At 69.1% G+C, this 57,671-nt stretch carries 39 protein-coding genes (2 of these 39 only partly in view); 22 read left to right on the top strand and 17 right to left on the bottom strand.

Annotated elements, in window-relative coordinates; translation table 11 throughout:
• The 3 genes from purU to AZOLI_RS17590 form a co-directional block, all read right to left on the bottom strand.
• A protein-coding gene (purU, locus tag AZOLI_RS17600) for a formyltetrahydrofolate deformylase (RefSeq protein WP_044551596.1) crosses the window boundary here: on the bottom strand, positions 1-825 show its 5' portion. Its footprint begins 39 nt before the window's first position; only the first 825 of its 864 coding nucleotides appear in the window; the start codon lies at positions 823-825; the stop codon falls past the left edge of the window.
• A 38-nt stretch (positions 826-863) separates the two neighbouring features.
• Positions 864-1,394 carry a YbaK/EbsC family protein gene (locus AZOLI_RS17595; protein WP_014188510.1) on the bottom strand — a complete coding sequence of 177 codons (531 nt, stop codon included), beginning with the start codon at positions 1,392-1,394 and terminating at the stop codon, positions 864-866.
• A gap of 221 nt (positions 1,395-1,615) precedes the next feature.
• Positions 1,616-2,644: a GlxA family transcriptional regulator gene (locus AZOLI_RS17590; RefSeq protein ID WP_014188509.1), complete on the bottom strand. Its 1,029-nt coding sequence runs from the start codon at positions 2,642-2,644 to the stop codon at positions 1,616-1,618.
• 114 nt (positions 2,645-2,758) lie between these two features.
• On the opposite strand from AZOLI_RS17590, the gene AZOLI_RS17585 reads away from it, so the two are divergent.
• From AZOLI_RS17585 to AZOLI_RS17560, 6 genes are all read left to right on the top strand, one after another.
• Positions 2,759-4,012 carry a sarcosine oxidase subunit beta family protein gene (locus AZOLI_RS17585; protein WP_014188508.1) on the top strand — a complete coding sequence of 418 codons (1,254 nt, stop codon included), beginning with the start codon at positions 2,759-2,761 and terminating at the stop codon, positions 4,010-4,012.
• A gap of 10 nt (positions 4,013-4,022) precedes the next feature.
• The gene (locus AZOLI_RS17580) at positions 4,023-4,391 is read left to right on the top strand and encodes a sarcosine oxidase subunit delta (RefSeq protein WP_014188507.1); all 369 of its coding nucleotides are present in this window, start codon (positions 4,023-4,025) and stop codon (positions 4,389-4,391) included.
• Positions 4,388-7,387: a sarcosine oxidase subunit alpha gene (locus AZOLI_RS17575; protein ID WP_014188506.1), complete on the top strand. Its 3,000-nt coding sequence runs from the start codon at positions 4,388-4,390 to the stop codon at positions 7,385-7,387. Before AZOLI_RS17580 ends, AZOLI_RS17575 begins: the two co-directional genes overlap by 4 nt.
• An 11-nt stretch (positions 7,388-7,398) precedes the next feature.
• Complete coding sequence (locus AZOLI_RS17570; RefSeq protein ID WP_014188505.1) at positions 7,399-7,953, top strand: sarcosine oxidase subunit gamma family protein; 555 nt, start codon at positions 7,399-7,401, stop codon at positions 7,951-7,953.
• An 18-nt stretch (positions 7,954-7,971) separates the two neighbouring features.
• Entirely contained in the window at positions 7,972-9,246 is a 1,275-nt protein-coding gene (gene glyA / locus AZOLI_RS17565; RefSeq protein ID WP_014188504.1) for a serine hydroxymethyltransferase, read from the top strand.
• Positions 9,247-9,640: 394 nt separating this feature from the next.
• Positions 9,641-11,035 (top strand): L-serine ammonia-lyase, encoded by a 1,395-nt coding sequence (locus tag AZOLI_RS17560; protein ID WP_014188503.1) that lies wholly within the window; start codon positions 9,641-9,643, stop codon positions 11,033-11,035.
• 103 nt (positions 11,036-11,138) lie between these two features.
• Here the strand turns inward: AZOLI_RS17560 and AZOLI_RS17555 are convergent, their stop codons facing one another.
• Positions 11,139-12,638, bottom strand: coding sequence for a CoA-acylating methylmalonate-semialdehyde dehydrogenase (locus AZOLI_RS17555; protein WP_014188502.1), 1,500 nt, complete (start codon positions 12,636-12,638; stop codon positions 11,139-11,141).
• Positions 12,639-12,815: 177 nt separating this feature from the next.
• A complete protein-coding gene (locus tag AZOLI_RS17550) occupies positions 12,816-14,177 on the bottom strand; it encodes an aspartate aminotransferase family protein (RefSeq protein ID WP_014188501.1) in 1,362 nt (453 codons plus the stop codon).
• 138 nt (positions 14,178-14,315) lie between these two features.
• Here AZOLI_RS17550 and AZOLI_RS17545 point away from each other — a divergent pair, with 138 nt between their 5' ends.
• The 3 genes from AZOLI_RS17545 to AZOLI_RS17535 all read left to right on the top strand — a co-directional run bounded on the left by AZOLI_RS17545 (position 14,316) and on the right by AZOLI_RS17535 (position 17,686).
• Entirely contained in the window at positions 14,316-15,239 is a 924-nt protein-coding gene (locus tag AZOLI_RS17545) for a LysR family transcriptional regulator (protein ID WP_014188500.1), read from the top strand.
• Positions 15,240-15,375: 136 nt separating this feature from the next.
• Positions 15,376-15,666 carry a hypothetical protein gene (locus tag AZOLI_RS17540; protein ID WP_014188499.1) on the top strand — a complete coding sequence of 97 codons (291 nt, stop codon included), beginning with the start codon at positions 15,376-15,378 and terminating at the stop codon, positions 15,664-15,666.
• 178 nt (positions 15,667-15,844) lie between these two features.
• Positions 15,845-17,686, top strand: coding sequence for a chloride channel protein (locus tag AZOLI_RS17535; RefSeq protein ID WP_014188498.1), 1,842 nt, complete (start codon positions 15,845-15,847; stop codon positions 17,684-17,686).
• A 22-nt stretch (positions 17,687-17,708) separates the two neighbouring features.
• On the opposite strand, the gene AZOLI_RS17530 is transcribed toward AZOLI_RS17535, so the two are convergent.
• A complete protein-coding gene (locus tag AZOLI_RS17530; RefSeq protein ID WP_014188497.1) occupies positions 17,709-18,128 on the bottom strand; it encodes a hypothetical protein in 420 nt (139 codons plus the stop codon).
• A gap of 185 nt (positions 18,129-18,313) precedes the next feature.
• On the opposite strand from AZOLI_RS17530, the gene AZOLI_RS17525 reads away from it, so the two are divergent.
• Positions 18,314-19,153 (top strand): tellurite resistance TerB family protein, encoded by an 840-nt coding sequence (locus AZOLI_RS17525; RefSeq protein WP_014188496.1) that lies wholly within the window; start codon positions 18,314-18,316, stop codon positions 19,151-19,153.
• 51 nt (positions 19,154-19,204) lie between these two features.
• Here AZOLI_RS17525 and AZOLI_RS17520 read toward each other — a convergent pair whose 3' ends face one another.
• A complete protein-coding gene (locus tag AZOLI_RS17520; RefSeq protein WP_014188495.1) occupies positions 19,205-19,660 on the bottom strand; it encodes a DUF1810 domain-containing protein in 456 nt (151 codons plus the stop codon).
• Positions 19,661-19,697: 37 nt separating this feature from the next.
• Positions 19,698-20,768 carry a serine hydrolase domain-containing protein gene (locus AZOLI_RS17515; protein ID WP_014188494.1) on the bottom strand — a complete coding sequence of 357 codons (1,071 nt, stop codon included), beginning with the start codon at positions 20,766-20,768 and terminating at the stop codon, positions 19,698-19,700.
• A 344-nt stretch (positions 20,769-21,112) separates the two neighbouring features.
• On the opposite strand from AZOLI_RS17515, the gene AZOLI_RS17510 reads away from it, so the two are divergent.
• From AZOLI_RS17510 to AZOLI_RS17500, 3 genes are read left to right on the top strand one after another with little or no spacing between them, the layout of a single operon-like run.
• Positions 21,113-22,714, top strand: coding sequence for a PfaD family polyunsaturated fatty acid/polyketide biosynthesis protein (locus AZOLI_RS17510; RefSeq protein WP_014188493.1), 1,602 nt, complete (start codon positions 21,113-21,115; stop codon positions 22,712-22,714).
• A gap of 54 nt (positions 22,715-22,768) precedes the next feature.
• On the top strand, positions 22,769-28,036 hold the full coding sequence (locus AZOLI_RS17505) for a type I polyketide synthase (RefSeq protein ID WP_014188492.1): 5,268 nt from the start codon (positions 22,769-22,771) through the stop codon (positions 28,034-28,036).
• Positions 28,033-36,321 (top strand): type I polyketide synthase, encoded by an 8,289-nt coding sequence (locus AZOLI_RS17500; protein ID WP_014188491.1) that lies wholly within the window; start codon positions 28,033-28,035, stop codon positions 36,319-36,321. Before AZOLI_RS17505 ends, AZOLI_RS17500 begins: the two co-directional genes overlap by 4 nt.
• Here AZOLI_RS17500 and AZOLI_RS17495 read toward each other — a convergent pair.
• The 4 genes from AZOLI_RS17495 to AZOLI_RS17480 form a co-directional block, all read right to left on the bottom strand.
• Positions 36,315-37,502, bottom strand: a complete 1,188-nt coding sequence (locus AZOLI_RS17495; RefSeq protein WP_014188490.1) for a cyclic nucleotide-binding domain-containing protein — start codon at positions 37,500-37,502, stop codon at positions 36,315-36,317. The genes AZOLI_RS17500 and AZOLI_RS17495 overlap by 7 nt on opposite strands.
• An 89-nt stretch (positions 37,503-37,591) precedes the next feature.
• Positions 37,592-38,626 carry a LysR family transcriptional regulator gene (locus AZOLI_RS17490; RefSeq protein WP_014188489.1) on the bottom strand — a complete coding sequence of 345 codons (1,035 nt, stop codon included), beginning with the start codon at positions 38,624-38,626 and terminating at the stop codon, positions 37,592-37,594.
• A 135-nt stretch (positions 38,627-38,761) separates the two neighbouring features.
• Positions 38,762-39,214 carry a TIGR02588 family protein gene (locus tag AZOLI_RS17485; protein WP_014188488.1) on the bottom strand — a complete coding sequence of 151 codons (453 nt, stop codon included), beginning with the start codon at positions 39,212-39,214 and terminating at the stop codon, positions 38,762-38,764.
• 19 nt (positions 39,215-39,233) lie between these two features.
• Positions 39,234-40,076 carry a TIGR02587 family membrane protein gene (locus tag AZOLI_RS17480; RefSeq protein WP_014188487.1) on the bottom strand — a complete coding sequence of 281 codons (843 nt, stop codon included), beginning with the start codon at positions 40,074-40,076 and terminating at the stop codon, positions 39,234-39,236.
• 415 nt (positions 40,077-40,491) lie between these two features.
• On the opposite strand from AZOLI_RS17480, the gene coxB reads away from it, so the two are divergent.
• Genes coxB through AZOLI_RS17465 form a run of 3 tightly spaced genes read left to right on the top strand, consistent with a single transcriptional unit; the run spans position 40,492 to position 44,422 of the window.
• Positions 40,492-41,496: a cytochrome c oxidase subunit II gene (gene coxB / locus AZOLI_RS32985; protein ID WP_014188486.1), complete on the top strand. Its 1,005-nt coding sequence runs from the start codon at positions 40,492-40,494 to the stop codon at positions 41,494-41,496.
• The gene (gene ctaD / locus AZOLI_RS17470; RefSeq protein WP_014188485.1) at positions 41,493-44,048 is read left to right on the top strand and encodes a cytochrome c oxidase subunit I; all 2,556 of its coding nucleotides are present in this window, start codon (positions 41,493-41,495) and stop codon (positions 44,046-44,048) included. The genes coxB and ctaD overlap by 4 nt, the downstream gene beginning before the upstream one ends.
• Before the next feature lie 11 nt (positions 44,049-44,059).
• Positions 44,060-44,422 (top strand): hypothetical protein, encoded by a 363-nt coding sequence (locus AZOLI_RS17465; RefSeq protein ID WP_014188484.1) that lies wholly within the window; start codon positions 44,060-44,062, stop codon positions 44,420-44,422.
• Positions 44,423-44,528: 106 nt separating this feature from the next.
• Here the strand turns inward: AZOLI_RS17465 and AZOLI_RS17460 are convergent, their stop codons facing one another.
• The 3 genes from AZOLI_RS17460 to AZOLI_RS17450 all read right to left on the bottom strand — a co-directional run bounded on the left by AZOLI_RS17460 (position 44,529) and on the right by AZOLI_RS17450 (position 47,403).
• Complete coding sequence (locus AZOLI_RS17460; RefSeq protein WP_014188483.1) at positions 44,529-45,236, bottom strand: peptidoglycan-binding domain-containing protein; 708 nt, start codon at positions 45,234-45,236, stop codon at positions 44,529-44,531.
• Between the two features lie 141 nt (positions 45,237-45,377).
• Positions 45,378-46,544 (bottom strand): c-type cytochrome, encoded by a 1,167-nt coding sequence (locus AZOLI_RS17455; protein ID WP_014188482.1) that lies wholly within the window; start codon positions 46,542-46,544, stop codon positions 45,378-45,380.
• 4 nt (positions 46,545-46,548) lie between these two features.
• Positions 46,549-47,403 carry a cytochrome c oxidase assembly protein gene (locus AZOLI_RS17450; protein ID WP_014188481.1) on the bottom strand — a complete coding sequence of 285 codons (855 nt, stop codon included), beginning with the start codon at positions 47,401-47,403 and terminating at the stop codon, positions 46,549-46,551.
• A gap of 197 nt (positions 47,404-47,600) precedes the next feature.
• On the opposite strand from AZOLI_RS17450, the gene AZOLI_RS17445 reads away from it, so the two are divergent.
• The 3 genes from AZOLI_RS17445 (at position 47,601) to AZOLI_RS17435 (ending at position 53,213) form a co-directional block, all read left to right on the top strand.
• Entirely contained in the window at positions 47,601-48,866 is a 1,266-nt protein-coding gene (locus AZOLI_RS17445) for an efflux RND transporter periplasmic adaptor subunit (RefSeq protein WP_014188480.1), read from the top strand.
• A gap of 4 nt (positions 48,867-48,870) precedes the next feature.
• On the top strand, positions 48,871-52,023 hold the full coding sequence (locus AZOLI_RS17440; RefSeq protein ID WP_014188479.1) for an efflux RND transporter permease subunit: 3,153 nt from the start codon (positions 48,871-48,873) through the stop codon (positions 52,021-52,023).
• A gap of 224 nt (positions 52,024-52,247) precedes the next feature.
• Entirely contained in the window at positions 52,248-53,213 is a 966-nt protein-coding gene (locus AZOLI_RS17435; protein WP_014188478.1) for an RNA polymerase factor sigma-32, read from the top strand.
• Here the strand turns inward: AZOLI_RS17435 and AZOLI_RS17430 are convergent.
• Positions 53,161-54,036, bottom strand: coding sequence for a DUF2243 domain-containing protein (locus AZOLI_RS17430; protein WP_244442572.1), 876 nt, complete (start codon positions 54,034-54,036; stop codon positions 53,161-53,163). The two genes, AZOLI_RS17435 and AZOLI_RS17430, sit on opposite strands and share 53 nt — an antisense overlap.
• A 368-nt stretch (positions 54,037-54,404) precedes the next feature.
• On the opposite strand from AZOLI_RS17430, the gene AZOLI_RS17425 reads away from it, so the two are divergent.
• The gene (locus AZOLI_RS17425) at positions 54,405-55,595 is read left to right on the top strand and encodes an OpgC family protein (RefSeq protein ID WP_014188476.1); all 1,191 of its coding nucleotides are present in this window, start codon (positions 54,405-54,407) and stop codon (positions 55,593-55,595) included.
• A gap of 62 nt (positions 55,596-55,657) precedes the next feature.
• Positions 55,658-55,951, top strand: coding sequence for a hypothetical protein (locus AZOLI_RS17420; protein ID WP_014188475.1), 294 nt, complete (start codon positions 55,658-55,660; stop codon positions 55,949-55,951).
• 106 nt (positions 55,952-56,057) lie between these two features.
• On the opposite strand, the gene AZOLI_RS17415 is transcribed toward AZOLI_RS17420, so the two are convergent.
• The gene (locus tag AZOLI_RS17415) at positions 56,058-56,684 is read right to left on the bottom strand and encodes an ATP-dependent Clp protease proteolytic subunit (protein WP_014188474.1); all 627 of its coding nucleotides are present in this window, start codon (positions 56,682-56,684) and stop codon (positions 56,058-56,060) included.
• Positions 56,685-57,105: 421 nt separating this feature from the next.
• On the opposite strand from AZOLI_RS17415, the gene AZOLI_RS17410 reads away from it, so the two are divergent.
• On the top strand, positions 57,106-57,671 hold the 5' portion of the coding sequence (locus AZOLI_RS17410; protein WP_162488253.1) for a glycosyltransferase family 2 protein. It continues 310 nt past the right edge of the window; only the first 566 of its 876 coding nucleotides appear in the window; the start codon lies at positions 57,106-57,108; the stop codon falls past the right edge of the window.

Below are 57,671 nucleotides of genomic sequence, written 5' to 3'. Positions count from 1 at the left end.
GCGTGCCTCGATGTGCAGGCGGATGGCGCGGGCCAGGACGACGCTTTCGACATCGCGGCCGATGGCGACCAGATCGTCGGGCGACATGGAATGATCGACGCGGGCCACCTCCTGCTCGATGATCGGCCCTTCGTCCAGATCGTCGGTGACGTAGTGGGCCGTGGCGCCGATCAGCTTCACGCCGCGCTTGTAGGCCTGATGATAGGGCTTGGCGCCCTTGAAACTGGGCAGGAAGCTGTGATGGATGTTGATGATCCGACCGGCCATCCGCGTGCACAGATCCTGCGAGAGCACCTGCATGTAGCGGGCGAGCACGACGAGCTCGACGTCATTCGTCTCCACGATCTCCATCAGCCGGTTTTCCTGCTCCAGCTTGGTGCCGGAAGAGACCGGAAGATGGTGGAAGCGAATGCCGTGCGACTCGACCAGCGACTTGAAGTCGTCATGGTTGGAGACGACGCCGACGATGTCGACGGGCAGCGCCCCGATGCTGTGGCGGTAGAGCAGGTCGTTCAGGCAATGGCCGAACTTCGACACCATGATGAGAATTTTCGGCAGCCGCCGGGCATCCCGCACCGTCAGGGTCATCCCGAAACGCGTCGCGACGGGCTGCAGGTCCTCCAGAAGAACGGCGTCGCTTCGGATCGTTTCCGGAGCATTGAAGGCCATCCGCAGGAAGAAATGCTCGCCGTCGTGATCGACGAACTGCGCGCTTTCGATGATGTCGCAGTTGCGGTCCGACAGGTGGGTCGAAATGGCGGAGATGATCCCCGGCCGGCTCAGGCAGCTGACGTTCATGTAGAAGTGGTTTCGATTGGAACGCATCGCAGGTCTCGCGCCGCAGGAAATGGCCGGGGATGAGGTCAGGCGAGATCGACGATTGTCGGCTCGTACCCGAGCCGGCGCAGGAACGCCGACAGTTCATCGGGATGCATCGACAGCGTCGCGCGGTTCGTCATCGGGTGGAAATTGACGACCTCGCCGGCGAGAACGCGGCGCTCCAGCACCAGACGGACGCGGCGCTCCTTGTCCGCCACCAGGGCCAGCGGGCTCACCCCGCCCGGCTCGATGGACAGCACCTGCTCCAGCGTGACCGGCGAGGCGAAGGACAGCTTGGCCGAACCGATGACCGGGGCCAGTTCCTTCATGTTCACCGACCGGTCGTGCGGCAGCACGACCAGCCACAGAACGCCCTTGGCATCCTTCAGCAGCAGGTTCTTGGTATGCACGCCGGGAACGCTGCGCCAGTGCTCTTCGGCATCGGCGACGGTGCGCACCGGCGGATGGGCGTGCAACCGCATCGGGGTCGACGCGAGGGCGAGTTCCCGGCACAGTTCCTCGGGAATGCCGGCTTCACGCCAGTGCATCTGCATGGTGTCGTTGTCGTCGAGCATGTTCGCCATCCTTGTCTGTCCGGCAAGCCATGGAAGGCGGATTGCCGAAGGGCGGGTCGCTGTCACGGTGGAGGCTCTGCGCTCACGGGCGTTGCGGGCGGCGGCCTTGCGCCGGGCTCCGCAGTCCTTACCGTTTCGTCGACCGCAGCATGGCGGAAGGATCCAGCCGTCGATTGTACGGGTACGTCACCGGCGTTGAATGAAACAGCGCCACCCAGGCCTCAGCCCATGCGGAAGACGGACGGGGTCATGCCGCGGCGTTCCTTGAAGGCGCGGACGAAGTGCGACGAATCGCAGAAGCCGACGGCGGCGGCGATCTCCGTCACCGACTGTTCGGTGTTGCGCAGCAGGAATTCCGCATGTTCCAGGCGCATGATGCGGTAGGCCTCGGTCGGCGTCATGCCCAGCGCGTTCTGGAAATGCCGCTCCATCTGGCGCCGGGCGGCCCCAAGCCGGCGCGCCATCTCCGCCACCGACAAGGGCACGTCGATGTTCTGCTGCATCAGCAGCAGCGCCTTCCGCACCACCTCGTCGTTGGTGGAGAAATCGAGCGGGATGCCGGGCTGCGGCTTCTCCCCGCGCAGCGCATCGTCGATGATCATGATGTGCAGGCTCTTGCGGGCCTGGGCGCGGCCGACATGCTTTTCGACGAGATAGGCCGCGAGATGGGCCGAACTGGTCCCGCCCGAGCAGGTCAGCCGGTCGCGGTCGACGATGAAGATCTGGTCGGACACGGGCGTGATGCCGTCGAACTGCTCCAGGAAATCGGCATGGTGGAACCAGCTGATGCAGCAGCGGTATCCGTCCATCAGCCCCGCACGCTGCAGGATGAACGCGCCGGTACAAACCCCCACCAGCGGGATCTTCGCTGCCGCCGCCTGACGCAGATAGCGGGTGTATTCGGGGCTGAGGTTGGAGATCTCGTCGATCAGCCCGCCGATCACGACGATGTAGTCGAACTTCAAGGGGTCGCCCAGCCGCTCGGTCGGCTGGACCAGCATGCCGCAACTCGACGCCACCGGCCGCATCTGGTCCGACAGAACCGCCCAGTCGCACAGGATCGGCCGGCTGCGGTCGCCCTCGTCGGCGGCAAGCCGCAGCACGTCGACGAAATTCGCGAAGGCGCACAGGGTGAAGCGATGGGCGAGGATGAAGCCGACGGACAGGCGCGGGGCCGCAGGACGATCCGGGAAACGGCCGCCCCTGGCGGCGTTCGCCCTGGCGTTGCCTGCCGCGATGTTGTTCGTCATGTGATCTCCGGCGGATGCATCGTCGCACCCGTGACATTAAACTGACGCATTCATTCTGTCCAACAAAGGGGCGCGTCACGATACTGTCAGCACATTGAACTTCGCGGTGCTGCCATGACCCGCTTCTCACTTACCTCGCTGTTGACCAACGCGCTGACCGGCAACAAGAACTGGCAGCCTCAATGGCCCGATGCCGAACCGAAATCCGAATATGACGTCGTGATCGTCGGCGCGGGCGGGCATGGTCTGGGTGCGGCCTATTATCTCGCCAAGGAACACGGCATCACCAATGTCGCGGTGGTGGAAAAGGGATGGCTCGGCGGCGGCAACACCGGCCGCAACACCACCATCATCCGCTCCAACTATCTCTACGACGAAAGTGCCCGTCTGTACGAGCATGCGGTGAAGCTGTGGGAAGGGCTGAGCCATGAGCTGAATTACAACGTCATGTTCTCGCAGCGCGGCGTGATGATGCTGGCGCACACGGTCCATGACATCCAGAGCTTCAAGCGCCACATCCATTCCAACCGCCTGAACGGCATCGACAACGAGTGGCTGACGCCGGAACAGGCCAAGGAATACTGCCCGCCGCTGAACATCGCCGCCAACGCCCGCTATCCGGTGATGGGGGCCGCGCTGCAGCGGCGCGGCGGCACCGCCCGCCACGATGCGGTGGCCTGGGGCTATGCGCGGGCCGCCTCGGCGCGCGGCGTCGACATCATCCAGAACTGCCCGGTGACCGCGATCCGCCGCGACGCCTCCGGGCGCGTCACGGGTGTGGAGACGGCGCGCGGCTTCATCAAGGCGAAAAAGGTCGCGGTTTCGGCCGCCGGCAACACCTCGGTGGTGATGGACACCGCCGGCGTCCGGCTGCCGCTGGAAAGCTATCCGCTGCAGGCGCTGGTGTCGGAACCGATCAAGCCGGCCTTCCCCTGCGTGGTGATGTCCAACACGGTGCACGCCTATATCAGCCAGTCCGACAAGGGCGAGCTGGTCATCGGGTCGGGCACCGACCAGTACACCTCCTACAGCCAGCGCGGCGGCCTGCCGCTGATCGAGCATACCGTCGCCGCGATCTGCGAGGTGTTCCCGATCTTCAACCGCATGCGCATGCTGCGCAAATGGGGCGGCATCGTCGACGTCACGCCCGACCGCTCGCCGATCATCGGCAAGACGCCGGTGCCGGGGCTGTACGTCAATTGCGGCTGGGGAACCGGCGGCTTCAAGGCGACGCCGGGGTCGGCCAACGTCTTCGCCCACACCATCGCCCGCGACGAGCCGCACCCGATCAACGCGCCCTTCACGCTGGAGCGCTTCAAGACCGGCCGGCTGATCGACGAGGCCGCCGCCGCCGCCGTCGCGCATTGAGGAAACGACCATGCTGCTGATCCGCTGCCCTTATTGCGAAGCAGAGCGCCCCGAGGTGGAGTTCACCTATGCCGGCGAGGCGCACATCGCGCGACCGGTCGATCCCTCCGCCCTGTCCGACGACGAATGGCGCGACTTCCTCTTCATCCGCACCAACCCGCGCGGCCGGCATTTCGAACGCTGGCGCCACATGCACGGTTGCGGCCGCTTCTTCAACGCGGTGCGTGACACCGTGACCGACAAATTCGCGATGACCTACAAGTCCGGGGCCCCGCGTCCGAGCGACGAGGAGATCGCGCTTGCCGCCGCCGGCACCAGCGCCACCGCCACCGGGGCCTCCACCGGGGCCGCTTCCAGCTCCAAGGATGCACGTCCATGAGCAACTTCCGCATTGCCGGCAAGGGCAGGGTCAACCGCAGCCGGTCGGTCCGCTTCACGTTCGACGGCGTGGACTACACCGGCTTCGAGGGCGACACCCTGGCATCCGCACTCCTGGCGAACGGTGTCCACCTCGTCGGGCGGTCCTTCAAGTATCACCGGCCGCGCGGCTTCCTGTCCGCCGGGTCGGAGGAGCCGAACGCGCTGGTCGGCACCGACCGCGGCAACGGGCGGTTCGAGCCGAACACGCGGGCGACGGTGCTGGAGGTCTTCGAAGGTCTGAAAACCGAGAGCCAGAACCGCTGGCCGTCGCTGAGCCGCGACATCGGCGCGGTGAACGACGCGCTCTACATGCTGTTCTCGGCCGGTTTCTACTACAAGACCTTCATGTGGCCGAAGAGCTTCTGGGACAAGGTCTACGAGCCGGTCATCCGCAACGCCGCCGGCCTGGGCAAGGCACCGACCGCCCCCGATCCCGACATCTACGCCAGCCGCTTCGCCCATTGCGATGTGCTGGTCGTCGGTGGCGGTGCGGCCGGTCTCGCTGCCGCGCTGGAAGCCGGGCGCAGCGGCGCGTCGGTCATCCTGTGCGACGAGCAGTCGGAAATCGGCGGTTCGCTGCTGTCCGAGCCGTCCGCCGAGATCAACGGCCAGCTGGCCTGGGATTGGCTGGAGGACACCGCCGCGGCGCTGGCGGGGATGCCGAACGTCACGGTGCTGCCGCGTACGACGGCCATCGGCTACTACCACCAGAATTTTGTCGGCCTCTGCCAGCGTCTGACCGACCATCTCGCCATCGTGCCGGAAGGCGCGCCGCGCGAGCGGATGTGGAAGGTGCGGGCCAAGCAGGTGGTGCTGGCGCAGGGCGCCATCGAGAAGCCGCTGGTGTTCGCCGGCAACGACCGGCCGGGCGTGATGCTGGCCGGTGCCGCCCGCACCTACCTGAACCGCTACGGCGTCAAGGTCGGCAACCGGGTGGTCGTCGTCACCACCCATGACAGCGCTTGGCATGCCGCCTTCGATCTCGCCAAGGCGGGGGTCGAGGTCGCGGCCATCGTCGATGTCCGCGGCACCGTGCCGACCCAGCTGGCGGCGGCGGCCGATGCACTGCGCATCAGGACGCTGATCGGCTGGACCGTCACCGATACCAAGGGCCGCCTGCGGGTCTCGTCGGTGCGGGTCAATCCGGTGACCGGCGGCGGCAAGGTCGGCGGTGCCGAGACCATCGCCTGCGACGCGCTGCTGATGTCGGGCGGCTGGACCCCCAGCGTCCATCTGTTCTCGCACACCCAGGGTTCGCTGACCTGGAACGAGGACGGCCATATGTTCCTGCCCGGCCGCGGCAAGGAGGAATGCCGTCTGGCCGGTGCCGGCAAGGGCCGCTTCGGGCTGAAGACCGCCTTCGAGGACGGTGCCGCTGCCGGTGCCGCCGCTGCGGCGGATGCCGGGTTCGGCGCGGAACCGGCCGCCTACCATGTGGAGGGCGAGCTGTCCTTCACCGGCGTGACCGGCCGCGAGCTGCCGACCGACCGCGATCCGGGCCATGCCAAGGCCTTCGTCGATTTCCAGAACGACGTGATGGCCAAGGACATCCGGCTGGCGGTGCGCGAAGGCTTCAAGTCCATCGAGCACATCAAGCGCTACACCACCAACGGCATGGCGACGGACCAGGGCAAGACGTCCAACATCAACGGTCTGGCCGTCGCGTCGGATGCGCTGAAGCGGCCGGTCCCGGCGGTGGGCCTCACCACCTTCCGCCCGCCCTACACGCCGACCACCTTCGGCACCTTCGCCGGCTACAACAAGGGCGAGCTGTTCGACGTGACGCGCAAGACGCCGATCGACGGCTGGGCCGAGGAAAACGGCGCGGTGTTCGAACCGGTGTCGCTGTGGCGGCGCGCCTGGTACTTCCCGCAGGTCGGCGAGGACATGCACACGGCGGTGGCGCGCGAATGCAAGGCGGTGCGGACCTCGGTGGGCATGTTCGACGCCTCCACCCTCGGCAAGATCGAGGTCGTCGGCCCCGACGCCGCCGAGTTCATGAACCGCATGTACACCAACGCCTGGACCAAGCTGGCGCCCGGACGCTGCCGCTACGGCCTGCTGCTGGGCGAGGACGGCTTCATCCGCGACGACGGCGTGATCGGGCGTCTGGCCAATGACCGCTTCCACGTCACCACCACCACCGGCGGCGCGGCGCGCGTCCTGAACATGATGGAGGATTACCTCCAGACCGAATGGCCGGACCTGAAGGTCTGGCTGACCTCGACCACCGAGCAATGGTCGGTGATCGCGCTGCAAGGTCCGAACGCCCGCAAGCTGATCGAGCCCTTCGTCGAGGGCATCGACCTGTCGGACGGCGCCTTCCCGCACATGGCGGTCGCCATCGGCAAGATCTTCGGCGTGCCGACCCGGCTGTTCCGCGTCTCCTTCACCGGCGAACTCGGCTTCGAGATCAATGTGCCGGCCCGCTACGGCCGCGCGGTGTGGGAGAAGCTGTTCGAGGCCGGGCAGCGCTTCGGCATCACCCCCTACGGCACCGAGACGATGCATGTCCTGCGCGCCGAGAAGGGCTACATCATCGTCGGCCAGGACACGGACGGCACCCTGACGCCGGACGATGCCGGCCTGTCCTGGGCCGTCGGCAAGACCAAGCCGGACTTCGTCGGCAAGCGGTCCCTGTCGCGCCCGGACATGCTGGCGCCGAACCGCAAGCAACTGGTCGGCCTGCTGACCGCTGATCCGAAGACCGTGCTGGAGGAAGGGGCGCAGATCGTCCTCGACCCCAACCAGCCGGTTCCGATGGAGATGGTCGGCCATGTGACCTCGTCCTACTGGAGTGCCGAGCTGGGGCGGTCCATCGCCTTTGCGGTGATCCAGGGCGGGCGCTCCCTGCAGGGCCAGACCGTGCATGTTCCGATGCCGGACAAGGTCCATTCCGCGACGATCGCCGGCATGGTGTTCGTCGACCCCGAGAACAAGCGTCTCAGCGCATAGGAGGCCTAACCGTGCTTCTGGCCAATCACCCGTTGCTGGGCAAGACGATTCCCGGCGATACCGCAAGCCGGCTGAGCATCCGTGCCGCCGAGGACACCGCCCGCTTCAGCCTGCGCATCGACCCCGCCGCCGTCCAGGCGGCCGGGGCCGCCTTCGGCGCGCCGCTTCCCACCCGCATCGGCGGGTTGGTGGAGGCCGGTGGACGGACCGCTCTGCAGCTTGGACCCGACGAATGGGTTCTGCTGGCGCCGGTTGGCGAGAGCGACGGCATCGCCGACGCCTTCGCCGCCCTGCAGGAGCCGCACAGTCTGGTCGATGTCGGCCATCGCGAGGTCGGCATCCTGGTGGAGGGGGAGGCCGCGGCGCTCGCCCTGCGCTCGGCCATCGCCTTCGACGTCGAGGCGATGGCGGTCGGCACCGGTTGCCGCACCATCTTCGACAAGGCGCAGATCGTCCTGATCCGCGAGGACAAGAACCGCTTCCGGATCGAGGTCTGGCGCTCCTTCGCCGACCATGTCTGGGGCCTGCTGCAAGCCGTCAGCCGCGAAATCGCGCTCGGCATCTGATTTGAGAGAGGACTGCACATGAACCGTCATCAGTCTCTGCCGAAGCCCGATCTCACCGATGACGCCATTGCCGCGGCCATCGGGCGCGAACTGAACCGCCAGAAGTACGAGATCGAGCTGATCGCCTCGGAAAACATCGTGTCGGCGGACGTGCTGGCCGCCCAGGGCTCGATCCTCACCAACAAATATGCCGAAGGCTATCCGGGCCGCCGCTATTACGGCGGGTGCGAGTTCGTGGACGAGGTGGAGACCATCGCCATCGAGCGCGCCAAGCAGCTGTTCGGCGCCGGCTTCGTCAACGTCCAGCCGCATTCGGGTGCCCAGGCCAATCAGGCGGTGTTCCTGGCCCTGCTGCAGCCGGGCGACCGGGTGATGGGCATGTCGCTGGCCCATGGCGGCCATCTGACCCATGGTTCGCCGGTGACGATGTCGGGCAAGTGGTTCGACATCGTCAGCTATGAGGTGAGCGAGACCGACCAGCGGATCGATTATGCGGCGCTGCGGGCCAAGGCGCTGGAGACCAGGCCGAAGCTGATCGTCGCCGGGGCGTCGGCCTATCCGCGGGTGATCGACTTCGCCGAGTTCCGCCGCATCGCCGACGAGATCGGCGCCTATCTGATGGTGGACATGGCCCATTACGCCGGTCTGGTCGCCACCGGCCATTATCCGGACCCGCTGCCGCATGCCCATGTGGTCACCACCACCACGCACAAGACCCTGCGCGGTCCGCGCGGCGGCATGATCCTGACCAATGACGAGGCGCTGGCGAAGAAGTTCAACTCCGCGGTGTTCCCGGGCAACCAGGGCGGTCCGCTGATGCATGTCATCGCCGCCAAGGCGGTCGCCTTCGGTGAGGCGCTGACGCCGGAGTTCAAGGCCTATGCCGCCCAGGTTGTGACCAACGCCAAAGTGTTGTCCGACACGCTGGTGAAGGGCGGGCTGGACATCGTCTCCGGCGGCACCGACTGCCACATGGTGCTGGTCGATCTGCGGCCGAAGGGTGTCAAGGGCCGTGATGCGGAACGAGCGCTGGAGCGCGCCGGCCTGACCTGCAACAAGAACGCGATTCCGTTCGACCCGGAAAAGCCGGCAGTGACCTCCGGCGTGCGGCTCGGCACCGCAGCGGGCACCACCCGCGGTTTCGGCGAGGCCGAGTTCGCCCGCATCGGCGAGTTGATCCTGATGGTCGTCGATGCGCTCGCCGTAGCCGGCCCCGACGGCAACGCCGAGGTCGAGAAGCGCGTGCATGGCGAGGTTCGGGAATTGTGCGAGCGCTTCCCGATCTATGGGTGAGAATTTGTGAGTTTTTGCAGGTTCCGCCGAGAGATCATGCACTTCTCTCGGCCGTCATTCCCGCGAAGGCGGGAATCCAACCGTTCCAAGAGCTTTGACGCGGAGCCGCCTGGATCCCCGCCTTCGCGCATAGGCGCTAACTCACTGGTCGAATTGCTGTCGAAGCCAAGCCCATCCCTTATCGACCGTCATCCCCGCGAAAGCGGGGATCCAGGGTTTTCCAAGCAGAACCAATGGGCAAGCCTGGATCCCCGCCTTCGCGGGGATGACGCTGAAAGAAGTGCCTACTCCTTGGGAAACGGGCAAAGTCCTCAAAGTTAGCGCCTATGCGCGAAGGCGGGGATGACGGCCGATAACAGCTTTCAAAAACTCACGAATCCTGACGAGGCGCCCGATGTTTCTCAGCGTTTTCGATGTGTTCAAGATCGGCATCGGCCCGTCTTCGTCGCACACGATGGGGCCGATGACCGCTGCCGTGCGGTTCCTCGACATGCTGCGGGCGCAGGCGGAAACCGCGTCCGCGGCGTTCCCGGCGGCGCTCAAGGTTCGGCTGCACGGCTCGCTCGCCTTCACCGGCAAGGGGCATGCGACGGATCGGGCCGTGGTGCTCGGGCTTCTCGATTACCGGCCGGACAATCTCAACGTCGACGAGGCCGAAGGGCGCATCGCCGAGCTTTGGCGGACGCGGAGGCTGCATCCCGCCGGCCTGCCGGCGCTGGATTTCGATCCGGAAGCCGATCTGGTCTTCGATTTCGGGCCGCCGCTGCCGGGCCACGCCAACGGACTGATCTTCCAGGCATTGGACAGGGCCGGCAAGGTGGTGTTTTCGGAAATCTTCTATTCCATCGGCGGCGGCTTCGTCGTGACGGCGGCGGAACGGGAGTCTCCGCCCGTGGAGACCGGGAACGAGGCCGCCGGCTGGCCCTATCCCTTCCACAACGCGGCGGCAATGCTGCAGATGGCGCGGGAAAGCGGCGCGTCCATCGCCGAGATGAAGCGCGCCAACGAACTCGTCGTCCGCTCCGCCGCCGAGGTGGAGGAGAAGCTCGGCGACATCTGGGCGGTGATGAACGGCTGCATCGAACGCGGGTTGAGCCTGGATGGTCAGCTGCCGGGCAGCCTGAAGGTGAAGCGGCGGGCCAAGGCCATTCACCAGCAGCTTCTTCGCGAACGCGGGGCGAATTCCAGCCAGCCGCATGTCACCTCCGATTGGCTCAGCGTCTATGCGATGGCGGTCAACGAGGAGAATGCGGCCGGCGGCAAGGTGGTGACCGCGCCCACCAACGGAGCGGCTGGCGTCGTGCCGGCGGTGCTCCGCTATTACCTGGACCATTGTGCGGGGGCCGAACCGGCAAAGGTCGGCGATTTCCTGCTGACCGCCGCGGCCATCGGCGGCCTGATCAAGCACAATGCGTCGATTTCCGGCGCGGAGGCCGGTTGCCAGGGCGAGGTGGGATCCGCAGCCGCCATGGCCGCGGCCGGACTGTGCGCCGTGCTCGGCGGAACGCCGGAGCAGGTGGAGAATGCGGCGGAAATCGCGCTGGAGCATCACCTCGGCATGACCTGCGACCCGGTCGCCGGTCTTGTTCAGGTGCCGTGCATCGAACGCAACGCCATCGGCGCGACCAAGGCGGTGGCCGCCGCCTCCCTGGCGCTGCGCGGCGACGGCCAGCACTTCATGCCGCTGGACAACTGCATCCAGGCGATGCGGCAGACCGGCGAGGAAATGAGCACCAAGTTCAAGGAAACCAGCCTGGGCGGGCTTGCGGTCAACCTGCCGGAGTGCTGACGTCCTTCGCAGATACGGAGTTCGTGTCTGCACAGGTTCGGCGGGAAAGGCGGGAGACTCCGGCGCGTTTGTGGGCGCCGGAGCCGCCAAAGCCAGTGCTTCTTTACTTCATCGACGGGAAGGCGAACTGGGCACCTTCGCGGACCCCGCCGGTCGGCCAGCGTTGGGTGATGGTCTTGCGGCGGGTGTAGAAGCGCACGCCGTCGGGACCATAGGCCGACAGATCGCCGAACAGCGACCGTTTCCAGCCGCCGAAGCTGTGATAGGCGACCGGCACCGGCAGCGGCACGTTGATGCCGACCATGCCGACCTTGATCATGTCGCTGAAGTAACGGGCGGCCTCGCCGTCGCGGGTGAACAGGCAGGTGCCGTTGCCGTACTCGTGGGCATCGATCAGATCCATGCCCTCCTGCATCGACTTGACCCGGACGAGGCAGAGGACCGGGCCGAAAATCTCCTCCCGATAGATGGTCATGTCCGGGGTGACGCGGTCGAACAGGCAGCCGCCCAGGAAGTTGCCGTTCTCATGCCCCGGCACGACCAGCCCGCGGCCGTCCACCACCAGCTCCGCCCCTTCGGCGACGCCCTGGTCGACATAGGCCTTCACCTTTTCGTAATGGGCGCGGGTGACCAGCGGTCCCATCTCGCAGCCGGCAGAGGTGCCGGCGCCGACCTTCAGGTCGCGCAGCGCCGCCGACAGCTTGTCTTTCAGCCGCTCGGCCACCTCGTCGCCCACCGCCACCACGACGGAGATCGCCATGCAGCGCTCGCCGCAGGAGCCGTAGGCCGCCCCCATCAGCGCGCTGACGGCGTTGTCCAGGTCGGCGTCGGGCATGACGATGGCGTGGTTCTTGGCCCCGCCCAGCGCCTGCACCCGCTTGCCGTGGGCGCTGGCCGTCGAATAGACGTATTCGGCGATGGGGGTGGATCCCACGAAGCTGACGCCCTGCACCCGCGGATCGGTCAGCAGCGTGTCCACCGCCTCCTTGTCGCCGTTGACGACGTTCAGCACGCCCGGCGGCAGCCCGGCCTCCAGCGCCAGTTGGGCAATGTAGAGGGCGGAGCTGGGATCGCGTTCCGACGGCTTGAGGACGAAGGTGTTCCCGCAGGCGATGGCGATGGGGTACATCCACAGCGGAACCATCGCCGGGAAATTGAACGGGGTGATGCCGGCGACGACGCCCAGCGGCTGGAATTCCGACCAGCTGTCGATGGCCGGCCCGACATTCTTGGAAAACTCGCCTTTCAGCAGCTCCGGCACGCCGCAGGCATACTCGACATTTTCGATGCCGCGGGTCAGCTCGCCGAAGGCATCGTCCAGGACCTTTCCGTGCTCCGCCGTGATCAGCGCGCAGATGCGGTCGGCATTCTCCTCCAGCAGCTGCTTGAAGCGGTACATGACGCGGGCGCGCTTGGCCGGCGGCGTGGCGCGCCAAGCCGGAAACGCGGCCTCGGCAGCGGCGATGGCCTCTTCCACCGTGGCACGCGACGCCAGGGCGACCTGACCCGCCACGTCGCCGGTGGCGGGATTGACGATGTCGGCGGTGCGGGTGCCGGCGGGCGCATCAGTCTTGCCGCCGATCAGGTGGGCAACGATGGTCATGGTCGGGCTTTCCTGGGGGAGATTGTGGAGTGCGAGTGCCCCCTCCCTAACCCTCCCCCACCTGCGGTGGGAGAGGGAACTGCCGCCGTTATGCGAATCCCCCCTCTCCCGCGAAGCGGGGGAGGGAGGGACCCGCGGCGAAGCCGTGGGAGGGAGGGGGCTTCGTCCGTGGCGCCCTTACGCCGTCGCCTGGATGGCGTCGGCGACGACGTCGAACAGGCGGTCGAGATCGGCGGGCTCGCTGTAGAAATGCGGGCCGAATTGCAGCGTGTCGCCGCCGAAGCGCACATAGTAGCCGGCCTTCCAGCACTTCTCGCCGATCTCGTAGGGCCGGCGGGCCGGCTCGCCCGGAAGCGGGGCGATGGTGACGGCGCCGGTCAGGCCATAGTTGCGGATGTCGGCGACGTTCTTCAGCCCCTTCAGCCCGTGGATCAGGTTTTCGAAATGCGGAGCCAGCGCCGCGGCCTTTTCCCACAGCTTCTCCCGCTCGAAGATGTCGAGCGCGGCAAGACCGGCGGCGCAGGCGACCGGATGGGCCGAATAGGTGTAGCCGTGCGGGAACTCCACCATGTAGTCCGGCCCGCCATTGTCCATGAAGGCCCGGTAGATGTCGCGCTTCGCCACCACGGCCCCCATCGGGACCGCACCGTTGGTCAGGCCCTTGGCGACGTTCATGATGTCAGGGACCACGCCGAAGGCATCGGCGCCGAAGGGGGCGCCCATGCGGCCGAAGCCGGTGATGACCTCGTCGAAGATCAGCAGGATGGAATGCTTGTCGCAGATCTCGCGCAGCCGCTGCAGGTAGCCCTTCGGCGGCGGCAGCACGCCGGCCGAGCCGGCCAGCGGTTCGACGATCACGGCGGCGATGTTGGAGGCGTCGTGCAGCACCACCAGCTCCTCCAGCGCGTCGGCCAGGAAGGCGCCTTCGTCCGGCATGCCCTTCACGAACAGGTTCTGCGGCAGCAGGGTGTGGGGCAGGTGGTCGGCATCGACGCCGGTGCCGAACAGCTTGCGGTTGCCGCCGATGCCGCCCAGGCTGGTGCCGCCGAAATTGACGCCGTGATAGCCCTTGGACCGGCCGATCAGCTTGGTCTTGGCCGGCTGGCCCTTCATCCGCCAATAGGCCCGCGCCATCTTCAGCGAGGTGTCGGCGGCTTCCGAGCCCGAACCGACGAAGAAGACATGGTCGAGGCCGGCCGGGGTCATCGATGCCAGCTTGTGCGCCAGCTTGAAGGCGGCCGGGTGGCCGTGCTGGAAGGCCGGGCTGTAATCAAGCTCCGCGATCTGGCGGGCCACCGCTTCGGAAATCTCGCGGCGGCAATGGCCGGCGCCGCTGCACCACAGGCCGGACAGGCTGTCGTAGATCTTGCGGCCTTCGGCGTCCCAGTACCAGGTCCCCTCCGCCTTTACGATCATGCGCGGGTTGTTCTTGAACTGACGGTTGCCGCTGAAGGGCATCCAATAGGCGTCGAGTTCCTCGCGCGTCAGTCCGGCAGCCTTGCCGAGGGCGCTGGCATGATCGTTGTCCAGGGGGGCCATCCGCTGTTCTCCCGCATCTTGTTGGATGTGCTGTCGGAGGCGAGTGTGCGCGCTTCCCGGTTGCGATTAAATCCAAACTATAAGAACTTCACATAACCATACGCTTAACTTTCTTGCCCCACTCTCCATGGTGCCAGCATGAGCAAGCCCGCCCGGCCCCTGGCCCCCATCGGCGATGCCGACATCCGGCTGCTGCGTGTCTTCCGGACGGTGGTGGAGTGCGGCGGCTTTTCCGCTGCCGAGGTGGAGTTGAACATCAGCCGGGCGGCGATCAGCCAGCACATGGCGGATCTTGAACGGCGGCTCGGGCTTACCCTCTGCCGGCGCGGGCGGGCGGGCTTCCGGCTGACCGACGAAGGGCATCTGGCCTATGAGGCGAGCTTGCGCCTGCTGGCCAGCACCGAGAGCTTCCGCAGCGAGATCGCCACCGTCCATGGCCGTCTGCGCGGTGAATTGAACATCGGCATCACCGACAACCTCGTCACCATGCCGCAGATGCGGGTGACCCACGCCCTGCGCAGCCTGAAACAGCTGGCGCCGGAGGTTCGCGTCAACATCCGCATGATCCCGCCCAACGAGATCGAGCGGGGGGTTCTGGACGGGCAGCTGCATGTCGGCGTCGTGCCGGTCCGCCGTGGTTTGCCGGGGCTGGCCGGTCTTCCGCTTTACCAGGAAGAGTCCCTGCTCTACTGCGGTGACGGCCATCCGCTGTTCGACCGCGCCGACGCCGAGGTGACGCGGGAGGCGGTCGAGGCCGCCGACGCCGTGGCGCCGACCCAGGCGCAGCTTCCCCACGAGCTGAACAACACCGCGACGGCGACCGACCGCGAGGGGGTGGCCTTCCTGATCCTCACCGGATGCTATGTCGGTTTTCTGCCCATCCACTACGCGCGGCAATGGGTCGAGCGTGGGATGATGCGGGCGCTGATGCCCGACACCTATCATCATGCCCTGAAATTCCAGGTGGTGACGAAGAAGGGCGCACAGCCGAATCTGGTGCTGGAGCGGTTCCTCGACGTCCTGCGCGGAACCGGAAACGGCGAAGGCGCGGGCGCGGAGTGACAGCCTGCGGGCGGCCGTCCCACCGCCGGATTGTCCACCATGCGGGAAAGCGGCTTGGCGGAAGCGACGGGTGCGGCGGCCGTCGTCCAGACTGGGTCCGGCAAGCCACGGGTTCCGGCAAGCCAAGGAGACGAACATGGCACAGCCGTCATCGGCCACGATCTTCCAGAACCCCGCGACCGGTCAGACGGAAGCGGTGTCCAACAGGTCCGGTGTCCAGGCGTTCCTGGGCGGTCCATTCTATTTCGCCGCCAAGGGCGAGTGGATGCACAGCGCGATCCACGCGGTTCTGACCGTCGTCGCCCTGCTGCTTTGGCCCAGCGGAGCCCTGATGCTGCTGGGGCTCTGGTTCGGCTACGCCTGCGCGACGCCGACCATTCTGGAAGCCCGCTACAAGCGCCTGGGCTGGCAGCGGGTCTCGGCCTGATCCTGGGGTGAGGCAAGTCCGTTTTCACGAGGCGACGGGCCGCATTCGGACCTCAAGGCGACGATGCGGTATGTGACATGCGAATTCCACCGTCCCGAATCATATATCCGGCGCGACGGGAACCCGATGATATAGCTGAACGTATCCAAGCTGCATCGTTTCCATCGCTCGTGTGATCATGCCGGACAATTCCGCCTCCATCGACGGCGTGGGCGAAAACGCCCGCGCCGGCAACGACCCTTATGCGGCGCTCGACGCGTCGGCCGCGACCACGCTGTCCGACCGCTGGAGCGTGCGCGACAGCGCTCTGGCCGTGGTGGTGCTTGCCGGCCTGGTCGGCGGCGCCGTCGGGCTGGCGGTCGGATCGCTGCACGAGGCGGTCCTGCTTCTCCAGGCGCTGGCCTTCGACCTGCCGCACGGGGAGAAGCTGGGGCAGGGCGTGCCCGACCTGCTGCGGACGCTGGGCGTGCCGGTGGCGGGCGGGCTGCTGCTGGGCATCCTGTCGATGCTGTTCCGGCGCTGGCGGCCCAACGACATCGTCGACGCGGTGGAGGCGAACGCGCTCTATGGCGGGAAGATGTCGCTGATCGACAGCCTGCGCCTGACGGTGACCACCGCGCTGTCCAACGCGTCGGGCGCGTCGGTGGGCATGGAGGCGGCCTATACCCAGGCGGGCGCCGGTCTCGCCTCCTCCCTCGGGCAGCGGCTGCGGCTGCGCCGGGCCGATCTGCGCATGATGGTCGGCTGTGGAGCGGCGGCGGCCATCGCCGCGGCCTACCATGCGCCGCTGGCCGGCGCCTTCTATGCCTTCGAGCTGGTGCTGGGCGGCTATACGCTGGCGGCGCTGGCCCCGGTGGGTGCGGCGGCGGCGCTGGGGGTGGCGGCATCGGCCCTGCTGACCGGCGGCGAGGCACCGCTGGCGCTCGGCCGGCCGGTGGAGATCGCCGGCTGGGACTATGCCGCCTGCGGCGTCGTCGGCTTCCTGGCCGGCTGGCTCAGCATCCTCGCCATGCAGGCGGTGACGGTGGCGGAGCGCGGGTTCAAGCGCCTGCCGGTCCCGCGATGGATGCGCCCGGCGGTGGGCGGGCTGATGGTCGGCGGGCTGGCGCTGGCGGTGCCGGCGGTGATGGGCAGCGGCCCCGGCGCCGTGCCGCCGGAACTGGCGGGCGGCGCGCTGGCGCTGGCCCTGACGCTGGTGGCGAAGATCCTGGCCTCGGCCGTGTCGCTGGGATCGGGTTTCCGCGGTGGCCTGTTCAGCGCCTCCCTGTTCATCGGCGGGCTGTTCGGCGGTCTGCTGAGCGTCGCGACGGCCAGCTTGCTGCCGGAATTGGGAATCGACGGCGGGCTTCTGCTGCTGGTCGGGATGGGGTCGGTCGCCGCCGGCGTCGTCGGTGCGCCGGTCACCATGGTGCTGCTGGTTCTGGAGACGACGCAGGATCTCTGGGCGGCGTCGGGCGTGCTGATCGGCGTGGTGCTGTCCACCACCGTCGTGCGGCAGGCCTTCGGCTATTCCTTCGCCACCTGGCGTTTCCATCTGCGCGGTGTGCCGATCCGCGGCGCCTACGACATCGGCTGGCTGTCGGAACTGACGGCCTTCCGGCTGATGCGGCGCGATGCCAAGACGGTGCCCGCCACCCTGACGGTGGAGGCGCTGCGCCGGCTCTATCCGCTGGGCTCCACCAAGACGGTGTTCGCGGTCGATGAATCGGGCAGATATGCCGGACTGATCGACATGTCGCAGGTCCACGACCCCGATCAGGATACGGAGGCCACCGAAACCCGCGTCGGCACGCTCGCCAGCAAGGCGGACGCCGTTCTGATGCCCGGCGACGATGCCCGCACCGTGCTGAACCGCTTCGGCACGGCGGAGGTGGAGGCGCTGCCGGTCCTGTCCTCCCCCACCGACCGGCGCATCATCGGCTATGTGACGGAGTCCTTCGCGCTACGCCGCTATTCCCAGGCGTTGGAGCGCCAGCGCGGCGAGGATCTGGGCGAGCGCGGGATTTGGGGGCGCGATTAGCCCCCGCCGCCCGGATGGCCGGTCACCCGCCGTGGAAGCCCTTCAGCCGCTCCTCGCCGAGGCCGATGTCCGGCTTGAAGTGTCCCTGCTTCGCGGCGTCCAGGACATCGTCGATGAAGCTCCGGTATTCGTCGGCGGCCCCGCCCGGTGCCTCCGCCACGGGCTCGACGGAACCGGCATAGGTGTCGCCGTCGGCTGCGGTGGAATCGTGAAGCCGGAAGGCGGGAACGAAGATGGTGTCTCCCTCCGGATTACCTTCCGCCACATGATGGGAGGCGCGGGAGATCTCGACCCGCCCGTCGGCGTCGGGGGCGGAGAGGATCTTCAGGCCATGAACGACCGTCGCCTTGCTGCGCGCGTTCGACGCCGCGTCCTGCTCGAAGGTGGTTCGGTCGTAGAGGCGTTCGATGCTCGCCCGATCGTTGATGTTGGCTTCGGCCATGTCTGTCTCCCTGTGGTCGGACTGGGTAACAGCCATGGTCGCATCCGGTCCCCCGATATGCCGCATTCGGTAGGGAAAAGTTCGGAGTGTGGAATTTTCAAAACTCCGACTGCGCCCCGCCGCCCGAACGGAATGCCGCCTGCGCTGTTGACGGACCATCGACGGAATTCCAGTGGGAGAGCGACATGGCCGATCTTCAACGTATCCTCGGCACCATGCTGGCGAGCGGGATGGGAGGGCGCAGCCATGGCGGCATGAACGCCATGGGATCCGTTCTCGGCAACAGCGGCTTCGGGACCGGTGCGCCGGGTGGCGCCCTCGGCGCCGCGTCCGGCAACCGCGGCATGGGCGCCGGCTCGGTCGCCGGGCTGGGGGCGCTGGGCTACCTCGCCTTCAAGGCCTACCAGGAACGCCAGCGCAACCAGGGGGCCGCGGGCCAGGGCACTCAACCCGCCGGCCGGCCGGGAGGCAGCCCGTGGGGCGATGCCGGCGGCATCCTGGGCAGCCTGTTCGGCGGCGGTGCAGCCGGTTCCACGGGTTCTTCCGGAAGCAGTCAGGCGGGCAGTCAGGGGAGTGGCCAAGGGGGTGGAACTCTGTCCGACCGTCTGTCCCAGGTCTTCCAGTCCCGCAGCACGCCGCAGGCGGAAGACCGTGACGACGGCGCCTATCCGGCCGTCGCCATGGAGGACCAGCAGGCGCTGCTGCTGATCCGCGCGATGATCGCCGCGGCCAATGCCGATGGGGAGATCACGCCGGACGAGCGCCGGCACATCCTGGATACCCTGGACGAGGCCGGTGCCGGGGCGGAGGAACGGCGCATCGTCGAACAGGAGCTCGACCGGCCGCAGCCGCTGGACTCGCTGCTCCAGTCGGTGAAGGATCAGCAGACGGCGGAGCAGGTCTATCTGGCCTCGCGGATGGCCGTGAACGAGCAGTCGGAGGCGGAACGCTCCTACCTGCAATATCTGGCGTCCCGGCTGAAGCTCGACCCGCAGCGCGTCCAGCGGATGAATCAGGCGGCCTGACGGAAGGCGCCTGACGGCAGGCGGCTTGACGCTTGGGCGCCGTCCCTTCGCTCATTCGCGTGGGGGAGGGGGCGGCGCCCCCGCCAGCCTCACGGTCGCATCGTCCATCCGGCCGTCGCACCAGCGGGCCAGCGCCTCGTGGTACGGCGACTCCGCCTGCCCGGTGGCGAGCGCGAAGAGCGTCATGGAGGAGCGGAACTTCATGTCGTCGGGCGAGCCGAAGATCTCGTGCAGCGTCCGCCCCTGTACCCCCTGCACCGCGCGCGTCGCCTGTTCCAGCCGGGGCCCGAGCGTGGGATGGGCCAGATAGGCCTTCGCCTCGTCGAGGGAGGCAATGCCGTAGAACACGGCGGTGGGGGAGCGGCCGAGCCCGCGCTGCTGCGGGAAGACGAACCACATCCAGTGGCTGCGCTTTCGTCCGCTCCGCAACTCGTCGAGCGCAGTCGCGAAGACAGGCTCCTGCGCGCTCAAAAAGCGCCGGAGGTCGTTCGGATCGTCGGTCCCCAAGTCGCCATTCCTTCTTCCAGTGGGCAGGCGGCGCCGGTCAGGCCTGCTCCGCCGCCGGCATGATGTGGCCGGTCAGCAGGGCGTCCAACTCGCCGACATAGCCGTCGGAGCGGGCCGGTCGGCCGGGATCGGAGGTGACGACGACGGTCAGCCCGAGCGACGGCACCAGATACAGCATTTGCCCGCCATAGCCGCGGGCATAGGCGATGCGGTGGCCGTTCGATTCCGCCAGGAACCAGCCATAGCCGTAGTCGTCGCCGGAATAGGGCGACCGGGTGCGCGGTACCCAGGATTCCTGCGCCCAGGCCGCGCTGACCACCGGGCGCCCGTCCCAGACCCCGCCGCGGCTCCACATTTCGCCGAAGCGGAGCAGGTCCAGCGGCGACAGGGCCATGTTGTTGCCGCCCAGATAGAGGCCCTGCGGATCGCGCGTCCAGCCCGCCAGCTCGATGCCGAGCGGCCGGCCCAACCATTCCCGCGCCAGGGCCAGCAGGCTGCGTCCGGAGACGCGCGCCAGCACCGCGCCCAGAACATGATAGCTGCCGGTGGAATAGATCATCCGCTCGCCCGGCTCGGCGACGAAGGGGCGGCCGAGCGCGTCGGCGACCCAGTTGCGGCTTTCGATCCAGCGGCCGTAACCCGGCCCGGAGGTCGGCTCGAGTCCGGCCTGCATGGTGAGAAGCTGCGCGATGGTGATCCCGCCCACCCGCGGATCCGCACCCTTGGGGATCAGCCCCGGCGCCACCTCGCGCAGCGTCGCATCGACACCGCCCAGCAGCCCACGGTCGAGCGCGATGCCGGCCAGCGAGGCCACGATGGTCTTGGACACCGATTTGACATTCACCGCGCGCCCGACCGGCGGTCCCCGGAAAGCCTCCGCGGCAACCACGGTGCCGTGCCGTCCGATCACCAGCGCGTGGAGCTGTTCCAGGCCCGAGGCACGGTCGAGCGCGCGGGTCAGCAGTGCCTGATTCAGCGACTTGCCGGCGGCCGGCATCGCGGAAGCCGCGGCGTGGACGGGGCGTGGCAGCAGAAAGCCGACGGAGGCGGCAGCCGCGGCGGCGAGGATGGTGCGCCGGTCCGGCGCGGGTCGGGGTGTCGGCTCCATGCCCAGCCATATGGTTGTGGTGTTCCGCAATCCAAGCCTGTGCGGAGCGGCTTTCCAAATACGCGCCAAGCTTTGTCCGCCTGCTGGCCGCAGCAACGCTTCGCCGGAATCGTTTAAGGCGGGTAAAGATATTTCGAGAGTGAAATAAACTTTATCCTTCATGAAACCCAATTCATGCTTGCCACACCTCAAGAGTGGTAAGTAATAAAACTTCTGATGGGGAGTTCTTTGATTAGGGCTCCCTGATGCCGTGCCGGGTGTGGGGACGACGGCTCGGAAGGCTGATGTTCGGATCTCCCGCCCTGGGGGATGGGTGAAGGCAATAGTCGGGTGTCGATGTGGACATGAATTACCGGGAGACGGCGGTGCCGCCGCTTGCATCGGCGACGGCAGGGTGCGATCCGTCCCTGATTCTGGAAATGGCCCAGAAATGCCGGGAGCCGCTTTACATCGTCAGGAACCGGGAAGGCCGTCTTGGGGCTTCGACACGGCCGCCGGATTTCATCGCGGAGGGGCTTGAGCCTGTCGCCACCTTGCCGCCGCTTTATCCGGAATGGCTGGGCGATCGCGGTTTCCAGGAAGCCCACGGCTGCCGCTTCGCCTATGTGGCGGGGGAGATGGCGCGGGGCATCGCCACGCCGGCCATGGCGGTCGCCGCCGCCCGCGCCGGTCTGCTCGGCTTCTATGGCAGCGCCGGCCTGCCGCCGCAGCGGGTGCAGGAGGGCATTGCCGAAATCCGTGCGGCGCTTGGGCCGCAGGCGTCGGGCTGGGGCGCCAACCTGATCCACAGCCCCAACGATCCGGCCCTGGAAACCGCGATCTGCCGCCTGTTCCAGCAGCAGGGGGTGCGGCGCGTCTCGGCCTCCGCCTTCATGGCGCTGACCCCGTCGGTGGTGGAACTGGCCGCCAAGGGGTTGAGCCGCGATCCGGCCACCGGCGCGGTTCGCCGGCTGACCCACATCTTCGCCAAGGTCTCGCGCGCCGAGGTCGCCCGCCAGTTCATGGCGCCGGCCCCGCGGCGCATGCTGGCCGATCTGGTGGCGCAGGGCATCCTCACCGCCGAGGAAGCCGAACTTGCCGCCGCCATTCCGGTGGCCGAGGACATCACGGTGGAGGCGGATTCCGGCGGCCACACCGACAATCGCCCGCTTACCGTCCTGTTCCCGATCATCCAGCGCCTGCGCGACGAGATGGTCGCTGCCCATGGCTATGGCCGCAACATCCGCGTCGGCGCCGCCGGTGGACTGGGCACCCCCGCAGCGCTGGCCGGTGCCTTCGCCATGGGAGCGGCCTATGTCGTCATCGGTTCGGTGAACCAGTCGGCGGCGGAGGCGGGGCAGCCGCGGTCGGTCCGCCGCATGCTGGCCGACCTGTCCAGCACCGACGTGACGATGGCGCCCGCCGCCGACATGTTCGAGATGGGCGTGAAGGTCCAGGTGATGAAGCGGGGCACCATGTTCCCCTTCCGCGCCCAGCGCCTGTACGATCTGTACTGCCGCCATTCCGGCCTGGACGACCTTTCCGCGGCAGAGCGCGCGACCTTGGAGAAGGACATTTTCCAGGCACCGCTGGAGGAGATCTGGCGCCAGACCCGAGAGCATTTCGCCGTCCGCGACCCGGCGGAGCTGGCGCGCGCCGAGGCCGATCCCCGCCACCGCATGGCGCTGGTCTTCCGCTGGTACCTGTTCAACGCCGCCCGCTGGCCGATGCTGGACGATGCCACCCGGCGCCATGACTTTCAGGTCTGGTGCGGCCCGGCGATGGGCGCCTTCAACGACTGGGTGAAGGGCAGCTTCCTGGAGGCGGCGGACAAACGCACGGTCGAGCAGATCGCCCGCAACCTGCTGGAGGGGGCCGCCGTGGTGACCCGCGCGCAGCAGATGCGCAGCGCGGGCCTGCCGGTTCCGGCCGCGGCCTTCACCTGGGTGCCGCGCCGGCTCGCCTGATCCGGCCTTAAGCGCACTTCCGCTCCAATCCCCCTCCGAACCTCCGAGACCGCCTTGAAGAACCGCCACCCAATCGCGATCGTCGGCATCGGCGCCATGTTTCCGGGTTCCGGCACCACGCACGGCTTCTGGCGCGACATCCTCGCCGGCCGGGATTGCGTCGGCGACGTGCCCGCCACCCATTGGCTGGTGGAGGATTTCTACGACCCGGACCCGACGGCGCGGGACAAGACCTATTGCCGCCGCGGCGCCTTCCTGCCGCCGGCCACGCTGGATCCGCTGGAGTTCGGCATCCCGCCGCAGGCGCTGACTGCCACCGACACCGCGCAACTGCTGGCGCTGATCGTCGCCAAGGAGACGCTGGACGAGGCCTGCCGCACCCAGTTCCGCGACATCGACCGCAGCCGGACCAGCATCGTCCTGGGCGTGGCGTCCGCCACCGAACTGGTGGGCACCATGGGGGCGCGGCTGCAGCGCCCGGTCTGGGTCAAGGCCCTGCGCGAGGCCGGCCTGCCGGAGGATGAGGTGACGGCCATCTGCGACCGCATCTCCTCGCAGTATGTGGAATGGCAGGAAAGCAGCTTCCCCGGCGTGCTCGGCAATGTGGTGGCGGGGCGCATCGCCAACCGGCTCGACCTGGGTGGCACCAACTGCGTGGTGGATGCCGCCTGCGCCAGTTCGCTGTCGGCGCTGCTGATGGCGATGAACGAGCTGGAGCTGGGCCATTCCGACATGGTCATCAGCGGCGGCGTCGACGCCCTGAACGACATCTTCATGTACATGTGCTTCAGCAAGACGCCGGCCCTGTCCAAGAGCGGCGACTGCCGGCCCTTCTCCGACGCGTCGGACGGCACCATCGTCGGCGAGGGGCTGGGCCTGTTCGCCCTGCGTCGGCTGGAGGATGCCGAGCGTGACGGAAACCGCATCTATGCTGTCATCCGCGGGATCGGGTCGTCGTCGGACGGCCGCGCCACCAGCGTCTATGCCCCGCGGCCGGAGGGGCAGGCGGTGGCCTTGCGCCGTGCCTATGCCGATGCCGGATACGGGCCGCGCAGCGTCGAGCTGGTCGAGGCCCACGGCACCGGCACCCGCGCCGGCGACCTCGCCGAATTCACCGCGCTGACCCAGGTGTTCCGGGAAGCCGACGCGGAAGCTGGCGCGTGGTGCGCCGTCGGCTCGATCAAGTCGCAGATCGGCCACACCAAGGCCGCCGCCGGTTCCGCCGGGTTGCTGAAGGCGGCGCTGTCCCTGCATCAGAAAGTGCTGCCACCCACCATCAAGGTCGAGCGGCCGGACAGCCGCCTGAATCTGGGCAGCAGCCCCTTCTACCTGAACACCCGCGCGCGGCCCTGGGTGAAGGCGGATGGGCCGCGCCGCGCCTCCGTCAGCTCCTTCGGCTTCGGCGGCAGCAACTATCACGTGGCGCTGGAGGAATATACCGGACCGCGAGCCGCGTCCCGCCTGTGGGCGGGCGGCGCGCTGCTGCTGGTGGGGGGCGCCGATGCGCGGTCCCTGGCCGACGCGGCGCGCGACCTCGGTGCCCGCGTGGAGACGGAGGGGCTGGAGGCGGTCGCCCGCGACAGCCAGATCGCCTTCGATCCACGGTCGCGCCACCGCCTCGCCATCGTCGCCGCCGATGCCCGGCAGTTCGAGGCGCGTCTGGCGACCGCGCTGAAGCAGACGGGCGCCTTCAGCACTCCCGGCATCCATCTGGCAGTGGGGGATGAGCGCGGCGGCAAGGTCGCCTTCCTGTTCCCCGGCCAGGGCAGCCAGTATGTGAGCATGGGCGCCGATCTGGCCGTCGCCTTCGACGAGGCCCGCGCGGTTTGGGACGGCCAAGCGGCCCTTCCGGCGGCCTCTGGGCAACCGCCGCTGCATCGAGTGGTCTTCCCGCCGCCCGCCTTCACCCGCGAGGAGGCGGAGGCGCAGGAGGCATCCCTCACCCGCATGATCCATGCCCAGCCCGCCATCGGGACGGCGAGCCTCGCCCTGCTGGCGGTGCTGGAACGCGCGGGCATCCGCGCCGATGCCGTCGCCGGCCATTCCTTCGGCGAGATCACGGCGCTGTGCGCAGCCGGTGTTCTCGACCGCGACACCGCACTGTCTTTGGCCGCCGAGCGTGCCCGCTGCATGGAAGAGGCCGCAGCCGGCAGCGACGGCGCCATGATCGCGGTCGCTGCCGGACGCGAGCGGGTGGAGCCGCTTCTGCAGGGACTGGAGGTGGTGCTGGCCAATGACAACGGGCCGGAGCAGGTGGTCCTGTCCGGTGCGCGGGCAGCAATAGACGGTGCCGCAACCCGGCTGGAGGCCGAGGGGCTGCGGGTGGTCCGGCTGAAGGTTGCCAGCGCCTTCCATTCGCCGGTGGTGGCGCACGCCGCAGAAACCTTCCGCACCGTCCTCGACGGCATGGAGTTCGGGTCCTTCGCGGTTCCGGTCTATGCCAATCTCACCGCTGCACCCTATGACGCCGCCGAGGTCCGTGGCCTGCTGGCCGGACAGATCGCCGGCACCGTCCGCTTCCGCGAAACGGTCGAGGCGCTCTATGCCGATGGCGTCCGCAACTTCGTGGAGGTGGGACCGGGTGCGGTGCTGAGCGGTCTGGTGGCGCAATGCCTGGGTGACCGTCCGCATCTGGCGGTGGCACTGGACCGGCGCGGCTCCAACGGCGTCGCCTGCCTGCTGGAGGGCTTGGGCGCGCTGGCGGTGCATGGCGTGCGCGTGGATTTCGCGGCGCTGTGGGCGGGCTTCGCCGAAGAACGCAAGCCCAAGCCAGCCTCGCCCGCCGCTGTCCGGATCAGCGGCGCCAATTTCGGCAAGATCTACCCGCCGCCGGGCGGGGCCGCAGCATTGCCGAAGCCCAACCCGCCGCGCCCCGCCGTTGCGTCGCCCGCGCCGATTCCCCTGGCACCGGCTAAATCCGCCCCGGTCTACTCCACGTCCATCGAAGAAGCTCCGATCATGGTCACGAACTCTCCCGCTCCGCAGCCGGCGCCCATTCCCGTCGCGACCGCGTCGGTTGAGACGATCTATCACCATGTCGCCGACGCCCACGCCGCCTTCCAGCGCGCCATCGCCGAAAGCCACCAAGCCTTTCTGGCGGTTGCCGGTCAGGCGATCCAGAGCCTCAGCGGTGTGCCGGCGCAACAGATTGCGGTGACCGCACCGGCCGCACCGATCATGCCGGCCGCGCCGGTCATGCCGGCGCAGAGGCAGGCGCCCGCTCCGGTGGCTCCGCAGCCCGTCGCTACAGCCAGACCCCAGCCGGTGGCGGCACCCGCCGCGCCCACACCGGTTCCCGCCCCCGTTGCCGCTCCGCCAGCGGTCAACGCCCGGGACATCGTGCTGGCGGTGATCGCCGACAAGACCGGATACCCGGTGGAGATGCTGACGGCGGAGATGGAACTGGAAGCCGGCCTAGGCATCGATTCCATCAAGCAGGTGGAGATCTTCTCGACCCTGCAGGAGCGCATCCCGGCGCTGGGCGGTGCCGACATGCGCGAACTGAACGCGCTGAAGACCATCGGCCAGATCCTCGCCATGGCCGACAGCCGCAGTGGCGGCGCCCCCGCACCGGTACCCGCACCGGCCCAGATGGCGGCAGCGGTTCCGGCGGTGAAGCCCGCGGCTCCGTCCGTCGATGTCGGCGCGCTGTTCATGGGGCTGGTGGCCGAAAAGACCGGTTATCCCATCGACATGCTGAGCCCGGAGATGGAGCTTGAGGCCGGTCTGGGCATCGATTCCATCAAGCAGGTGGAGATCTTCTCCGCCCTGGTCGAACGCCTGCCGGAACTGGCGTCGGTCGAGATGCGCGAGTTCACCGCGCTGAAGACCGTCGGCGCGGTGATCGCCCGCATCAAGGGCGACGCCACGGCCGCCCAGCAGACACTGGCGCCGCAGACCCAGGCACTGCCCGCGTTATCGGCAGGCACCCTCCGCACCTGCTCCGTCCTGGAAGAGCGGAAGGCGGGCGGTGCCGATATGCTGCGCGGCCTGACCAGCGTCGCCGTCGTGCCGGATTCGTCGGGTGTCGCCGCCGAACTGGTGGCGCTGCTGTCGGCCAAGGGCATTGCCGCCCGGATTGCCGAGCTGCCGGGCGAGCAGGACGACGCGGTTCTGTTCCTGGCCGGGCTCGACGGTGCCGATGCCGCTTCGACCGCCGACCTGCACTGGCGCGCGCTTGCCGCGGCCAAGGCCGCCGACGCCCGCTTGGGCAAGAGCGGCGGGGCCTTCGTCACCGTCGAGAAGGGCGGCGAGTCGTGGCTGGGGCTTGGCGGCCTCGTCCTGACGGCGGCGCATGAATGGCCGGCGGCGCGGGTGAAGGCCATCGAGTTGGAGCCGGGAAGCCGCTCCGCCGCCGACCTCGCCCGCGCTCTCGCCGCCGAGATCGCCACTGGGGACGGCGATGCGGAGGTCCGGCTGGCGGCCGACGGCAAGCGCCTCGTGCGGACACTGCGCCAGGGGGAGGTGGCCGACGGTCCGCTGCCGCTGGACCAGGGCGCGGTGATCGTCGTTTCCGGCGGGGCCCGCGGCGTGACCGCCGTGGCGCTGGAGCAGCTGTCCCGCCGCATCCGTCCGACCCTGGTCATCCTGGGGCGCAGCGACCCCAACGCGGCACCAGCCCTGCCGGGCATGCCCGAGGATGCCGACGAGGCCACCGTCCGCCGGGCGGTGATCGCTGGCCCCGGTGCCGGCAAGCAGCCGCGCGAGATCGAGGCGATGGTCAAGGCCATCCTGTCCGCCAACGAGGCCCGCGCCACCATCCGCCGGTTGGAAGCGGCGGGTGCGCGCGTCCGCTACTGCCGCGCCGACGTGCGTGACGCGGCGTCGGTCGCACAGGCGCTGGCGGCGGTCCGTGCCGAGGCCGGGCCGATTTCCGGCATCGTCCATGGCGCCGGCGTGCTGGCCGACAAGCGCATCGGCGACAAGACGCGCGACCAGTTCGATGCCGTCTTCGGCACCAAGGTGGAGGGCATCGCCAATCTGCTGGCCGCCACCCGCGCGGATCCGCTGCGCGTCATCTGCCTGTTCTCCTCCATCGCGTCGCTGCACGGCAATGCCGGGCAGTGCGACTACGCCATGGCCAACGGCGTTCTGAACGCCGTGGCGCGGGCGGAGGCGGCGCGCCGGCCGAACTGCACGGTCAAGGCCATCGCCTGGGGTCCGTGGGACGGCGGCATGGTCGGACCGGCGCTGAAGCAGCATTTCCGCCGCATGTCGGTCGAGCTGATCGCGCCTGCGGACGGCGCCGACTTCATGCTGCGCGAACTGGCCCAGCCGCCGGCCGGCGATGCGGTCGTCTCCTGCATCGGGCGTCAGGCATGAGCCGGTTCCCGCCCATCGCCATCGTCGGCCATGGCTGCGTGCTGCCGGGCGCCCTCGGGCCGGCGGAGCTTTGGCAAGCCGTCGTCGAGGGGCGGGATTTGCTGCGACCGGTGCCACCGGGCGTCTGGCGCGTCGATACCGCAAAGGCGCTGTCGCCCCAGGCGCCCGAACGCTCGGTGACCGACCGGGGCGGCTATGTGCAGGGCTTCGACGCCGTCTTCGATCCCGGTGGCTTCGCCTGTCCGGCGGATGAGTTGGCCGGGCTCGATCCGCTGGTGCTCTGGCTGGTCCACTGCGGGCGCGAGGCGCTGCGCGAGGCCGGGCTGGACATCGCCCCGCGCGGGCGCTGCGGCCTGATTGCCGGCAACCTGTCCTACCCGACCGCCAGCCTCAGCGCCTATGCCGAGGCGATCTGGCTCGACCGGGAGAGACCGAAGCCGGCAAACCGATTTTCCTCGGGCCTGCCGGCGCAGCTGGCCGCCCGTGCCCTTGGCCTGCGGGGGCCGGCCTTCTGCCTGGATGCCGCCTGCGCGTCCTCGCTCTACGCCGTCAAGCTGGCCTGCGACCAGCTCCATGACGGTCACGCCGACCTGATGATCGCGGCGGGCGTCAACCGTGGCGACGACCTGTTCCTCCATATGGGCTTCACCGCGCTGAACGCGCTCAGCCCCACGGGCCGCAGCCGGCCGTTCCACCGCGAGGCCGACGGGCTGATCCCCGCCGAAGGGGCGGCCTGCGCGGTGCTGAAGCGGCTGGACGACGCGGTGCGCGACGGCAACCGCATCCTCGGCGTCATCCTCGGCGTCGGCCTGTCCAACGACGGGCGCAGCCGCGGCTTTCTCGTTCCCGACGCCGGGGGGCAGGAACGCGCCATGGCCGCCGCCTATGCCCAGGCGGGTTTCGGGCCGGACTCGGTGTCGCTGGTGGAATGTCACGCCACCGGGACGGCGCTGGGTGACGCCACCGAGATCGCCAGCATGGGCCGCGTCTTCGCCGGGCTGCGGGATGTGCCCATCGGGTCGTTGAAGTCCAACCTGGGCCACCTTATCGCCGCCGCCGGTCTGGCCGGCATGGTCAAGGTGATCCAGGCGATGGCCGCCGGCATCCGTCCGCCCACGCTCCATGCCGATGCGGCACCGCTGGACGTCATCGGCCCCTCGCCCTTCCGCCTGCTCCACCGGGCGGAGCCGTGGGAGGCGGAGGGGCCGCGCCGCGCCGGCATCAGCGCCTTCGGCTTCGGCGGCAACAACGCGCATCTGCTGCTGGAGGAGTGGCGGCCCGCCGCCGTCTCCGTCCCGGTCGCCGTTGCCCCGCCGCCCTTGCGCGTGGCCGTCGTCGGCCTTTCCGTCGTCACCGCCGCCGATGACTTCGCCGCGGCGCTAGCCGCCGCACCTGCTTCGGGAGACGCCCCGCGCGCCCTGGACAGCATCGCGCTGGACCTTGCCGCCACCCGCTTTCCGCCCGCCGACCTGCAGCATGCCCTGCCGCAGCAGCTTCTGGCGATGAAGGCGGTGGCCCGCGCCGTCGCCGATGCCCCGGCCCTGCCGGCGACGACCACCGGCGTTCTGATGGGTATGGGCTGCGACGCCGAGGTTGCGCGGCGCGGCCTGGGGGTGCGGCTCGCCGACCTCTGCGGTCCCGACGCCAGTGTCGATCTCGGCCCCCCGCTGAACGCGGCGGGCGTCATCGGCACCATGCCCAACATCGTCGCCAACCGCTTCAATGCCCAGTTCGACTGGCGCGGCCCCAGCTATTCGGTGTCGGCGGAGGAGCTGTCCGGGCTTGCCGGCCTGCGCATCGCTGCCCGCGCCCTGGTGACGGGCGAGCTGGACGCGGCGGTCGTCGGCGCGGTCGACCTGTCCTGCGAGCCGGTTCACCGCAGCGCGCTGGCCGCCCTGCGCCCCGACCTCGACACGCCCGGCGACGCTGCCGTCGTCCTGGTGCTGCGCCGGGTGGAGTGCGCCGAGGCCGCTGGCGAGCCGATCTACGCCATTCTCGACCTGTCGTCCGCCGCGCAGGGTGAGTTCACCATCGCCGGGCCGCAAGGTGCGAGCCCCGTCACCCGCCGCTTCGGCCATGCGCATGCGGCATCCGGCCTGCTGCATGTGGCCGCCGCCATTGTCGCCTGCCGCGGGCGGATGAAGCCGGGAGACGGCGCCGCCCAACCCTGGCTGGATTCCGGACGCCTGCGCGCCCGCGTGCGCGTCGAGGCGCTGGGCGAGGCGGCCGATGGCCTTCTGGTCGATAGCGGAAGCATCGCCGAGCCGGCCCTGCCGCCGCCGGCCACGCGCCTGCGCTGGTTCGCCGCCGGCAGCCGGGCGGAGCTGTGCGCGCGCATCCGGTGCGGCGAGGATGGTGGGCAGGGGCCGGTGCGGCTGGCCTTCGCCTGTCCGGCCGGCAAGGAGGCCGAAACCCTGTCGCGTGCGCTTGCCCTCGCCGAGGGACGCGAGGCCGCCGCCGACGGCATCCATTTCGGCGAGCGGCCGCTCGGTGGCGGGCTGGCCCTGATCTTCACCGGGGCTGCGGCGGCCTATGAGGGGATGGGGCGCGAGCTTTTCCTGTCGATGCCCGATGTCGGGCGGAGCGTGACGGCGCGCTTCCCCATCCTCGCCCATGCGGCGGATCGGCTCTACGGATCGGCCGAGCCGCTCGACGCCATGGCGCAGCTGCAGACATGCGCCCTGATCTGCCAGACCCATGCGGAGGTCAGCCGCGGCGTGCTCGGCCTGCGGCCCGATGCGGTGATGGGGCTGTCCTCCGGCGAGACAAATGCGCTGTTCGCCGCGGGGGTATGGTCGGACATGGGCGCCATGTTCGCGGAGATCGACGCGTCGGGCATCTATGGCCGCCACCTGACCGGCGACTGCCTTGCGGCCGCGCAATCCTGGGGGCAGGCGCATGCCGCCGACTGGCGCAACTGGCGCCTGCTGGCCCCCGTCGGGGAGGTGGAGGCGGCGCTGGAGGGCCTGCCCCGCGTCTCCATCACCATCATCAATGCGCCGCAGGACTGCGTGATCGGCGGCGATGCCGAGTCCTGCCGTCAGGCGATCGCCCGCATCGGTGGAAGCCGTGCCCTGCCGCTGGGCCAGGACATGGTGGTGCATTGCGCGGAGATGGAGCCCTGCGGGCCGGTCTGGCGCCGGATCCACAGCCGGATAACCACGCCGCCCGAGGGCATCGCCGTCTATGCCAACGCCTTCGGCGAAGCCTACCGGCCGTCGATGGAGCTGTGCGCCGAGGCGCTGACCCGTCAGGCGCTGGAACGGGTGGACTTCCCCCGTACGATCCGCCGCGCCCATGATGACGGGCTGCGCATCTTCGTCGAGCATGGTCCGCGCAACGCCCTGACCCGCTCCATCGCCGCCACGCTGGCCGGCCGCGAGCATCTGGCGGTCAGCCTGGACCATCCCGGCCGTGCGCCGCTGGAACAGCTGGCCCATGTTGCGGCCGAGCTGTTCGCCGCCGGGCAGGAACCCGCTATGGCCGAAGTCGCCCGCCGCCTGGAGCGCCGGACCGCAGCACCGCCGGCCCAGCCCTTGACCTTCGCCGCCCATGCGGCACCCGTCGCGGTCGTTCTCGGACAGCCGATGCCCCCCGCACCGCCCCTGCCGCCGGTCGCCGACCTGCCGCCGCCGGATCTGGCGGCCCGCCGCCCCCTTGACGAAGCGCCGGAGCCGGTGGTGGTGCCGGAACCGGAAGTGGTCCTTGCTACCCCGGTGGCCGACAGCCCAATTGCCCGTATCCTCGCCCGCACGGCGGAGCTTCACACCGGCTACCTGACGACCGCTTCGGAGCTGCACCGGACCTATCTGCAAGGCTTCGGCGTGCCGACGCCGGGCGCTCTCCCTCTCCTGCCTGCCCTCCCTCTCCCCGGGGGGGAGAAGGGATTGTCCCATCCGGACCGTCCGCTCTGGAACCGCGCCCAGCTGGAAATCCTGGCGTCGGGCAAGGTATCCGACATCTTCGGCCCGCTGTTCGCGCGGCAGGACGGTTACGCGCGTCAGGTCCGCATGCCGGAGCCGCCGCTGCTGCTGGTGGACCGCGTCGTCTCCATCACCGGCGAGCCGGGCAGCATGGGGCTGGGCTCCATCGTAACCGAGACGGACGTCACGCCCGACAGCTGGTATCTGCACAACGACCGCATGCCGGTGGGGCTCGCCATCGAATCCGGGCAGGCCGACCTGCTGCTGGTCTCCTGGCTGGGCGCCGACTTCCGCAACAGGGGGGAGCGCGTCTACCGCCTGCTCGGTTGCGAGATGACCTACCACGAGGGTGGCCTGCCCAAAGTTGGCGATACCCTGCGCTACGACATCCACATCGACGGCCATGCCCGCATGGGCGAGGTCGGGCTGTTCTTCTTCCATTACGACTGCCGCATCGGCGACCGGCTGGTGCTGTCGGTCCGCAACGGGCAGGCCGGCTTCTTCACCGACCATGAGCTTGCCAACTCCGGCGGCGTGCTGTGGAGCGCCGAGGAGGACCGGCCCAAGGACGGCGCGCGCCTTGACCCGCTGCCCTGTCCGTCGCGCCATCGCGCCTTCACCGCAGAGCAGCTCGACCTCTGGACCGCCGGCCGGGCCTTCGCCTGTTTCGGCGCGGGGTTCGAACTGGCCGGCAGCCACCAGCGCACGCCGGCGATCCCGCAGGGGCGCATGCGCCTGATCGACAGCGTGAGCGTCTTCGAACCGCAGGGCGGCCCCTGGGGCCGGGGATATCTGCGCGCGGAAAGCCATGTCCCGGCCGACGCCTGGTTCTATGCCGGCCATTTCAAGAACGACCCCTGCATGCCCGGCACGCTCATGGCCGAAGGGGCGGTGCAGGCGGTGGCGACCTTCATGGCGGCCGGCGGCTTCACCATCGGGCGCGATTCCTGGAGGTTCGAGCCGGTGCCGGACGAGCCCGCCCGCTTCGTCTGCCGCGGGCAGGTGATCCCGGACGCCAGCCATCATCTGGTCTATGAGGTGTTCGTCGAGGAGATCGAGGACGGCCCGACGCCCATCGTCCGCGCCGCCCTGCTGTGCAGTGCCGACGGCTTCAAGGTCTTCCACTGCCGCGCCTTCGCCGTGCGGATGGTGCCCGACTGGCCGCTGGGCCACGGGCGCCATGCCCTTCCGGCGCTGGCGGAGGCGCTGCGCATCGTCGGCACCCGCGGCGATGTGCGCGGCGATTACGAGGCGCTGCTGGCCTGCGCCTGGGGGGCGCCGTCGCTGGCCTTCGGCAGCATGTATGCCCGCTTCGACGCCGGGCGGGTGCCGCGCCTGCCGGGGCTGCCCTATCACTTCATGACCAGCGTGGTCTCGGTGAACTGTCCGGCCGGGGAGCCGACCGTCGGCGGCACGCTCCTCGTCGATTACGAGGTGGAGCCGGAGGCGTGGTATTTCGCCCGGAACGCCGCGCCGGTCATGCCGTTCTGCGTGCTGATGGAGGTGCTGCTGCAGCCCTGCGGCTGGCTGGCCTCCTATATGGGTTTCGCGCTCGCCTCCACCGAGGATTTGGCGATCCGCAACCTGGACGGCGACGCCGCCCGCGTGATGTCCGAGGTGACGCCCGCCGACGCCCGCATCCGCACCGAGGCGACGCTGACCCGCTTCTCCCGCGCCGGCGGCATCACCCTGATCGCCTTCAAGGTCCGGGCCTGGGTCGATGACCGGCCGCTGATGGAGTTGGAGACGTCTTTCGGCTTCTTCGCGTCCGCCGCGCTGGCGAAGCAGAACGGCCTGCCGCCCCTGCCGGCCGATGATGCGCGGGGGATTCCTCCCGCCACGCCCGTCGTGGAGCCGCGCGGCGCGAAGCTGGCGGACGGCATGCTGAGCATGGTGGACGAGGTCACCGGCTGGTGGCCGCAGGGCGGGGCCGGCGGGCTGGGGCTGATCCGCGGCCGGCAGCTGGTCGATCCGGAATCCTGGTATTTCAAGGCCCATTTCTTCCAGGACCCGGTTCAGCCGGGCTCGCTGGGGGTCGAGGCGCTGCTGCAGTTGCTGGAGCGCGCCATGGTCCTGGCCGGGCTGGACACCGAGCTGCCGGCGCCGCGCTTCGAAGGGGCCGCCCTGGACGTAGCGCTTCGCTGGAAGTATCGCGGTCAGGTGGTTCCCACCAACCGGACCGTCACCACCGAAATCGAGATTCTGCGGATCGAGCGCGACGAGCGCGGCATCCTGGCCGTCGCCCGCGGCAGCCTGTGGGCCGACGATTTGCGCATCTACGAGGTGGACGGGCTGGCGGCGCGTCTGGTGTCCGGTGAGGGTGGTAATGGCGGCGGCGTCCGGCTGGACTTGGACAGCGCCCCCTGGCTGGGCGACCATCGTCCCACCCATACCGCAGCCGCGGTTCCGCTGACCTGTCTTGCCGACATCATGGCGGCGGCAGCTCATGGGGCATGCGTCGTCGCCCTGGAGGATGTCAGGGTTCAGCGCTGGGCGACGGTGCCGGTGACGCTGGTTCCGGAGGTGGAGCCCGATGGGCGCGTCACCCTGCGGGACGAGGGTGGCATCCTGGCGACCGGCCGGGTGATCCGGGCGGACGCATGGCCGGTCCCGCCGCAGCCCTTCGCCCCCCTGGAGGACGCCCGGCCCTCGCCATGCCCCTATGCCGCGGCGGAGCTGTTCCACGGCCCGGCCTTCCAGATCCTGAGCGGCTTGCAGGTCGGCTCCCGCGGCGCGTCCGCCGATCTGGACGCGGTCAAGGCGGCGCGGGTGCCGGGGCCGATCGGGCCGGCGCTGCTCGATGCCGGTCTCCATGCCACGCCGCGCCATGCCCCCGAACTCTGGTGGGGGAACAGGGCGGCGGGGATGCTTGCCTATCCCAGCACCATCGAGCGGCTGAGCTTCTTCGGCCCGACTCCGCGCGACGGCATGGTCCGCATCGAGGTGCGTGCCCTTCCCCTGGACCCGCAGGGGCGCGCCCGGTCGCGGTTGCAGTGGATTGCCGATGGCCGGGTCTGGGCCGAGATGGAGCTTGCCGACGTGCTGTTCCCCAAGGGGGCTCTCGGGAAGGCTCCCGCCCTGGCGCGGCAGGCCTTCCTGCGCGACCGCAAGGCGGCACCCGGCGTGCGCCTGTCGCGGGCGGACAACGGCGCCAGCCGGCTGAGCGCCCGCGAGGTGGCGGCAAGCAACTGGCTGCCGGGAACGCTGGAGAGCCTTTATGGCGTGGCGGGGAACCCATCCGACATGGCCCGCGCCATTGCGGCGAAGGAGCATGCCGCGGCGCAGTTCGGCGTCCATCCGGGGGCGGTGACGGTCGAGGGCGATGTCGCCCGCTGTCCCGGTGCGCCGCTCAACCCGGTGCCGTTGTCGGTCACGCGCGACGGTTCCGACTGGGTGGTAAGTGGGGAGCTGTCAGCCGGTCCCGACATCGCGCCGCTCAAGACCTTCTGGCGCTCCCGACTGGGGGCCGCCGACTGGCCGGTCGAGGATTTGTTTGCCGCACTGGCCGGCGAATTCGTCGGTCAGGTGCGCGTGGCGGAGCCGGAGCAACTCGCCCCCATCCGCGAGCGCGGCGCGCTGTTCCTCGGCAACCATCAGGTTGCGGTGGAATCGCTGACCTTCACGCTGGTGGCTGCTGCCCTGACCGGCCGGCCGATCCTGACCGTCGCCAAGGCGGAGCATCGCAATACGTGGCTGGGCAGCCTGCTGGCTCTGTCCGGCAGTGCTCCGGGGGCGCGCCTGCCGCAGATGATGCTGCTGTTCGACCGCGAGGACCCGGCGGCCATGCTGGGGCTGATGGAGCAGGCGCGCGAGGCGGTGAAGCACCAAAGCATGTCGATCATGGTGCATGCGGAGGGCACGCGGTCGCTGTCCTGCCGGACGCCGGTGTCCCGGCTGTCCGGGGTGTTCCTGGATCTGGCGGCGAAGCTGGAGGTTCCCATCGTGCCGGTCCACTTCGCCGGTGCCCTGCCGGTGGATCCCGCGCCGGAGCGGCTGGATTTCCCGCTGGGCTTCGCCCGTCAGGACATCCATATCGGCGCCCCGCTGTGGCCGGAAGACCTGGCGAGCCTGCCCCTGGCGGAGCGCAAGAGGGCCGTCCTGGACGCGATCAACGGGACCGGCCCCGCGCTGGCCACCGAACGTCCCAACGAACCGCGCCCGGAGTCCGAAGAGGCGGCAAGGCGGATCGCCGCCACGCAAGGGCTCGGCCTGCCCCGCGCGGCGATCCTGCAGGCGGTGTCGAACGCGGTCCCAAGCGACCGCCCGCTCTCCCGTCTCGCCCGCAGCATTGCGGCGGGGGAGGGGGCGGAGGAGGCCGACCCGTGGCTGTCCGCCCTGGCCGGCTGGTTTCGGACTCAGTAGATGGGGATGCCGACGATCAGCAGTCCGAAGACGCCGAGGATGGCATGGGAGACGCTGCTGCCGACCAGCGAACCTTGGCGGGCGAAGATCCAGCCCCAATAGAGGCCGATGGGGAACACCGCGAGCGCGAGCGCGATGGACACATGCAGGTGGGTGGCGCTGAACAGCATGTTCGACAGGACGATGGCCTCCACCGTCTTGTATTTGCTGGTCAGGAAAAGCTGGAAGGATGCCTGGGTGCCGCGGGCGATGGTCTCCTGGATCGGCGTGAAGGCGCAATAGGCGCTGCCGTACATCAGGATTTCGCCGAGCGACAGGCCGGTGGAGCGGGCGAGATCGAACACCGGCTGCCCCTGCAGGGATGGGATCATCGTCACGCCGATCCATTTCAGCGCGACGATCAGCAGGGCGATGGGGATGGACAGCACCACGCCTTCCAGCGCGTTGCGCCGCCAGTTCTTCAGGGTGAAACCATAGGCGCTGGGCGGCCAGGGGCTGGTCTTGACGGTGCGGTACACGCCGAAGGCGAAGGCGGTCAGGATTGGCAGGCTGATGAGGGAGGTGTCGGGAACCACCTTGCTGAGCGCCGTGGTGACGCCCAAGGCGAACATGTAGAAGCAGAGGCCGACCAGCAGGCGGAAGATGAATTTGCTCATCTCCACGCGGTTCTCGGCCTCGTGCAACTGGCGGCGCAGGGTCTGGACCGTCACCTCGTTGGTGCGGCGCAGGCGCGCGGCCAGCTCATAGGCCAGATTGATCTTGAGACGGCCGTCGACGCCGAGCTGGCGGTCGGGATGCTCCTGCAGGCGCGCGAGCGGGAGGGCGATGACCTCGCTGTCCTCGGCGGCGCGGACGGCGCCGGAACGCGGGCCGCTGTCGAGCAGGGACACCTCGCCGATGGACTGGCCCGCCGTCAGCAGGGCGAGGCGATGGCGGACGTCGCTGCCCTCCTCGCGCTTCAGCACCTCGAAGCTGCCGGAGAGGATGAAGAAGAGCGCGTCGCCGGGATCGCCCTCCTCGAACAGAAGCTGGCCCTCGGGAATCTTGCGGGGGCCGTCCATGATCGCGGCCAGCTGCCGGATATTTTCGTCCGAGAAGCCATTCAGAAGAGGCGCGCTCCTCAGACGCTCGTCGATGTCCAGATGCCGCGCATCCGACGGCGCGCCACCAACAACGTCCATCTCATCCCCCTTGCCACACCATGCGCAAACATCTTAACGCATGGGGAAAGGGGTTTGAAGTGACATGAAAAAAACGGGTTGGGGCCGGCTTACACGACGCAGAGGCAGGCGCCCTCCTGGTCCATGGCGACGGAATCGACGGCGACCGGCAGCTTCTGTGCCTTCTCCGGCATTTTGGGCCGGTGGGCCTCGCCGCGGCAGGCGTCGGCCGGCAGATCCTCTCCCTGCATCAGCGGGCAGCGCTCGAAGATCTCCGCCACCCAGTCGACGAAGACCCGCACCTTGGGCGACAGATGGCGGTTCTGCGGGTAGAGCGCGGAGATCGGCATCAGGGCCGGGCGCCAATCCGGCAGGATTTCCACCAGCGCGCCGCTGCTTAGGTGGGGCAGGGCCATGAAGCGGGCGGGCTGGATGATGCCCAGCCCTTCCACCCCGCAGGTGACGTAGGCATCGGCATCGTTCACCGAGACAGTGCCGGCCATCTTCACCTCGCGTTCCACCCCGTCGCGCTCGAAACTCGGCTCATGGACCTTGCCGGTGCGGGTGAAGTATTTGACGGCGACGTGGCTTTGCAGTTCCTCCAGCGTCTTCGGCGTGCCGTGGGCGGCGAGGTAGGACGGGCTGGCGCAGGTCACCGAGCGGAAGGCGCCGACCCGCCGGGCGATCAGGCTGGAATCCTGAAGCTCGCCGACGCGCAGGACGCAGTCCACCCCCTCCTGGATCAGGTCGATGGGCCGGTCGCTGAGCCCCAGCATCAGTTCGATGTCGGGATAGGCGCTGTGGAATTCGTGGATCGCCGGGATGATGACCAGCCGGCCGATGGAGCCCGGCATGTCCACGCGCAGCCGGCCGCGCGGCGTCTTGCGCGCGCTGGTGAAGGAGGATTCGACCTCCTCCAACTCCTGCAGGATGCGGGTGGCGCCCTCCAGATAGGCGGCGCCGTCGAGCGTCAGGTTCAGCTTGCGCGTGGTCCGCTGCAGAAGCCGGACGCCCAGCGACGCCTCCAGATTCTGGATGGTGGTGGTGACGGAGGCCCGCGGCAGCCCCAGCGTGTCGGCCGCCTTGGTGAAGCTGTTGACCTCCACAACCCGAACGAAGACGCGCATCGCGTGAAGCTTGTCCATGGCCGTCCTGTCCCGCCCTGCGTCGGCACCACGCCCGAACTCGGGCGGTGCGGCTGGTTGAAGAGGCGCTATTTAACCATGACGCGCGCCGCTGTCGATCATCCGGAGGGACATGGCTGGGTGGAGCGGCGCTTGCTACGGTTCGCTGTAGCCGGTGGGGGCGATGCGCAGCTCGAAGCGAGCGGGGTCCTGCTGGAAGATCAGGCCGCCGAAGCGTTCGGAGTAGGGCGGGAGATAGTCGAACTCCGCCTCCGCCGCCTCGACGACGCGGTCGCCGGACCGCAGCTCTCCGCGCACGCGCAGGGTGGCGGCGGTGGCGGTGGTGCGGTTGCGGATCTGGAAGCGAACGGTATGGCCATGGCCGCCGGCCTGGGTCTCCACCACGGCGATGTCGATCCGGCCGGGCACCTCGCCGCGCTCGCGCAGGCCGTACTGCACCATGTAGGCGATCATCGCGGCGATCAGCAGGGCGCCGATCCCCGCCGCCACCCATTCCAGGGGGGAGGTTGGCGATGCCCGCTCGCTGCCGTCCCGGAGCTTCGCAGCGCCGTCCATGTGCGGGGATGGCTGTGCGTCTTGCGTGGTCATGGGGTTGCCTCCCTTCCGGTCACAGGATCAGGCGGGCGGCGGCCGCGCCGATGGCGCAGGGGAAGCCCAGGACGACGGTGGCGCTGATGATCTCGGCCAGCCCCGTGCCGTCGGTCCGGCCGAAGGTCCACAGCAGATAGAGGCAGATCGCCAGCACGATGACGTAGCCGACGACGGTGAAGCGCAGGAACAGGCTCCAGAATCCCACGCCGCCGGGCGGCTTCGACCCGCCGGGCAGTTCCACCGCATAGACGAAGGCGTGCATCAGCACGAGCGACAGCAGCAGAAGCGCGATCTCCCGCCACGGATCCATCATGTAGGACAGCAGGACCATCTCCTCCGTCGGAGCGACGTTGAGGCCGAGGAAAAGCGCGCCGACCGCCATCAGGAACAGCTCCTGCCCGTAGGTCATGGAGTCCTGGCGCTGCATGCTCTCGGCCGACTTCTCGCCCAGCTGGTCGCGGGCCAGCATGGCGCCGATGGCGGCGGGGAAGCTCTGCAGCGCGATCTTGCCGATCACCTCGCGCGCGGGCATGTCGAAGGACAGCACCTTGAAGATGCCGAGGATGACCGCCGACATCACCACCGCCACCGCGATGGCGACGAAGGCGTCGGCGATGTCGTCGCGCAGGCTGGCGTTGGTCTTGAAGCCGCTGACCACCGACAGGCCGACCAGCAGCGGGATCAGCAGGACCAGCAGCAGCACCAGCCGCCAGGGCGTCATGGTGAAGCCGATCCACCACATTTCCATCGTCATCAGCATCGGCAGCGAGAAGATCAGCGCCCCGGCGAAGGCGCGCGCCAACCCCACCAGAAAGGACCGGTTGTCCTCGTAGGCGGGCCGGCCGGTATCGGCGGTCATGCATCGTCTCCCCAACCCGGCCGCGCGGTCGTCGCAGCCCGCTTCCCAGGGTCAACACTCAAGGCCACGCATAGGTTTCCGCGCTCTCCGAAGGAAGATGAGGGTGCCGAGGAAACCGCTGAGCCTCTGCTGTGTTGACCCTGGTGGGACCATGGGGCGCGGGGCTAATCGCATTTCGGTTCGGAGCGGCGATGTTCCGTGTCGAATGCCCTTCTCCCCTTGCGGGGCGGGATCGGCCAAACGCCAACGGCGTTTTGCCGACCCGCGGGTTGGGATGAGGGGTGCGGCCGGCCGGCAGGTCGGCGGAAATCGGGTTCGCGCCCCCTCACCCCAACCCCTCTCCCGCGGGGGGAGAGGGGCTTTTGCCGACCACGAAAGCAAGGCGCTGTTTTCGAAGAATGGGGGAGGAGGTGGCATGGACGGGCCGAGCCGGCGAACAGCGCGAAATCCTCTGCGGCCGGTCCTGCCGGCGGCGGTTCTGGCGCTTGCCGGGTGCGAGGGGCGGCAGTCGGCGCTGGATGCGGCCGGGGTCAGCGCGCAGGAGATCCTGGTCACCAGCTGGATCCTGTTCATCGGCGGGGCCGTGATCTTCCTGGTGGTGATGGCGCTGGCGCTCTATGCCGCCTTCGTCCGGCCGGAGCGCTTTCCCGGCCGCCGCGCCTGGGTGATCGGCGGCGGCATCCTGTTCCCGGTGGTCACGCTGACCGCGCTCCAGCTGCATGAATTCGCCTTGGCCCGCCGACTGGCGACGCTGGCGCCGGAGCCTGCCTTCGTGGTGGAGGTCACCGGGCTGATGTGGTGGTGGGACGTCCGCTATCTCGTGCCGGGGCAGGAGCCGTTGCGCGGCGCCAACGAGATCGTGCTGCCGGCCGGCCGGCCGGTGGAGCTGCGGGTCGCCAGCGCCGACGTCATCCACAGCTTCTGGGTGCCCAGCCTCGCCGGCAAGATCGACATGATCCCCGGCCATGTGAACCGCCTGCCGCTGGTGGCGCAGCGGCCGGGGCTCTACCGCGGCCAATGCGCCGAATATTGCGGGGCGCAGCATGCCCTGATGGCCTTCGACGTCCGGGTGCTGCCGGCGGACGAGTTCGACGCCTGGATGGCGGCGCAGCGCCGCCCGGTGCCGGAACCGCCGACGCCGGAACTGGCGCGCGGCCGCGATGCCTTCTTCGCGCTCGGCTGCCAATCCTGCCACGCGGTGCGCGGCACGGTGGCGGACGGGCTGGTCGGTCCGGACCTCAGCCGCATCGGCGCACGTACCTCGCTTGCCGCCGGCACGCTGCCGACGCGGGTGGAGACCATCGCCGCCTGGATCGCCGGCGCCCAGCACATCAAGCCCGAGAACCGCATGCCGTCCTTCGACGTGACCGACGGCGAGACCCTGCATGCCATGGCCGCCTGGCTGGAGAGCCTGAAATGACGCTGCGCACCGACGAGCCCCGCGACGAGTTCCCCGGCGGCCGGACGACTCCCAGCCCGGTTCCCCGTCCGCCGGGGGAGGAGGACGCGCTTCGCCGCGTCTGGCGGCTGCCGCCGGGCATCGCGCGCCTGACGGCGGTGAACAACAGCCAGGTCGGCGTCTGGTATATCGGCACGGCGCTGCTGTTCTTCCTGATCGCCGGGATGCTGGCGCTGGCGATGCGGTTGCAGCTGGCCGTGCCGGGGAACGACCTGCTCGACCATGGCACCTACAACCAGTTCTTCACGGTGCACGGCACCGGGATGATGTTCCTGTTCGCCGTGCCGATCGTCGAGGCCATCGGCGTCTTTCTGCTTCCCTCCATGCTGTCGGCGCGCGACCTGCCGTTTCCCCGGTTGTCGGCCTTCGCCTTCTGGGCCTATTTCTTCGGCGGCATCTTCTTCTTCTGCTCGCTGATCTTCGACGCGGCGCCCGACGGCGGCTGGTTCATGTATCCGCCGCTGACCAGCTACGAGCATTCGCCCGGCATCAACACCGATTTCTGGCTGCTCGGCATCGGCTTCATCGAGATTTCGGCCATCGCCGGGGCCATCGAGATCGTGATCGGCATCCTGCGCACCCGTCCGCCGGGCATGACGCTGGACAAGCTGCCGATCTATGCCTGGTCGATGCTGGTCATGGCGGGGATGATCATCTTCGCCTTTCCCGCCGTCATCGTCGCCACCGCCCTGCTGGAGATCGAGCGCGCCTTCCACTGGCCCTTCTTCATCGCCGAGCGCGGCGGCGACCCGCTGCTGTGGCAGCATCTGTTCTGGTTCTTCGGCCATCCGGAGGTCTACATCATCTTCCTGCCGGCGGCCGGGCTGGTGTCGATGATGGTGCCGACGCTGGCCCGCCGGCCGCTGGTGGGGCACGACTGGGTGGTGTTGGCGCTGATCGGCACCGGGTTCTTCAGCTTCGGACTGTGGGTCCACCACATGTTCGCCACCGGCATCCCGTCGCTGTCGCTCAGCTTCTTCTCCGCCGCCAGCATGGCGGTGGCGGTGCCCAGCGGCATCCAGGTGTTCGCCTGGATCGCCACGCTGGGGGCGGGGCGGGTGCAATGGACGGTCGCCACCCATTTCCTGTTCGGCTTCCTGTTCATCTTCGTGCTGGGCGGGCTGACCGGGGTGATGGTGGCGGTTGTGCCCTTCGACTGGCAGGCCCATGACAGCTATTTCATCGTCGCCCACCTGCATTACGTGCTGATCGGCGGCATGGTGTTCCCGGTCTTCGCCGGGCTGTACCACTGGTGGCCGACGCTGAACGGCCGGCTGCTGTCGGAGAAGCTGGGGCGCTGGGCCTTCTGGCTGATGTTCATCGGCTTCAACGTCGCCTTCTTCCCCATGCACATCAGCGGCCTCTTGGGCATGCCCCGCCGGGTCTACACCTATCCCGGCGACCTCGGCTGGAACCTGCTGAACATGATCTCCACGGTCGGTTCCTTCGTGCTGGCCTTGGGCGTGCTGCTGGTGCTGGTCGACATGGCGCGCAGCGCCTTCGGCGGCGGGAAGAAGGCGCCCGACAACCCGTGGAACGCCGGGACGCTGGAATGGCTGCCGAACGAGCTCTACTCCACCCGCAGCATCCCTCACGTCACCGGCCTCTATCCCCTGTGGGAGCAGCCGGACCTGCCGCGCGAGGTGCGCGAGGGCGCCCATTTCCTGCCCGGCGCCCCGACCGGCCGGCGCGAGACCATCGTCACCAGCCCGATCGAGGCCAAGCCGCAATACCTCATGCCGCTGCCGGGGCCGCATTGGGGGCCGTTCCTGGCCGGGCTGTTCACCGCGCTGCATTTCATGTGCCTGACCGTGCAGTGGTATTATCCCTCGCTGGTACCGGCGGTGCTGGCCATCGCCATGGTGATCTGGTGGCTTTGGGGCCTCGACACCGGCGCCGACCACCCGCCGCAGGATGTCGGCGGCGGCTGGCACGTGCCGGTCTACATCCAGGGGCCGAAGAACCATTCCTGGTGGGGCGTGATGGTCCTCCTGCTGGTGGACGGCACCGCTTTCGCCTGCCTGATCTTCACCTATCTGTTCCTGTGGACGGTCAGCCCCGACGTCTGGCCCGCGGGTGGCGACGGGCTGCCGGGACTGCCCTGGCTGGCGGGCGGGCTGGCGCTGTGGGGGCTGTCGGCGCTGGCCATCGGCTGGGCGCGGAGGGCGGTCGACCACAACCGGCACGGCCGCGTCCGCATCGGCCTGATCGTCGCCTGGGCGGCGATGGTCGGCGGCATTCTGCTGGACGCCAACGCCCAGATCGGAACCGGCCTCGTCGGTGCGGCCAGCGCCTATGGTGCCATCGCCTACATGCTGGTGGCATGGCAGGCCTTCCATGTGGCGGTGATGACGCTGATGCTGGCCTACACGCTGGCGCGCTCGGCCGCCGGGCTTCTGCATGCGGAGCGGCGGGTGACCTTCGACAACACCATGCTGATGGGGTGGTACAGCGCGGCGCAGGGATCGATCGCTCTGCTGCTCCTGCACCTGTTCCCCCGTCTGGCGATCTGAGAGGGGGCGTCATGTCGGGCCGCAGCTTTCCCGTTACCTTCGGCGCGATGCTGGCGCCCTTCCTGATCTGGGCTGGGCATTTCGGCCTGGTCTATGCCATCAACGGCGCGGTCTGCGCGCGGGCGCCGGAGGGGGCGATGCTGTTCGGCTATCCGCTTTCGGTGGCCCTGGTCGCCGCAGCGACGGTCCTCGCCTTGGCCTGGGTGGCGGTGCTGCTGGTGATGGCGCTGCGCGGGGGCGGTCCGGCCGGCCATGTCGCCTCCGCCGACCCGCGCCGCTTCGCCCGCTGGTTCGTGGTCGCCGGGGCGGGCGCGGCGCTGGTCGCCATCCTGTGGGTCGGCCTGCCGGCGCTGCTGGTGCCGGCCTGCGGGTGACGGCGAACCCCCGAAAACGACTTCGCCGGTTCCGAAGCACATGCAGCGGCCGGAGTGGCCGCCGCGGATGCCTCGAAACCGGCGATGCGGTACTCGGAGAGTCGGGTTACTGCTGGGTGCCGGTCTGGCCCATGGAGTCCTGCGGGGTGTTCTGGTTCTGCGGAGTATCGCTCGGCATGGTGCCGGTGTTACCAGTGCCGGTGTTGCCCGTGCCCGTGTTGGCGTTCCCGGTCGAGCCGGAGCCGGTGTTGCCGGTGGTGTTCGTGCTGCCGGCGGTGCCGGTGTTGTTGGTGCCGGTGTTGCCGCTCAGGTTCAGCGCGGCCATGGTCTGCTCGTCGGCGCGGCCGGTGGCGCGCAGGCCGTTCTCGCGCTGGAACTGTATCAGGGCGCGGCGGGTATTGGTGCCCCACATGCCGTCCACGGCGATGTCGCGGCCATCGGTGCGGTCGTTCAGCGCCTGCTGGAGTTCGCGCACCTGCTCGCTGCTGAGGCCGCTGGAGGACATGCCGCCGGTGCGGCGGGCCGACGACCGGTCGGAACCGCTGCCCGACGTCTCTTCCCGGACCTCGGCGGTCGCGCGGTCGGTCACGCGGTCGGTCTTCTTGCTCAGGCTCTCGTCCATGGTGTTGCCGGCGACGGCGCCGCCGACGCCACCGACCACCGCACCGACCGGTCCGCCGACCACGGCGCCGGCCACGGCACCGCTGCCCGCGCCGGTTGCCGTCCGCGAAGTGTCGGTGCTGCCGCAGGCGCTGAGCGCGAACAGGGCGCCGGCTGCCGTCGCGGTCATGACGATCTTCGAAATCCCACGCATGGTTGCCATCCTTCTCGATTACGCTTCGATGTTGGCGACCCGCCGCCCGGTGCGGCCTGTACTGTCCTGCCGCACGGCAAGCGACAGCTGGGTCATGTGATGAACAATCAGCAGCGGGCCTTCTTGTTCCCTGACGTCGTCTCAGGATTTTCCGTCATCGCCCTTCACCATGGCGTCACCGTGAGCGCGGCGGGAGTAATACTCGGCTGCTGCATCGATCTGTTCGTCGGTCATTCGGCGGACCGCGGCCTCCATGATTCGGGACAGCGCCGTGTTGCCGCGCGCCCCGTCGCGCCACAGCCGCAGCTGCCCGGCGATGTAGGAAGCATGCAGGCCGTCCAGCGTGGGATAGCGCGGGTCGCGGGCATGGCGACCGTCGCCCGGCTTTTCGTGACAGCCGGAGCAGGCGGCGACGCCTCGTCCCGGATCGCCTGACTCGGCGATCCGCTGGCCGAGCTCCAGCAGCCTCGGATCCGGTTCCGCGGCTGCAAAGCTTGGCGTTGCAGGCTTTTGCGCGGCGAAATGATCGGCCAGCCCACGGATCGCCTCCTCGTCCAGACCGGCGGCGACCGGCTGCATGATGCCGCTGAACCGGTTGCCCTGGGCATAGGCGCGCAAGGTCTCGTACAGATAATCCGCCGACTGCCCGGCGAGCCGCGGGAAGGCGCCGTCGGCCCCGCCGTTGCCGTCCCGGCCGTGGCAGCGGGCGCAGTCCTGCAGGGTCTCGCCCAGCCGGCCGGTTTCCGGGCCGCTGACGGGGCCGGTCAGATCGGCGATGCGGGCACGTCCATCCGGCTGGGTCCCGCCGAAAGCGAGGCTGCGGTATTCTTCCGCGCTCATCCCTTTTAGCCGCAGGAGAAAGGCGGCAACCGCCCAGGGTTCGTCCTCGCGCTGCTGTGCCGGCCAGGCCGGCATGCCGGCATATTTGATGCCGTTCAGGGTGATCCAGTACAGCTCCTGCGGCTTCCAGTCCGCCAGCTGGCTTGGCAGATAGGGCGGCTCCGGCATCATGTGGCGGGAGATCGGGTTGCGCGTCGCGTCGGGCGCACCGTGGCAGGGTGCACAGCCGTTTTCGTAATGGCCGGCGCCGCGGCGGATCAGCGCCGGGTCGTCCAGGTCGGGCGGATCCTCGACGAAGGCGGCATGCGTCTCGACCGAACTGCGCAACGCCATCTCGAAGAACATCTCGACGGGGGGCCAGTGCTCCTTGGTCGCCGCGACGCTGTAGAGGCCGGACCACGCGAACAGCAGTCCGCCGATGCCGGCCGCCACCGCCGCCAGGGCGAGGGTCGTCAGGGTGCGCCGCATGCCCTCACCCGGCCTTTCCGCCGGAGATCCGGCCGTCCTCGATGCGATCGTCCCAAACCCGATCTTCGGCGTTCTGCCGCAGCCAGCGCGCCGCACCGGCCAGCACCAGCGCCACATAGGCCAGCGACCCGACGACCCCCATGATCAGCCCGCCGAGCTGCTGGTCGGCCAGCGGCGACAGGCCCCAGGCCGCGGTGGTGGTCAGGTGGTAGGGGAACAGCGGCGTCCCGGCGAAGATCAGCAGGCCCGCCAGCATCGCCAGATGGACCGAGGTGCCGAAGGCCGCCAGCAGCCCGCGCAGGCGTATGGCGTTCCCGGCCGGTGCCAGCACGCTCCGCCACGCCGCCACCGCTCCGGCGAACAGCGTGCCGTGCATCGACCACAGCACGGCGTTGTTCGCCAGCGCCGCCATGTAGGGCCCCGGCAGGTGCCAGACCCACAGCGTGATGCCGAACAGGCCCCAGGCCAGCTCCGGCCGCTCCAGCGGCCTCACGGCCGTCCGAAGCCAGCCCGGCCAGCGCACCGCTCCCGCCGGCCAGCCGAGCACGAACAGCGGGGCCGCGACCTGCACGGTCAGCAGATGCTGGGCGACGCGGGCGGAGAACAGGGCGGAGGTGAGGTTGCACAGCGGAGAGACGAAGGCGATGCCCAGGACCAGCCAGCCGGCGGCGAGGCACCAGGGCCTGTACCCTGAAGCGCCTTCCGCCGTCCGCGTCCGGCGCGTCACCGTCGCCAGCCCGGCCGCTGCCAGGACGAAGGCGGCCAACAGCCATGGATCGGTGTTCCAGGCCGTCGACAAGTCACCCGGCACCGGTGGCGCGCCGCAGTAGGGGACGAAGGGAAGGGCGTCTGTCGGCATGGCGTGGCCTCGCGAAATCCGGGATCTCTCCGTCCTGTCCAATGACCGGGGCGGCGGGATGTTCCCGATAAAGCGACGTTTCAGTCCGTTTGACCGTAAAGGCAGGGAGCAGAACGCCCGCTGGGATGTTGTTCGCGCATGGCCGATCGGACATCCACTCGGATAGGGGCCAGTCGGAAAACTTGCCGGAGACTGTGATGCCCGCCGCCCATCCCTGCCGCGCCCGCGTCCTTCCCGCCCTCTGCGCGGCCGTGCTCGCAGGGTTGTTCGCCGCCGGAACCGCGAGGGGGCAGGGTCAGCCGGGGGCCGGCCAGACTGCGCCGCCGCCTGCGGTGACCACCGTGCCGGTGCAGAACCGCGACGTGGCCCCGGCGACGGAGTTCATCGGCCGGATCGAGGCCATCCGCTCCTTCGACGCGAGGCCGCGGATCGAAGGCACCGTGGAGCAGGTCGCCTTCCAGGAGGGGCAGGAGGTCCATGAGGGCGACCTGCTCTATGTGATCGAGCCGGCGCCCTATCAGGCGGCGTTGGACAGCGCCGAGGCCTCGCTCGCCAGTGCCGAGGCCAGGCTGCGCGAGGCGGAGCGCGCCTACAACCGTGCCGAGGAGTTGCGGCAGCGCGGCAACGTCTCGCAGGCGCAGCTGGATCAGGCGCTGGCCGACCGCGACGCCGCCCAGGCCGACGTGATGATGAACCGGGCGCAGGTCCGCACGGCGGAGATCAATCTCGGCTACACCCGCATCGCCAGCCCGGTGGACGGCCGCATCGGCGCCACGGCGGTGACCCAGGGCAACCTCGTCAACCCGGCCACCGGCGTGCTGGCGACGGTGGTGCAGCTCGACCCCATCCGCGTCGTCTTCTCAGTCGCCGACCGCGACATGCTGGCCTTCCAGCGGCGGTTCGACGTGAGCCGGCCGGCCCAGGCGGCGGAGAAATACGTGCCGACGCTGATCCTGCCCGACGGCAGCGAGTATGCCGAACAGGGCCAGATCGAGTTCGCCAACAACCGCGTCGATCCGCAGACCGGCACCGTCAGCATCCGCGCGACCTTCGCCAACCCGCAGCGCCTTCTCCTGCCGGGCCAGTATGTGACCGTGCAGCTCCGCCGCGACCAGACGGTACAGCGCCCGGTGGTGCCCGTCGCCTCCATCCAGCAGGACCAGCAGGGCAGCTACGTCCTGGTGCTCGACGACCAGAACAGGGTGCAGCGCCGCCCGGTGGAGACCGGGGCGCAGGTCGACCAGTCGCTGGTGGTGGAAAAGGGCCTGACCGCCGGCGAGACCGTGGTGGTCGGCGGCGCGCAGAAGGTGCGTCCGGGCATGGTCGTGCAGCCCACCCCGGCGGAGCAGATGGCAGACCGCACTCAGGCGGGCGCTTCCCCGTCTCCCGCGGGTGCGGCCGGCAGCAGCGGTGCCGCTCCGGCGAACGGTGCCGGCTCCGGCTCCGGTGCGGCGAAGGAGTGAGGCGATGTTCTCCGCGCTCTTCATCCGCCGCCCGAATCTGGCGATCGTCATCGCGGTCGTCACCCTGATCGCCGGCTTCCTGGCGCTGACCGCAATCCCGGTCGCGCAGTATCCGTCGATCACCCCGCCCACCGTCCAGGTGTCGGCGACATATCCCGGCGCCAATGCCCAGGTGGTGGCCGACAGCGTCGCCGCCCCCATCGAATCGCAGGTGAACGGCGTGGAGGGCATGCTCTACATGTCCTCCACCAGCACCGACACCGGCAGCTATTCGCTGACCATCACCTTCGCCCCCGGCACCGATCCCGACATCGCCGCGGTCAACGTGCAGAACCGCATGTCGCTGGCGACAGCCAGCCTGCCGTCGGACGTGACGCGCCAGGGCGTCACCGTGCGCCGGCAGTCGTCCAACATGCTGATGGCGGTGAACGTCTATTCGCCCGGCGGAAAATTCGACCCGATCTTCATCTCCAACTATGCCAGCCTGAACCTGCGCGATTCCATTGCCCGCGTCCCCGGTGTCGGTGACGCGCAGGTGCTGGGCGCGCTGGACTACAGCATGCGCATCTGGATGAATCCGGACCGCATGACGGCGCTTGGCATCACCGCGTCGGACGTGATCGGCGCCATCCGGAATCAGAATGTCCAGGCGCCCGCCGGCCAGATCGGCGCCCCGCCCATCGGCGGCGACCAGCAGCAACAGCTGACCATCATCGCCCGCGGCCGTCTGAACGACCCGCAGGAATTTGCCGATATCATCATCCGAAGCAACGAGAATGGCGGCGTCGTCCGCCTCGGCGACGTGGCGCGGGTCGAACTGGGGGCGCAGTCCTACACCTCCTCGTCCAAGCTGAACGGCGCACCCGCGGCGACGCTGGTCGTCTACCAGTCGCCGGGCGCCAACGCGCTGGACGTCGCCAACTCGGTACAGGCGGAACTGCAGCGCCTGTCGCAGCGCTTCCCCGAGGGGCTGGACTACGCGGTCGTCTTCAACACCACCAACTTCGTCAACGCCACCATCGAGGAGATCGTGCTGACGCTGGGCATCACCTTCCTGCTGGTGGTGGTGGTCATCTACGTCTTCCTGCAGGACTGGCGGGCGACGCTGATCCCGACGCTGGCGATCCCGGTGTCGATCATCGGCGTCTTCGCCGTGCTGCTGGTCATGGGCTACAGCGCCAACACCATCACGCTGTTCGCGCTGATCCTCGCCATCGGCCTCGTCGTCGACGACGCCATCGTCGTGGTGGAGAATGTGCGCCGCGTGATGGAGGAGCATCCCGAGCTTTCCGCAAGGGAGGCGGCGGGCAGGGCGATGGGGCAGGTCAGCGGCGCCATCGTCTCCTCAACCCTGGTTCTGGCGGCGGTGTTTGTGCCGGTGGCCTTCCTGCCGGGCATCACAGGGCAGCTCTACCGCCAGTTCGCCGTCACCATCGCGGCTTCCTTCATCATCTCCGGCATCAATTCGCTCACGCTCAGCCCGGCGCTGTGCGGTCTGCTGCTGCGTCCGCCGACGGCACCCTGGCGGCCGCTGGCGGCCTTCAACCGCGGGCTGGACCGGGTGCGCGACGGCTATGGCCGGCTGGTCCATGGGCTGGGGCGGCGGCTGATCGTCGGGCTGCTGCTGTTCGTGGCGATCACCGCCGGCGCCTTCGCCCTGCTGCGGGCCTTGCCCACCGCCTTCCTGCCGGCGGAGGACCAGGGCTATTTCTTCGTCAACGTCCAGCTTCCCAGCGCCGCATCGGTCACCCGCACCCAGACCGTGATGGACAGCATCAGCGAAACCATCAGGCAGGAGCCGGGCGTCGCCGACGTCATCGCCATTTCCGGCTTCAGCATCCTCAGCGGCCAGGGCTCCAACGTCGGTCTCGTCATCGTCGCGCTGAAGCCCTGGGAGGAGCGGGGGAGCGACCAGACCGTCGACGCCCTCCTCGGCAGTTTGCGCCCGCGCTTCGGCGCGATGCCGCAGGCGACGGTGACCGCCTTCAACCCGCCCTCCATCCCCGGGCTGGGCGCCACCGGCGGCTTCGACCTGCGCGTGCTCGCCACCGGCGGCCAGACCCCGCAGGAACTGGGTGCGGTGCTGCGCGGCCTGCTGGTGGCCGCCAACCAGGACCCGAACCTGCAGGCGGTTTTCAGCACCTACAGTGCGGAGGTGCCGCACCTGTATCTGGACGTGGACCGCACCCGCGCCTCGCTGCTGGGGGTCTCGCCGGCCGACATCTTCACGACGTTGCAGGCGCATCTCGGCGCCAGCTACGTCAATGATTTCAACCTGTACGGCCGTGTCTTTCAGGTGAAGGTGCAGGACGCCGCCGGCTATCGCGATCAGGTGAGGGAGATCGACCAGCTCTATGTCCGCAGCCAGACCGGCGACATGGTCCCGCTGCGCAGCCTCGTGTCGGTGCGCACCACCCTCGCTCCCGACAGCATCACCCGCTACAACCAGGACATGTCCGCCTCGGTCAACGGCCAGCCGGCGGCCGGGATCAGCACCGGGCAGGCGCTGACCGGGATGCAGGCGGTGGCGCAGAACACCCTGCCGCAGGGCTACGCCACAGAATGGACCGGCCTGTCCTATCAGGAGAGCCAGGTCGGCAACCAGGGCCTGATGGTGTTCGGGCTGGCCCTGCTGTTCGGCTACCTGTTCCTGGTGGCGCAGTACGAGGACTGGCTGGTGCCGCTGGCGGTGCTGCTGTCGGTGGCGGTCGCCGTGCTGGGGGCCGGCGCCGGGCTGTGGGTTGCCGGGCTCCCGAACGACATCTATGCGCAGATCGGGCTGGTTCTGCTGGTCGGTCTGGCGGCGAAGAACGCCATCCTGATCGTCGAGTTCGCGCGCGAGCAGCGGGCCGACGGCCGGTCCATCGTCGATGCCGCGGTGGCCGGCGCCCGCCAGCGCTTCCGCGCCGTGCTGATGACCGCGCTGGCCTTCATCCTGGGCACGGTCCCGCTGCTGGTCGCCACCGGCGCCGGAGCGGCCAGCCGGCGGTCGATCGGCACCACCGTGTTCGGCGGCATGGTGGCGGCGACGGTGATCGGCATCATCTTCGTGCCGGTGCTGTTCGTCGCCTTCCAGCGCCTGACCGAACGGCTGCGCCGCCGCCCGGCCGAGGCGCGCGTGCGCCCGGCGACGGAGGGGGGCATGGGCGACGATTGACCCGCGGGGACCTTGATTGGCATGCATAAGATCCCACATCAGCATGGTCCCCGACATCCTTGAATTTGGCGTCCTTGGTGCGACGCTCCCCCCGCGCATCGGCGCGACGGCGGCCGGCTCCGGGCCAGACGCCGACCGACCCGTACCCTGCCCGGTCTGCGGCTGACCGGGAGGGCGGGCGGCGGCCTTGCAGAGCGATGGGCGGTCGGGGCAGGGAGTTTTCCATGCCGAACAGGAATCAACCGCTTCCCGAAACCCGGTCGGCCGAACCGCTGACCCTCTTCCTCAAAGACATGCGCCGCTACGAGATCCTCACCGCCGAGGAGGAGCGGGAGCTTGCCCGCCGCTGGCGCGACCATGACGATGCCGAGGCGCTGGACCGGCTGATCGGCGGACACCTGCGTCTGGTCGTCGGCGTCGCCAAGCGATTCCGGCGCTATGGGCTGCCGCTGGCCGATCTGGTGGCGGAGGGCAACATCGGGCTGATGCGCGCCGCGCGGAAGTTCGATCCCGACAAGGGCTTCCGCTTCTCCACCTATGCGCACTGGTGGATCCGCGCGGCGATCCAGGACCATGTCCTGCAGAACTGGTCGCTGGTGAAGATCGGCACCACCACCGCGCACCGCACCCTGTTCTTCGGCCTGCGCCACCTGAAGGCCAAGCTGAAGGAGCTGGACAGCGGCGACCTGTCGCCCGAGGCGGCGACCGCCATCGCCACCGAGCTCGACCTGCCGGAACGCGACGTGGTGGAGATGAACCGCCGCCTCACCGCCGACCGCTCGCTGAACGCCACGGTGGGCGAGGAAAGCGGGATGGAGTGGCAGGACCTGCTGGCCGACGACCGCGCCGACCAGGAGACGGCGCTTGCGGAGACGGAGGAGCGCATCCAGCACAAGCGCCTGATCGCGCTGGGGCTGGAGAAGCTGACCGAACGCGACCGTCTGATCCTGATCGCGCGCCGCCTGCTGGATGAACCGGTGACCGCCGACGAACTCAGCCGGCGCTTCAACCTGTCGCGCCAGCGCATCGGCCAGATCGAGGCGGCGGCGATGCAGACCGTCCGCAAGGCGGTGCTGGCCGGACGGGCTGCCCAGGCGACTCAGCGGCCCGCCAACCGGCCCACCCCCAGGAAGCCGGTCAGAGCGCGGCCGAAGCGGTCGGGCGGGCGGTCGGGCGGGGTGCCGGCCTGAACCAGTCCAGGCACCCGGCGGGGATCCCCCCGTTGCTGACCAGCAGCGCGCCCTTGCGGTAAAGGCCGAGCGCACTGCCGCCCTCCGGCAGGTCGATGGCCCAGAGCTGCCCGCTGGGGTCGCTCCACACCGTGCGGCCATCCACGGCGGCCAGGGCGGTGAGCGCCTCGACCGGTGTTGTGCCGGAGCGGAACAGCACCAGCGTGGCGGTGCCCCCCGGCGGCGGCAGGGCGGCGACCGCCCCGGCGACTCCGGCCGTCAGCGCCAGCAGGAGCGGTGCGGCGGTGCGGCGCAAGCCTCCGCCGCCGGAATGTCCGCTGCCGGACTGCGCCAGCCACCAGCCGGCGGCAGCCACGGCGACGCCGAAGGCGAAGAACCACAGCAGGTCCCAGAACAGCTTGTTCTCCACGTCCATGCGGATGCGGTGAAGGCCCAGCAGCCAGTGCGACATCAGCCCGTCCAGCATGTGCCAGACCCCGAAGCCGACCAGCGCCCAGCCCATCAGCCGGCGCCCGCCGACCTCGGCAAGCCCCCGGCGCCCGCGCCACAGCTGCCACAGCCCCACCGCGGCGATCACGTACATCAGCGCATGGAAAAGCCCATCCGCCAGGATCTGGACCCCGATGTCGGCAAAGGCCGGGTCGGCGAGGCCTGAGAGCAGGTGGTGCCATTGCAGGATCTGGTGCAGCAGGATGCCGTCGAAGAAGCCGCCCAGCGCGAAACCCAGGCAGACCCCGCCCAGCAGCAGGGTCCGGCCGGGGCCGCGCCTGACATCCGACATCGGCATCGGGTGCGGCAGCGGATCGTTCGGATCGGCGGTCATGGGCTGTTGTCCCCGGTTTCTGTGTGGTGGTTTCTGCCTGGATTTGGCCCCGCATCTCCAACAAAGCCGCCATGGGCAGGTTCCTGCCAGTTCGGGTTCGCCCGATTCCGGGTTGGTTTCCACAGCCGCCGCAAGATGGGCGTAGTGCTTTTTCCCCACTGTGCCGCGATGGAAGGATCCCCCATCGCGTTGGACACCCGCCCGGTGAAAATGCCCATGGTGGGCTAAGTCCCCCGTGGCGGTGCCGGACCGGCAGTGGTCCTGCATCGTCCCGATCCGTGCGCCGTTGCCGAAGGCGGTAAGCGGCCAGTTCTGTCCGGCCGATACCCTGGCAGGAAGCCCCGCGACAGCAGGAGAGGCACCGCTGCATGCAGCAACGTCAGGCTCGCGACGTCCGGCTCGATCTGTTCAAGGGCGTGGCCCTTCTGATCATCTTCATCAACCATGTGGGCGGAAATCCGCTGGCCAAGGTAACGCCCGGCCGGTTCGGCCCGTCCGATTCGGCTGAGATTTTCGTCTTCATTTCCGGCTACGCCATCGCGCTGGCCTATGGCCCGGTGCTGGCGGAGCGCGGATTTGCCGCCTGCCAGCGCAAGGCGCTCGGCCGTTGCCGCCAGCTGTGGGCGGCCAACATCGCGACGATGCTGGTCAGCGCGCTGGTGGTGGCGCTGGCGGTGTATGTCGGCGATCTGCCGATGGAGGCGTCGAACCGGCTGGAGAGCTTCGCGCCGCTGTTCGACAGCCCGGTCGTGGCGATGGCATGGCATCTGGTGCTGATCTATCTGCCCTTCGCGCTCGACATCCTGGCGCTCTACATCCTGCTGGTGGCAGCGGCGCCGCTGTTCCTGTGGTCCTACGCCCGCTTCGGCATGGCGGCGGTGGCGGGGTCGGTGGCGCTCTATCTGCTTGCCCAGGGGGCGCCCGGCCTGATGCCGCCCAACCTGTGGGAGGGGAGCTGGAACTTCAGCCCGCTGGCCTGGCAATGCGTGTTCTTCCTGGGCACCAGCCTGGCGCTGGTGGTGCGCAGCGGCAAAGTGACGCTGCCGCGCTCCCGCTGGTTGCTGGCGGCGGCGCTGGCGGTGGTGGTGGGCATGGCGCTGTGGAAGGGGGCGGCCTCCGACCTTGGCCGGGCGCTGGTTCCGGCCGGGCTGCATGGCTGGCTGCCGGAACAGACGATCCCCTGGGCCGACAAGGACACGCTGGGCCCGATGCGGCTGCTGCATTTCCTGGCGCTTGCCTGTGCGGCGGCGCTGCTGGTGCCGCGGGATGCGGCATGGCTGCGCTCGGCGCCTGCGCGGCTGCTGACCGCCTGCGGGCGGCATTCGCTGCCGGTCTTCTGCGTCGGCGTGGTGCTGTCGATCGCCGGAACCGCGGTGCTGATGGCGGGCAAGGGGGCGTCGGCGGTGCTGGCGGTCAATCTGGGCGGCATCGCCCTGCTGCTGGTGCTGGCGCTGGTGCTGGAGCGGCGGCGGACCCGGCGGCTGCCGGCCAAGGCGACCGCGGGTCCGGCATCGCCATCGTCATCATCAACCGCCGCGGCGGTGCCCGAAACCTCCTGAGGCCGGGGAAAGCTACGGCTGGGCTTCTTGAATCCTGCGCTGGATGAGCGCATATTTCATCCATGCAACTCAACCCGGCCATACCGTCCTACCAGACGCTGAAGCCCAACCCGCAGACGCCCGCGGTGCAGATCGCGATGTCTCCGGCGGTGCAGGCGGCGCAGCAGACGGCTCCGCCGGTCCGCACCCAGACCGTCGCCGCTCCCCAGGCGGCCGGCAAGGCCGACCAGACGCGGGAGACGCGCAGCGCCACCCAGGGCAATCAGTCGGTGGATACCGTTGCCAACGCCCTTTCCGCCCAGGTGAACGGGCAGGGCTACCACAAGCGCGGGTCGCTTCTGAACCTGTCCGTCTGAAGAGCCGTTTTCCAGGGCGCTTGCGGCGCAATGCAAAGCTGAAAGAAAAAGGGGCTTTCCTCCGGCAGGAGGAAAGCCCCTTTTCGGTATCCGCCGGAACGAACGGTTACTTCAGCTCGTCCATCGTGTCGATGACGTGGCTGACGATGCCGTATTCCTTGGCCTCGTCGGCCTGCATCCAGTAGTTCCGGTCGGTGTCCTTGGCGACCTTTTCGAAAGGCTGCCCGGTCTCGCGCGCGATGATCTTGTTCAGACGCTCGCGCATCCGGATGATTTCCTTCGCCTCGATGGCGATGTCCGTCGCCCGGCCGCCCGTTCCGCCCAGCGGCTGGTGGATCAGGAAGCGGGTGTTCGGCAGGCAGAACCGGTCTTCCTTCTTCGCCGCCAGATAGATGTGGCAGCCGGCGCTGGCGACCCAGCCCGTGCCCAGCATCTTCACCCGCGGCTTGATGAAGCGGATCATGTCGTGGATGGTGTCGCCCGCCTCGACGTGGCCGCCCGGCGAGTTGACCACGACGGTGATGTCGTCGTCGTTCTCATGGGCGAGCGCCAGCAGCTGGGCCGAGACGACCTGTGCCAGCTTCATATCGATCTGACCGAAGATCAGGACCGTGCGCGCCTTGAACAGGCTCTGCTGCACGGCGGCGAACTGCGGCTGGGCGCTTTCCTTCGACTTCTCGTCCGGTTCCTTTTCAGGTTCGTCGTCGAACCGGGTGTATCCGACCTGCGCCATTGATGTTCTTCTCCCTGGTATCGGAAGCGGGGTATCGGGACCGGGATGCGCTGCCGGAGGGATGCCCCGACTGCTGTCCCGCTGCCGCATGCGCCTTGCCTGCTTCACCACATAGCCCGTCCGGGCTTCATGTTCAACGTCCGGCGGGGCAAAATCGATGGGCGGAGCCGCGGCCGGTTGGAACGTTTGAAACGCCGTGCAACGGTTTTCCGGCCCTGTTCCACTGTTCAACTCGCCGAACACGAGGGTGTCCTCCAAGGCCGCAGGCACGATACCCCTTTCCTACCACGCGGCGGTGGAGCAGGTAAGAGGCGCCTTGAAATCCCGGTCGGGGCAGGGGGCCGCTACGGCTCTGTGCCATTGACGTCCTTGGCGACCCGCAGACAAACTCCGCCCGCAGACACGTCGGGAGTGCGATGGAATGGGCGGGACTGGAAAGCGGCAGGTTGCGCCCGACGATATGGGGACGGGCGTTTCGGTGATCGTCGCCGCCCACCGTGCCCATGACACCATCCTCCGGGCGGTGCAAAGCCTGCTGGAGCAGGATTGGACCGCCTGGGAGGCGGTCGTCGTCAGCGACGACGGCACCGACTACCGCCCGACCCTGCGGGCCGCCGGGATCGACGACCCGCGGCTGGTCTTCACCGGCACCGGCCGGGTGGGCGCCGGGGCGCCCGCCGCCCGCAATGCCGGGATGGCGGTGGCGCGGCTGGCGCTGGTGGCGCCGCTGGATGCCGACGACCGGTTCCTCCCCGGACGCCTCTCCGCCCTGGTGCCGCTGGCGCTTGCCCATGGTGCGGCTTTCGACAATGTCGCCGTAGTGCGCGACGAGGACGATTCGCTGCTGCTGCGCCTGTATGGGGAGGGGCAGGCGCCGGCATGGCTGGATGGCGAGGGGTTCCTGGCGACCTCGGTGCCGATGTTCCCGGTGGTGCGGCGCGATCTGGTGCCGGGTTGGGACGAGGACGTGAATTTCTGCGACGACGT

The sequence above is a fragment of the Azospirillum lipoferum 4B genome (assembly GCF_000283655.1).
Lineage (GTDB): Bacteria > Pseudomonadota > Alphaproteobacteria > Azospirillales > Azospirillaceae > Azospirillum > Azospirillum lipoferum_C.
The sequence above is the reverse complement of the archived record's forward strand: the minus strand, read 5'-3'. Positions and strand labels throughout refer to the sequence as shown.

What these genes read in the sequence shown, in the direction of transcription:
- AZOLI_RS17455 (WP_014188482.1), bottom strand. Translation starts at nt 46,544, where the DNA reads ATGCGGCGCACCCTGACGACCCTCGCCCTGGCGGCGGTGGCGGCCGGC.
- glyA (WP_014188504.1), top strand. Translation starts at nt 7,972, where the DNA reads ATGAACCGTCATCAGTCTCTGCCGAAGCCCGATCTCACCGATGACGCC.
- AZOLI_RS17535 (WP_014188498.1), top strand. Translation starts at nt 15,845, where the DNA reads ATGCCGGACAATTCCGCCTCCATCGACGGCGTGGGCGAAAACGCCCGC.
- coxB (WP_014188486.1), top strand. Translation starts at nt 40,492, where the DNA reads ATGGACGGGCCGAGCCGGCGAACAGCGCGAAATCCTCTGCGGCCGGTC.
- AZOLI_RS17550 (WP_014188501.1), bottom strand. Translation starts at nt 14,177, where the DNA reads ATGGCCCCCCTGGACAACGATCATGCCAGCGCCCTCGGCAAGGCTGCC.
- AZOLI_RS17480 (WP_014188487.1), bottom strand. Translation starts at nt 40,076, where the DNA reads ATGACCGCCGATACCGGCCGGCCCGCCTACGAGGACAACCGGTCCTTT.
- AZOLI_RS17440 (WP_014188479.1), top strand. Translation starts at nt 48,871, where the DNA reads ATGTTCTCCGCGCTCTTCATCCGCCGCCCGAATCTGGCGATCGTCATC.
- AZOLI_RS17590 (WP_014188509.1), bottom strand. Translation starts at nt 2,644, where the DNA reads ATGACGAACAACATCGCGGCAGGCAACGCCAGGGCGAACGCCGCCAGG.
- AZOLI_RS17490 (WP_014188489.1), bottom strand. Translation starts at nt 38,626, where the DNA reads ATGGACAAGCTTCACGCGATGCGCGTCTTCGTTCGGGTTGTGGAGGTC.
- AZOLI_RS17415 (WP_014188474.1), bottom strand. Translation starts at nt 56,684, where the DNA reads ATGGCGCAGGTCGGATACACCCGGTTCGACGACGAACCTGAAAAGGAA.
- AZOLI_RS17560 (WP_014188503.1), top strand. Translation starts at nt 9,641, where the DNA reads ATGTTTCTCAGCGTTTTCGATGTGTTCAAGATCGGCATCGGCCCGTCT.
- AZOLI_RS17430 (WP_244442572.1), bottom strand. Translation starts at nt 54,036, where the DNA reads ATGACCGCCGATCCGAACGATCCGCTGCCGCACCCGATGCCGATGTCG.
- AZOLI_RS17445 (WP_014188480.1), top strand. Translation starts at nt 47,601, where the DNA reads ATGCCCGCCGCCCATCCCTGCCGCGCCCGCGTCCTTCCCGCCCTCTGC.
- AZOLI_RS17460 (WP_014188483.1), bottom strand. Translation starts at nt 45,236, where the DNA reads ATGCGTGGGATTTCGAAGATCGTCATGACCGCGACGGCAGCCGGCGCC.
- AZOLI_RS17530 (WP_014188497.1), bottom strand. Translation starts at nt 18,128, where the DNA reads ATGGCCGAAGCCAACATCAACGATCGGGCGAGCATCGAACGCCTCTAC.
- AZOLI_RS17575 (WP_014188506.1), top strand. Translation starts at nt 4,388, where the DNA reads ATGAGCAACTTCCGCATTGCCGGCAAGGGCAGGGTCAACCGCAGCCGG.
- AZOLI_RS17485 (WP_014188488.1), bottom strand. Translation starts at nt 39,214, where the DNA reads ATGACCACGCAAGACGCACAGCCATCCCCGCACATGGACGGCGCTGCG.
- AZOLI_RS17510 (WP_014188493.1), top strand. Translation starts at nt 21,113, where the DNA reads ATGAATTACCGGGAGACGGCGGTGCCGCCGCTTGCATCGGCGACGGCA.
- AZOLI_RS17425 (WP_014188476.1), top strand. Translation starts at nt 54,405, where the DNA reads ATGCAGCAACGTCAGGCTCGCGACGTCCGGCTCGATCTGTTCAAGGGC.
- AZOLI_RS17435 (WP_014188478.1), top strand. Translation starts at nt 52,248, where the DNA reads ATGCCGAACAGGAATCAACCGCTTCCCGAAACCCGGTCGGCCGAACCG.
- AZOLI_RS17465 (WP_014188484.1), top strand. Translation starts at nt 44,060, where the DNA reads ATGTCGGGCCGCAGCTTTCCCGTTACCTTCGGCGCGATGCTGGCGCCC.
- AZOLI_RS17540 (WP_014188499.1), top strand. Translation starts at nt 15,376, where the DNA reads ATGGCACAGCCGTCATCGGCCACGATCTTCCAGAACCCCGCGACCGGT.
- AZOLI_RS17450 (WP_014188481.1), bottom strand. Translation starts at nt 47,403, where the DNA reads ATGCCGACAGACGCCCTTCCCTTCGTCCCCTACTGCGGCGCGCCACCG.
- AZOLI_RS17580 (WP_014188507.1), top strand. Translation starts at nt 4,023, where the DNA reads ATGCTGCTGATCCGCTGCCCTTATTGCGAAGCAGAGCGCCCCGAGGTG.
- AZOLI_RS17555 (WP_014188502.1), bottom strand. Translation starts at nt 12,638, where the DNA reads ATGACCATCGTTGCCCACCTGATCGGCGGCAAGACTGATGCGCCCGCC.
- AZOLI_RS17595 (WP_014188510.1), bottom strand. Translation starts at nt 1,394, where the DNA reads ATGCTCGACGACAACGACACCATGCAGATGCACTGGCGTGAAGCCGGC.
- ctaD (WP_014188485.1), top strand. Translation starts at nt 41,493, where the DNA reads ATGACGCTGCGCACCGACGAGCCCCGCGACGAGTTCCCCGGCGGCCGG.
- AZOLI_RS17495 (WP_014188490.1), bottom strand. Translation starts at nt 37,502, where the DNA reads ATGGACGTTGTTGGTGGCGCGCCGTCGGATGCGCGGCATCTGGACATC.
- AZOLI_RS17545 (WP_014188500.1), top strand. Translation starts at nt 14,316, where the DNA reads ATGAGCAAGCCCGCCCGGCCCCTGGCCCCCATCGGCGATGCCGACATC.
- AZOLI_RS17420 (WP_014188475.1), top strand. Translation starts at nt 55,658, where the DNA reads ATGCAACTCAACCCGGCCATACCGTCCTACCAGACGCTGAAGCCCAAC.
- AZOLI_RS17500 (WP_014188491.1), top strand. Translation starts at nt 28,033, where the DNA reads ATGAGCCGGTTCCCGCCCATCGCCATCGTCGGCCATGGCTGCGTGCTG.
- AZOLI_RS17525 (WP_014188496.1), top strand. Translation starts at nt 18,314, where the DNA reads ATGGCCGATCTTCAACGTATCCTCGGCACCATGCTGGCGAGCGGGATG.
- AZOLI_RS17585 (WP_014188508.1), top strand. Translation starts at nt 2,759, where the DNA reads ATGACCCGCTTCTCACTTACCTCGCTGTTGACCAACGCGCTGACCGGC.
- AZOLI_RS17515 (WP_014188494.1), bottom strand. Translation starts at nt 20,768, where the DNA reads ATGGAGCCGACACCCCGACCCGCGCCGGACCGGCGCACCATCCTCGCC.